Source organism: Sulfitobacter sediminilitoris (assembly GCF_010667575.1).
GTDB classification, from domain to species: Bacteria; Pseudomonadota; Alphaproteobacteria; order Rhodobacterales; family Rhodobacteraceae; genus Sulfitobacter; species Sulfitobacter sediminilitoris.
In genome coordinates this window covers 56451-113343 of record NZ_JAABNT010000011.1, presented here as the reverse complement: position 1 = coordinate 113343, position 56893 = coordinate 56451, and the positions used below count along the sequence as shown (strand labels likewise).

Here is a 56893-nt window from a genome sequence, read left to right as displayed (position 1 = left end):
GGCCATCGGCGGCGTGATCGAACAGCACATGATCGCGACAGGTTTCATCGCAGGCGAGGGGATGGGACTGAAGACCGATCCACAGCGTCAGGTCGTCGGACTGGACACGCCACGCGGCAAGGCATGTCCTTCCTGCGGGCAGTTTGACATGCGCATGGTCGAAGGGTGCATGACCTGTGGGTCTTGTGGGCATTCGAAATGCGGGTAGGGCGCAAAAGACTATTGCAATAGTCTTGCCAATTCTCTTGCAAGAGAATTGGGCTCGTAGCCAGCCGAACGAAGGATCTTGGCGATTTCCGTGTAGCCCCGCTGCTCCGCTTGTTGCAGTGGCGTGGCACCTTTACTATCGGGGATCGACACATCCGCACCCGCCGCCACAAGCGCCTGCACGCAAGCCAGATGATCCGGCCCGCCATCGCCCAGCACCACCGCCTCCATCAGCGCGGTCCAGCCAAGGTTGTTCACGTGATCGAGTGGTGCGCCCGCTGCGATCAGACGGCGCACCACTTCGGCATGGCCGACATGCGCAGCGGCGATCAGCGCGGTGCCGTCGTAAACACTGGTGATCAGGTCATGCCGGTTGCCGAGGGCGATGGCCAGCGACATCAGCTCTGGATCATTCGCCACCGCCGCGATGGTCACGACATCGTAGGCACGGTTTTCCAGCGCATTCATGTCCGCCCCGGCTTCTGCCAGTGCCCGCAGCGCCGCGTCCTGCGAGGCAAATGCCGCCACATGTGCCGGGGTACGTCCGGCAGTGTCCCGCGCATTCACATCCGCACCTGATGCAGAAAGCCGCGCGATTTCAGACACGGCCCCCTGATATGCGGCAAGGTGCAATCCATCGTACCGCGCGATCTGCGTGGCCGATGGCGGTATCTGCGCCCCTCCTGAAGCTGCTGTCAAGGACAGCATCAATCCGACCACAAGGCTTCTCATGCACGTCTCCTCCCCTGATCCGTCTCGGCCTATTCTAACACCGCCCTGTTCAGAAGCCTTCGTGAAATTGCGGGCTGGTGCTAGGCTGGGTTCGGCCCACCGAAAAGGTATCCGATATGACCACAGACGGTTTCACGCAGATGATCGACGACAGCAACGCATTCTTTGCCGAGTTGAAGAAGAACAATACAAAGGAGTGGTTCGATTTGCGCAAGGACCACTACAACGAAAATATCAAGAAGCCGGCCGAGTTCCTTGCCGATCTGATGGCAGATGACCTCAGCCGCATCGTGGGGCGCGCCATGAAACCGAAGGTTTTTCGCATCTACCGCGATGTACGCTTTTCCAAGGACAAGACGCCGTTCAAAACCCATCTGCATATGCTGTGGTCACTGGCGGATGCAGGTCCCTTTGCCCCGGTCTATTTCTTCGGGACGGAGCCCGGAGATATGACGGTGGGTTTTGGCCTGACTGAAATAAAGGGGCAGACGCTGGCCCGGTTCAGGGCCTTTGTGGATCATTGGGGGGATCAACTGCAAAACGCGATTACTGCGACTGGAATGGAGTTCTCTTCCTGGGGCGCTGAGCCATTGAAGCGGGTGCCCAAACCCTATGACCCAGCGCATCCCTATGCTGAGCTATTGAAGCGCAAGAATCTGATCTTGCAACAGAAGATGGATAACAGCTGGCGAGAGACCGAGGGTGGATTGATGTCAGCAGTTCGTCGGCATTTCGAGGCGGTCTCACCGCTTCGAAACCTGCTGAACGAAAAGCTGTCAGCCGATAGCTGAGCGGTGAGGGCATTGCACGCGGCCAGAGAGAGGCGAATGTCCACGACATATTTGCTATACTCAGGACGACAGACTGTCTAAGCAGCCTTCGCTGTTTCTGTCTCAATCGTTGTGGCCATGACATCGACAATGGTGTCGATCTCTGCGTCCGTTGACGTGAAACAAGGGGCCAGCAAGACGTGATCCCCTGATGTGCCGTCCGCACAGCCCTGTGACGGATAGCATATCACCCCTGCGTCTTTTCCCGTGTTAAGGATGCGGCCCGCCATGTTCAGTTTCACATCGAACGGTTCTTTAGTGTCCCGGTCCGCCACGACCTCAGCCGTCCAGAAAAGGCCCCGTCCGCGAATATCACCGACATGCGGATGCTGCCCAAGACGTGCGCGCAGGCCCGATGACAGGCGGTCGCCCAATCGCCGGACCTCGCTCAGCAGATTGCGGTCCTCAATCTCGCGCATGACTGCCATTGCTCCTGCGGTGGCCACAGCGTGGCTCATGTAAGTGTGTCCGTTCCACAGCTTGCCTGACCCGGCAAGGATCGCGTTCACCACTTTTTCGGAGGCCATCACGGCGGCGATAGGCTGGTATCCGGCGCCAAGGCCCTTGGCCATCGTGGTGATATCCGCTGCGATGCCCTCCTGTTCCAGCGCAAAAAGGCTTCCGGTGCGGCCCATGCCGCACATCACTTCATCAGCGATATAGAGAATGCCGTGCGTGTCGCAGATCTCGCGGATGCGTTTGAAATACCCGGCAGGCGCCGGTTGCGAACCGAGCGATGCGCCGACAACAGGCTCGGCGACAAATGCCGCGACCGTTTCCGGCCCCAGTTTCTGTACCCGCTCTTCAAGCTGGTTTGCCATGCGCAGGGCGAAATCTGCTTCGCTCTCACCGTCGCGCTGAAAGCGGTAGGCATAGGCGGCGTCGATGTGTTCGACATCAATCAACAGCGGCGCGAAGGGGGCGCGGCGACCCGCGTGGCCACTGACGGCCAAGGCGCCCAGTGTGTTGCCGTGATAGCTTGGCATCCGCGCGATGATGTGCCGCCGACCGGTATCGCCGCGTTCAACGTGGTACTGACGGGCCAGTTTCAGCGCGGCTTCCATCGCCTCGGACCCGCTACCCAGATACATTACGCGTCCTTCGCCGGTGCCATCAGGGGCATGCTCGATCAGGTAGTCGGCCAGGGTCTCCGCCGGTTCATTGGTGAAAAGTCCCGTGTGCGCAAAGCTGAGCGTTTCCATCTGCTTGGCGATTGCCTCGCGGACGCGGACATTGTCATGCCCCAGACTGGACACAGCCGCACCGCCACAAGCGTCCAGATACCGTTTGCCGGTGCTGTCGATCAGGTAGGATCCTTCGCCCTTGACGATGACGGGCTGATCTCCGGTCAGGGTGCGGCGCAAGACGTGGCTCATGTGTGTCTCCTGGTCTTTGTGGACGGTGCGCCCACCTTAGGGTTGTATCGCCTGTAAGGTGGGCGCACTGCCCACCCCTATTCAGGCATTATCGCGGAAAAGGACTGGCTTGTCTTGACTCATCTGGTCTCCTGCCGAACGATCAGCGGCGAACAACACTCAGGGGGTCATCATGACGCAAACTACACTAACACGCCGCCGTTTGCTTGGCACGGCTGCCATGCTGGCAGGGGCCGCAACACTGCCAAAGATGGCATTGGCCGCCGATCCGATCAAGGTCGCCGGGATCTACACGGTCCCCGTTGAACAGCAGTGGGTCAGCCGCATTCATAAGGCGGCGGAAACCGCTCAGGCGCGCGGTGATATTGAATACACCTTCACCGAAAATGTCGCCAATACAGATTATGCCCGCGTCATGCGTGAATATGCCGAGGCCGGCAACACGCTGATCATCGGTGAAGTCTTTGGCGCTGAACAGGAAGCGCGTGAAGTGGCGGCCGATTATCCTGATGTCGCATTCCTGATGGGGTCGTCGTTCAAGGAAGACGCGGCACTGCCCAATTTTGCGGTCTTCGACAACTACATCCAGGATGCGGCGTACCTGTCCGGGATTATCGCAGGTGCGATGACGGAGAGCGGAAACATCGGCATGGTCGGCGGTTTCCCCATTCCCGAAGTGAACCGCCTGATGCACGCCTTCATGGCAGGCGCGGCAGAGATGAAGCCCGATATCACATTCCAGGTCAGCTTTATCGGGTCGTGGTTCGATCCGCCCAAGGCCAAGGAGACGGCTTTCGCGATGATCGAAAACGGTGCTGACCTTCTGTATGCTGAGCGTTTCGGCGTGTCGGATGCAGCACAGGAAAAAGGCATTCTTGCCATTGGCAACGTGATCGACACGCAAGCTGACTATCCTGAAACCGTTGTCGCCTCAGCCATCTGGCATTTTGAGCCAACGCTGGACGCGGCGATTGCCGCAGTCAAGGCAGGCGAATTCAAGGCGGCTGATTACGGCGTCTATTCCTTCATGAAAGAAGGCGGATCGTCTCTGGCACCCTTGGGCACTTTCGAGGGGAAGGTCCCGCAAGAGGCGCTTGATCTGGTCGAGCAGCGCACCAAGGAGATCAAGGACGGTGCTTTTGTCACCGAGATCAACGATGAAGAGCCGAAGTCTTCTTAAATGACCAAAACCGATGAGGCGCAGGTTGTCCTGCGTCTCTCTTCCATCACAAAACGGTTTGGCAAACTGACGGCGAACGACGCGATTTCATTTGATCTGGCGAAGGGCGAAGTTATTGCATTGCTTGGGGAAAACGGCGCAGGCAAGACCACGCTGATGAATATCCTCTTTGGCCATTACACGGCGGACGAGGGCGAGGTCGAGGTCTTTGGCCAACGCCTGCCGCCCAGTCAGCCCAAGGCCGCTTTGCAGGCAGGGGTCGGCATGGTGCATCAGCACTTCACCCTTGCTGACAATATGACGGTGCTGGAAAACATCGTGCTGGGTACGGAGCCCCTTTGGCGTATGGGATTTGGCCGGTCGGCGGCACGCAGGCGCATCCTTGCGTTGGTCGAGGATTACGGTTTGCGGGTGGACCCCGATGCAACCGTCGGCAGCCTGACCGTTGGCGAACGGCAGCGGGTGGAAATCCTCAAGGCGCTGTATCGGGACGCGCGGATCCTGATCCTGGACGAGCCGACGGCGGTCCTGACCCCGCAGGAGACAGAGGATCTGTTCGCCACCATGCGCAAGGCCGTGGCGCACGGATTGTCGGTGATTTTCATCAGTCACAAGCTGCACGAGGTCACCGCAATCTCAAGCCGGGTCGTGGTGCTGCGCCATGGCAAGCTGGTGGCCGAGGCACGCACAGCGGATTTGGACAGACATCAGTTGGCGCAGATGATGGTTGGTGCGGAAGTACCCCCACCGGCGGTCCGGGAGGCCGCGCCGGGTGAGGTGCTGGTGGCGCTTGAAGGTGTTTCGACGCCGGATCGCGGCGCAGCACCGGGGCTGAAATCGGCAAACATGGCGTTGCGCGGCGGGCAGATCATTGGGATGGCGGGCGTATCGGGCAACGGTCAGGCGGCACTGGCCGATTTGATTGGCGGATTGATTGCCCCGGCGTCGGGCAGATTGCGCCTGAAGGACGGCGTGCCATCTGACTGGAGCCCACGAGCCGCGCTTGCCGCAGGCATCGCACGGATCCCGGAAGACCGGCACAAGACCGGCACCATCGCGGATTTCGACCTGACGGAAAACGCTGTGTTGGAGCTTTATGCAAAGCCACCGTTTTCGAGGCGGGGATGGATGGACTGGGGCGCGGCGCGGGATTTTACCCAGAAAGTGATCGAGAGGTACGACGTGCGCTGTCCGGGGGCGGAGACGCGGATCAGGTTGCTGTCGGGAGGGAACATGCAAAAACTGATCCTTGGGCGCGTTCTGGAAACCGCGCCGGATGTGGTCTTGGCGAACCAGCCGGTGCGCGGTTTGGATATCGGGGCGCTGACCTATGTGCACGAACAGCTTCTGGCGGCCCGCGACCGGGGGGCGGCAGTCTTGCTGATCTCGGAAGACCTAGATGAGATCACGGCGCTGTCGGATGTGATCCACGTGATTTCGGAAGGGCGGTTATCGCCTGCATTCGGGCGTGGGGAGCTGACCACCGCCGAATTGGGGGTCTGGATGGCAGGCCATGGTTTCGAGGGCGAGACCCATGCGGCTTGAGCCTGTCGCCAATCCGACGCTGCTGCGCACGGTAGGTCTGCCTGCGCTCGCGCTGTTCGGCACGGTCGTGGCCGCGTCATTGCTGGCGATGATCGCCGGCGCTCAGCCGTTTTCGGTGCTTGGGCTCATTGTGAAAGGGGCTTTTGGGTCGAAATTCGCAGCACTTGAAACGCTCAATCGGGCGACGCCGTTGATCTTTACCGGGCTGGCGGTCGCCGTCGCCTTTCGCGCCCAGCTTTGGAACATCGGAGCCGAGGCGCAGCTTTATGTCGGCGCGGTGGTCACCGTGGTTCTGGGCACGGGGGCGCTGGCATGGCCTGCTTTCGCTTTGCTGCCGACCATCGCGGTTGCGGCGATGCTGGCCGGAGCGGTGGTTTTGCTGGTGCCGACGTTCCTGAAGACCCGGTTCGGTGTTGATGAGGTCGTCACCACGCTGCTTTTGAATTTTGTGGTGCTGTTGTGGGTCTCGATGCTGCTGGAAGGGGCGCTGAAGGACCCCATGGGCCTTGGCTGGCCCAAATCCGCGCGGCTGATCGCGGAGGCGCGGCTGCCGCGTATGGTTGAGGGACTGCGCCTGCATTGGGGCCTTGGCCTTGCGCTGATTTCCGCGCTGGTGGTCTGGGTCATCCAGCGACGCACGACCCTTGGCTACGAGATGCGCGCGGTGGGTCTGAACAAGGAAGCGGCGCGGTTTGCCGGTATCCCTGTGAACACCGTGCTGATCAAGACGGCTCTGTTGTCGGGCGGTCTTGCGGCCTTGGCAGGATTTTCAGAGGTTGCGGGGCTTAAGGGTAGTCTGACTTTGGATATCTCTCCGGGCTTTGGCTATACCGGGATTATCGTGGCGATGCTGGCACTGCTCAATCCATTGGGCGTCGTGGTGGCGGCGCTCTTTGTCGCGGGCATCTTTGTCGGGGCGGACAGCATGAGCCGTGCGGCGGGCGTGCCCACCTATCTTGCCGATATCATGCTGGCGCTGGCATTGCTGATGATGGTGCTGGCAATCATGCTGACCAAGTTCCGGGTGAGGCGCGACTGATGGAAATCATCGATATCCTGATCTCGGCCAGTTTCTGGACCGCTGCCATCCGCATCGCGTCCCCCCTGATTTTTGCCGCGCTGGGAGAGTTGGTCTGCGAGCGGGCGGGGGTTTTGAACCTCGGCATCGAAGGGATCATGGTCGTCGGTGCTTTTGCTGGCTGGATGGCAGTCTATCTGGGGGGCGGGCTGTGGCTGGGTGTTGCTGTTGCGATGGCATCGGGGATGCTGTTCGGCCTGTTGCACGGCACGCTGACGGTGCCTTTCGGGCTGAGCCAGCATGTGGTGGGGCTTGGGATCACGCTGCTGGCGACGTCGCTGACCTATTACTGTTACCGCTTGGCATTGCCCGAGGTAACATCGCCGCCCAAGATTGAGGCGTTTCAGCCGTTCGAGATTCCGCTGCTGTCCGACATTCCCTTGGTCGGCCCCGCGCTTTTCTCGCAAACGCCGCTGACCTACCTTGCATTTGTTCTGGTGATTGTCGTTACCGTAGTTCTGTACCGCACGCCCCTTGGTCTGGCGTTGCGCGCAGCCGGAGAGAACCCCGCCGCAGTCGAGGCGCAGGGGCTCAGCGTGACAGCCATTCGGATGGGCGCGGTAATGGTGGGCAGCGGGCTGATGGCAGTGGGCGGGGCGTTCCTGACGATGAGCGCATTCAATTCGTTCTTTTTCGAAATGGTGAACGGGCGGGGCTGGATTTGTATCGCACTCGTCGTCTTTGGATCGTGGCGTCCGGGCAAGACACTGCTGGGGGCCGTGCTGTTTGCCGCCTTTGACGCCTTGCAGATCAGGGTTCAACAAACATCGCTGGGTGCCGATATTCCTTACCAGATCTTCCTGATGGCCCCCTATATCCTGTCTATTCTGGCGTTGGTCATCATGTCCCGCCGGGCGCAGGTGCCTGCCGCACTGATGGTGCCGTTCAATAAAGGAGAGCGCTAATGTTCGATATCATCGTCAAGGGCGGCACGCTGCCGGATGGGCGGATCAGCGACATCGGCATTCGTGATGGCAAGATCGTCGCCATTGAAGCGCTGGAAGCGGAGGCCAGCGAAGTGATTGACGCTAAGGGTGATCTGGTCAGCCCGCCCTTCGTGGACCCACATTTTCACATGGATGCCACGCTCAGCTATGGCAAGCCCCGGATCAACGCGTCTGGCACCTTGCTGGAAGGGATCGGCCTGTGGGGAGAGCTGAAGGACGTGATGCAGCCCGAAGAGGTCAAGGCGCGGGCGCTGGAGTATTGCGACTGGGCGGCGTCCATGGGCCTCCTTGCGATCCGGTCTCACGTAGATACCTGTGACGACCGCCTGATGGGGGTGGAAGCGCTGCTGGAGGTCCGCCGCGAGGTGGCCGATTACATTGACCTGCAACTGGTGGCCTTTCCGCAAGACGGGCTGTACCGCGATCCGACTGCTTTTGAAAACACGATCCGGGCGCTGGACATGGGTGTCGATGTCGTGGGTGGCATCCCGCATCTCGAACGCACGATGGCGGATGGCGCACGGTCGGTCACCGCCCTGTGTGAGATCGCTGCGGAGCGTGGCCTGATGGTGGACATGCATTGCGACGAAACGGACGATCCCATGTCCCGGCATATTGAGACGCTGGCATTTGAAACCCAGAGGCTGGGATTGCAGGGGCGCGTGGCGGGTTCGCATCTGACGTCAATGCATTCGATGGACAACTACTATGTCTCGAAGTTGCTGCCGCTGATGGCCGAGGCACAGGTTGCGGCCATCCCAAATCCGTTGATCAACATCGTGCTGCAGGGGCGGCATGATACCTATCCAAAACGCAGGGGGTTGACCCGCGTCAAGGAAATGCAGGCCATGGGCATTGCCGTGGGGTGGGGGCAGGATTGCGTACTGGATCCTTGGTATTCACTGGGGACCGCTGACATGTTGGACGTGGCTTTCATGGGTCTGCACGTGGGGCAGATGACTTCGCCCGAAGAGATGCGGCGGTGTTTCGACATGGTGACGAATGTGAATGCGCAGATCATGGGGTTGGAGGACTACGGGCTGCGCGTGGGTGCCAAGGCGTCATTGGTGGTTCTGGACGCGGGCAACCCGATTGAAGCGCTGAGGTTGCGGCCGGATCGGCTGTGCGTGATTGCCAAGGGCAAGGTGATTTCACGCAAACGGCGCAATGATGCGGACCTCAGCCTGCCGGGGCGTCCTGGAACGGTGCGGCGGCGGCACGATGGGCATTCATAACAGATCGGTTGCAGCGCTGACGCTGTAGTCCGTTCCGAGATAAATCAGATTATTCAGTGTATTCGGCCATGTGCCGTAGCCTTGTGCATCTCGCAACAAACGAGACGGGATCGAGGTTGCCCGTGCGAGAGCTTTCCCCGGCGCATCGCCGACGTCTTTCACCATCACTTCAAGGGCGCGTGCCATACTCAGGTCTGCCCCTGCAAGCGTGCCGTCAGCCAAGCGGAAGCGTCCGTCTTCTCGAACGATGGTCCGGTCGTTCAAGGTGAACTCGGTGATGTCTGACCCCGCGCAGGCCATGGCGTCGGTGACAAGAAAGATCTCTCCCGGTCCGCTTTTCGCGGCCAGCGCCGTGCGAATTGTCGCGGGGTGGACGTGGATTGCATCGGCGATCAGTCCGGTGCTTATCGAACCGGAGTCGAGCGCGGCACCGACAAGACCGGGCGTGCGGCTGCCCAGTTGGCTCATCGCGTTGAAAAGGTGTGTGGCACAGCGCGCACCGGCCTCAAAAGCCCGTATAGCTGTGTCATAATCCATATCGCTGTGACCCAGTGAGACAATCACACCCGCCTGCGTCAGCGTAGTGATCTGCGCAGACGTGACGCTCTCGGTGGCGAGGGTGATCATCAGGTTGGGTAGCCTGTCTGCTGCCGAAAGAAGTGTCGTCAGGTCGTCGGCGGTCATCGGGCGGATCAGTCTGGCGTCATGCGCGCCCTTGCGGGCCACGGACAGATGCGGACCTTCAAGGTGCAGACCCAAGATGCCGGGCACTTTGGCTGCGATGGCTTCTTCCACGGCGCTGATAGCGGCAGCGGTGATTTCGGGGGTATCGGTGATCAGCGTGGGTAAAAAAGCACGGGTGCCAAGAGAGCGGTGCGCCGCCGACATGGTTTCAAGTGTCGCAAGGCCGGGGTCCGCGTTGAACATGACACCGCCCCCGCCGTTGACTTGCAGGTCCACGAAACCGGGCATCAACGTACCGCCTGCCAGCTGTCTGCGGTCGCAGTATTGCGGCAAACCGGCGGCCGGAATGATTTGCGCCGCCGCCCCGTCGATCAGAACGGCATGGTCTTGGATCAACTTGTTGCCATCAAAGATAGTGGCCCCGACAAGGGCAAACAGGGTCATTTCCCCACGCTCCTTGCCGCATGTGATGCGATGGCAAAGGCCCCTTCAAGGGCGGTTCCCCTTGGCGCCTTTAGATTCCGCGTCATCCTGTCGGGCAAAAACTCGGCGTAATGGGGCCCCACGCCCCCTGCGAGCGAAAGTAGATCGCCGGTTTGAAAACCCAGCGTATTCAACCCGTGTTCAAGATAGGCGGCCCCCTCGCGCATGAGACTTTGCGCCAATGGATCGCCGTCTTTCGCCGTGGTGATGACGTCGCGGGCGAATACGGCGTATTCACCCGGTGTTGCAGCGGCGCTGAAATGGACGATCTCGATCAGACCACCTTTGGCCTCAAGTACGCGGCGGCTGAGATCGGTGTGAGGACGCATACCGTCTTCGGCAAGGATAACCTCTTGCAACAGGCGGTGCCCCAGCCACGCGCCCGACGCCTGATCAGACAGGTCGAAACCCCAGCCACCAACCGTGCGCATTTCAAGCGCCTTCTGGCGTGCAACGATTGTGCCGGTGCCAAGCGCAACCACATATCCGTCAGCCTCACCCAGCACACCGCGCACGGATGTTGCCCGGTCGCCCGTTGCACTTGACCTGCCGTAGGGCAGGGCGGCGGCAACGGCGGCCATCTCAACCTCGGAATGGGCCCCGGCAACGCCAAAATGAGCGGTGATCTGGTCAAGCGGTGTGTCTCCAAGTCCCGCCTGCGCCAATGCAGCGTCAATTGCGCTCGTCAGATTTGAGATCGCGTCGTCGAAATTGCTGTGAACGTTGCCAGGGCCGCCGCTGGCCTGAGCCATGATCCCGTTATCCAGCGTGCCTGCGGCGGCACGGCACCCGGTGCCACCACCGTCTGCGGCTACGATAACTGTCTGGTCAGTGACTTTCATGGTTTCTCTATAAGACAGCAGAGGTTGCGATGGACAGCCTCAATCTGATCAGGCGCGGACGCACCGCTGGAGCGTGACGCTATGGATCAAAGCGAGGCAGCGGCCCGACTGGCCTGATCATACTGGCCTGACATTGCCCTGAGCCCCGCCGCGATTTCACGCAGATCGTCGCCGTTTGTATCCATCCGGCTGAGACCGTCCAGAAAACAGGATTTCCGCACCGCGCGGTAAGCTTCACAGAGTGCTTCACCCTCTTTGGACGTGCGGTAGAACACTTCCTTTCCGCGTTTCTCGGCGGTCAGCAACCCTGACTTCAAGAGCTTGCGCAAGGCGTAGTTAACAGTATGCGTGTCTTCTATGTTCAGCAGGAAACAGATGTCCGTCAGCCGCTTTTCCCGACCTCTGTGGTTGGTGTTGTGCAGCACAAGGATTTCCAGCGGGGTCAGGTCCGCGTTGCCCGCAGCCGCCATGCAGCGCGACATCCAGCGGGTGAACGCGTTGTAAGCGATGATCATACCATATTCGAGCTCAGAAGCCTCCCAACCTTCACCCTCTGCAAGGTGACGTGAGGAAACGATCCTTCTTTCGGGCAGGGCTTTCGTACGGCCTGACATATGCGAAACCTTTCTGAACTTGGCCTTGAAACGCTAACAAATTGTTCACAAAATTCAAGTGTTAGACTGTCTTATAGCCGGTCTCAGTCCCGTTATGCAGGGGCAGAGTGCGGTATTGTCCGCTTAAGAAATACATCAGATGAAACCAAATCATGGATCTTTGCGCCTCTGCCGGTAGCAGGAATTGATCTGTGACCACGCATCCTAACGGAACAAAAACCACATGTGGCCTGATGCCCACATTAACAGCAAATCGCAACTTCTTGTTATATATTACAAAATCGCTCTTTCCTGCGCGCGGCAGTTTTGTTAACCTTCTGGTAATAAAAATTGAGGCAGGCAGAACGAGCAATGAAAACGGGCTTTCGCGGCACGTTTGTCATCAGCTGGTCGCAAACTGAAATAGACGGTCTTGAGGCCGCGCCGGTTCAATCCCTCAAAGTAGGGGCGGCGTGGGCTTGGCGGGGGGATGCCATCCGGGTGGATGGACCGAATGATGTATTGCGGCTGGACCAGGCAGACGGTGCAGAAAATCTTCGCAAGCGCGCTGCACGTATGGTGCACCGGCTTGTTGGTGCGGCACTTGAAAAAGACGCGCCTGTGCTTCCGAGCGTAGACAAAGAAGCTTTGGATGACATTCCTTTGCTTGATAACAGCTTTGTCGTTACCGATGGCGGCAAAAGCTATACCGTTACATTGATCGAAGTCGGTCGTGGTACACAGCCGCTACTAATGTTCCTTGACGAAATTCCGCCGCGCGACTGCGAGTTGTGGATCGTGCATCATACACTTGGATCCTCGCCACATAATGCGCATTCGGAAGGTTCCGGCGGCGTAATTTGCTTTACGCCGGGAACCCGGATCATGACCCCAGAAGGATTGGTCCGGATCGAGGATCTGCGCGAGGGCGATCGGGTTCAGACCAAGGACAATGGCGCACAGCCCATCCGTTGGGTCGGGAGCCGTCGTATGACAGGGGCACGGCTGTTTGCCATGCCCGCACTGCGGCCCATTCGCATTCGCTCGGGTCACTTTCTGGAAGACATGCCGGATGAGGATCTGATCGTCTCGCCTGAGCATCGGATCCTGATCAAGGGACCGGTCGCACGAGAGCTTTTCAACACGCCCGAGGTTCTGGTGGCGGCAAAGGATCTGATCAACGGGGATACGATCACGGTTGATCTGAAGATGCGTGAGGTTACGTATATTCATCTGCTGTTGGACCGACATCAGGTAATGTGGGCGAATGGAGTGGAGACGGAAAGCTTCCATCCGGCCTCTACTGCCTTGAGTACGCTGGATGAGACGGACAGAGTGCGGCTTTTGGCGACGCATCCAGAGTTGGAATATGATCCCCATACTTACGGCAGCTTTGCCCGTCGCAACCTATCGGGGTCCGAGGCGGCAATCCTGCAGCACGCGGCGTAGACCCAGCGCAATGAAAAAGGGCGCGGCGTTTGGGGGTGCCGCTGCCCGTTAGCTTTCCGTGCGGCCTGCAATGAGCGCCTTTATGATCAATTTGGCACTGTCGCTGTCCCAGACCGCATCGCCGCGCAGTCGCGCGATCTCGCGGCCTTCGGGATCAATCAGCACAGTAATAGGCAGACCGAAAATACCCATTTGGGATGCGAGGGCCTGTTTGGGGTCTTGGTGACGCGGCAGGCTGTCGACGCCGGATTCTTCAAAAAACTTGATGATCCCTTCTGGAGAATTGCGGCCCGTGGCGATGGTCACAACCTCAAAGTGGTCCCCGCCGAATTCTTTCTGCAGCGCGTTGAGTTGTGGCATCTCCTTGCGACAGGGCGCGCACCATGTGGCCCAGAAGTTCACCAGAACGTACTTTCCACGGTAGTCAGCAAGCGAACCCGTACCGGCATCATCGGCAAGTAAGTAAGACGCATCCGAGACCGCTTGAGGGGTATCGTGGACGATCAGCTTTTTCATATCACCTTCGCGCAACGAAATGATGTCTGGCCCCGCAGCCATTGCAGCGTTTGCACCTGCCAGAAGGGCCGTATACATCAGGCCGAGTAGTAATTTTCTCATCCTATCCCTCCGAGGGTTCTTTTATGACTGATCAAACGTCCAACAAAATGTGGGGCGGCCGCTTTGCCGCCGGTCCTGATGCCATCATGGAGGCAATTAATGCCTCCATCGGCTTTGACAAGCGCATGGCGGCACAGGATATCGCGGGCAGTCGCGCCCATGCAGCGATGTTGGCCGCGCAGGGCATCATCAGTGATAGCGATGCCGAAGCGATCCGGGAAGGTCTGCTCACGATCTTGTCAGAGATCGAAGAGGGGCGGTTCGCGTTTTCCACGGCACTGGAAGACATTCACATGAACGTCGAGGCGCGGCTGAAAGAGGTGATCGGCGAGCCCGCGGGTCGGTTGCACACGGGGCGGTCGCGCAATGATCAGGTGGCGACGGATTTCAAGCTTTGGGTGCGCGATCAACTGGATGCCTTCGAGAGCGGCCTCATTGCGCTTATCCAGGCGCTGCTTGGACAGGCCGAGGCCGGAGCAGACTGGGTCATGCCGGGGTTCACGCATTTGCAGACGGCACAGCCCGTGACCTGGGGCCATCACATGATGGCATACGTAGAGATGTTTGGCCGGGATCTGAGCCGGGTGCGCGATGCGCGGGTCCGGATGAACGAAAGCCCCTTGGGCGCTGCGGCATTGGCGGGCACGTCATTTCCTATTGATCGTCACATGACGGCTGACGCGCTGGGCTTTGACCGTCCGGCCGCGAATTCACTGGATGCGGTCAGTGATCGGGATTTCGCGCTGGAGTTTCTGGGGGCGGCCAGCATTTGCGCGATGCACCTAAGCCGCTTTGCCGAGGAATTGGTGATCTGGTCTTCGGCACAGTTCCGATTTGTCGCGCTCAGTGACCGGTTCTCGACCGGATCATCCATCATGCCGCAAAAGAAAAACCCAGATGCGGCAGAGCTGATCCGTGCCAAGGTAGGTCGCATTTTTGGGGCGAACACCGCGTTGATGATGGTGATGAAGGGCCTGCCGCTGACCTATTCAAAGGACATGCAGGAAGACAAGGAACAGGTCTTTGATGCCGCCGACAACCTGATGCTGGCGCTGGCCGCGATGGAGGGCATGGTGCGCGACATGACCGGAAACCGCGAGAACCTTGCGGCGGCTGCGGGCAGTGGTTTTTCCACCGCAACCGATCTGGCCGACTGGCTGGTGCGGGTGCTGGGCCTGCCGTTCCGCGATGCGCATCACGTCACTGGATCGCTTGTGGCCATGGCCGAGGCAAAGGGCTGTGATTTGCCTGACTTGACGTTGGAACAAATGCAGTCAGTTCACAATGATATCACGCAAGATGTCTTTGGCGTTCTTGGCGTGGAAAATTCCGTGAATTCGCGTATGTCTTATGGGGGCACAGCACCAGAGCAGGTGCGGGGTCAAATCGCGCGTTGGAAGGGTTTGCTTGGATGAGATGGGTTTTGGCAGTGCTGATCGCGGCGGGCGTTGCCGCTTGTGGAGCAGATGGCGAGCCTGTCATACCGACGCGGGACGCAACGATCACGTTAACTGATAACGGCATGTCGGCCCACACGCGTGTAGGAGTGAGCAAAGGGCCACTGACGGTGACGTTGGGGGTTGGGCTGTGATCCGGGTTTTGCTCATCTCGCTGCTTTTCGCGCTGACGGGATGTGGCACGCCTGACCCGGACGACGATCCGGCCGGACGGTCCGATACACGTCAGCAACCTAGCAATTATCAGCCCGGGATCCATATTACCGGCCATGCCAATGTCGGTGTGGTTCGGAGGTACTGATATGTCCCCTTTGCGTATGATTTTTCTGGCCCTTGCGATATGGGGGGCCATTCACCCGATGTATTACTTCATCACGTGGTTCAATCAGAACGGCTATGACATCATGGCGATGGTCGATGCGTGGCATGTCAACGCTGCCGCCAGTGGGCTAGTGTGGGATCTGACCATAGCCGCTGTCACGCTGACCGTCTGGATCATCGCCGAGGTTGCGGTGCGGCGGAACTGGCTGGCACTCATTGCCATTCCAGCCACCTTCTGTATTGGGGTCAGCTGCGGCTTGCCGCTTTATCTTTTTTTGCGGACAGCGCCTGTAAAATAGGGCGCTCTCAAGTATTCAGGGCCAAAAAGAAAATGGATCATTTCCTGTATCGTGACGGCGCACTTTACGCCGAGGATGTTGCTATTTCCGAGATAGCGGCTGCGGTCGGCACGCCGTTCTATGTCTATTCCACTGCAACGCTCTTGCGGCACTTCCGGCTGTTCGATGAGGCGCTGGAGGGGATGGATCATCTGGTTTGCTATGCGATGAAGGCCAATTCAAATCAGGCGGTGCTGCGCACGCTTGCCGAAGTGGGCGCCGGGATGGATGTAGTGTCTGGTGGAGAATACCGCAGGGCCCGTGCCGCGGGTGTGCCAGGTGAGCGGATCGTGTTTTCTGGCGTCGGCAAGACACGGGAAGAGATCAGGACGGCACTGGAAGGCGGCATCCGGCAGTTCAATGTGGAAAGTGAGCCGGAAATGGTGCTGCTGGATGCGGTGGCGCAAGAGGTGGGTGTGAAGGCGCCAATCACCGTGCGGGTCAACCCTGATGTGGATGCAAAGACGCACGCCAAAATTGCCACGGGCAAATCAGAGAACAAATTTGGCATTCCGATTTCGCGCGCGCGCGAGGTATACGCAATGGCGGCCAAGATGCCGGGCCTCGAGGTCATTGGCATCGACGTCCATATCGGCTCTCAACTCACAGAACTCGAACCCTACGAGCTGGCTTATCAAAAGGTCGCCGACCTGACAGAGACCTTGCGCGCGGATGGACACAAGATCACACGGTTGGATCTGGGTGGCGGTCTGGGCATTCCTTACGAGCGCAGTAACGCGGATCCACCGCTGCCATCGGATTACGGTGCTTTGGTCAAGCGAACACTGGGCCATCTGGGCTGCGAGATCGAGATTGAGCCGGGCCGTCTGATCGCCGGTAATGCGGGACTGCTGGTGAGCGAGGTGATCTACGTCAAGTCGGGTGAGGGGCGCGATTTCCTGATCCTCGACAGCGCCATGAACGATCTTATTCGCCCGGCGATGTATGACGCCTATCACGACATCATTCCGGTGGTGGAGCCTGCGGCAGGTGTAGAGATGCAACCGATGGATATCGTGGGCCCGGTTTGCGAATCTGGTGACACTTTTGCCAAGCAGCGGCTTATGCCGCCGTTGCAGTCTGGTGATCTTGTCGCCTTCAGATCGGCTGGTGCATATGGCGCGGTTATGAGCAGCGAGTATAATTCGCGACCACTTATTCCCGAAGTGCTGGTGAAAGACGATCAATTCGCGGTTATCCGCGCACGGCCGACCTTTGACGAAATGATAAAACGAGATACCATTCCCGAGTGGTTGTGAGGCTATCCTGCCCCGCACCCTGAGGGAGCACGCGAGATGAGCACATTCACCCCCAATGATTTGCGCAACGGGCTGAGAGGTCTGCGCTGGCCCTTGCGGCTGACTTGGGCGGGGATGCTGGCCGAGGCGCTTGTGCAATCGCTCTGGCCGCTGATGACGGTGGTTTTGCTGGTGTTGGCGGCGCTGATGCTGGGTTTGCAGGACACCGTGATCATCGAAGTGGTATGGGGTGCTGCCGTTCTGACGGCAGTCGCGGCCTTGGGTGCATTCGTCTATGCGCTGCGGCGGTTCCGGGTCCCATCGCGGGGCGCCGCAATGGAACGGTTGGATGCCAGCCTGCCGGGTCGGCCAATTCAGGCAATGATGGACGATGCGGCCATCGGGACCGAAGATGAGGCGGCCATGGCGGTCTGGCGCGCGCACAAGGCCAGGATGGCCGAGCGTGCGGCAGCGGCGCGGGCGGTACCTGCTGATCTACGGGTATCGAAACGTGACCCTTACGCATTGCGCTTTGTGGCGGTGCTTGCATTCGCGGTGGCACTGCTTTTTGGATCAATCTGGCGGGTTGGGTCCGTGGCAGATATGGCCCCCGGCGCTGGCGGATTGGCGTCAGGTCCGGTCTGGGAAGGCTGGGCAGAACCGCCAAGATACACAGGCAGGCCCACGCTGTATCTGAACGATCAGACGGCTGAGACGCTGGATTTGCCCAAGGGTACGCTGATCACACTTCGGTTCTATGGCGATGTCGGGGCGCTGACTTTGTCAGAAACGGTGTCCGGTCGGACGTCCGATTTGCCAGCGGCATCGGATCCGGCCCAGGATTTTGCCGTCCTGCAAGCGGGCACAATCGCGGTGGATGGACCTGGCGGACGTGCATGGAGCGTGACAGTACGCCCCGATGACCCACCAGAAGTTGAGATATTGGGCGAGCCCGAAGTGGCCGCACTGGGTGAGATGCGGCTGCCCTTCGGCGCAAATGATGATTACGGGGTCGAGGCCGGCGAGGCACGTATCATGCTGGACCTTGCGGCGGTCGATCGCCGTTATGGCCTAACCATTGACCCTGATCCACGGGCAGAAATCGTGGTGCCTTTGCCGACCCCTATTTCCGGTGATCGGGCCGCGTTCGAAGAGAACATGATTGATGATTTTTCCAAACATCCCTGGGCCAATCTCCCCGTCAAATTGACGCTTAGCGTTCTGGATGCGGCAGAACAGCAAGGCGCAACTGCACCCGTGGACATGACCTTGCCCGGACGGCGGTTCTTCAATCCTGCCGCCGCCGCGATGATCGAGATGCGACGCGACCTGCTTTGGTCCAAGGCCAATGCGCCGCGCATGGCGCAGGTGATGCGGGCGGTATCCTATCAGCCTCAGGACGTGTTGCGAAGCGAGACGATCGCGCTGCGGGTCAGGCGGCTGATCGAGCGGCTGGAAATCCACGCGCGTTACGGTCTCGACGATGAGGTTCAGGATGAGCTTGCGGAAGACCTCTGGGGGCTGGCGCTGGAACTGGAGGAGGGAGTGCTGGCCGATGCGCTGGAGCGGTTGCGCCGCGCACAAGAGCGGTTGCAGGAGGCGATGAAAAATGGCGCCTCGGACGAGGAGATCGCGGAACTAATGGATGAGTTGCGTCGCGCTACCGAAGAATACCTTCAGCAGCTTCAGCGCCAGCAGGCACAGGAAGGTCAGCAGGGGCAAGACGGACAGCAGCAACAGCAGCAGGGCGAGTCCATGCAGATGACGCAGGACGACCTTCAGCGGATGATGGATCGCATTCAGGAGTTGATGGAACAGGGCCGCATGGCCGAAGCCGCAGAGGCGCTCCAGCAGCTTCAGGAGATGATGGAAAACATGCGGGTCACCCAAGGCCAGCAGGGTCAGGGCCAACAATCACCGGGGCAACAGGCGATGGAAGGGCTTGCCGACACGCTGCGGCAGCAGCAGGGACTGAGCGATCAGGCATTCCGTGATCTACAGGAACAGTTCAACCCCGGTGCGCAGGCTGGTGAAAATCAGGGCAACGAGGGCCGCAATGGCGGCCAAGGGCGCGGTCAGAGCCACGAAGGCCAGAACGGTCAGGGGCAGGGCAACGGCGACCAGCAGCAAGGTGAGGGACAGCGCGCCGAAGGGAACCAGCAAGGTGATGGCAGCGCTGGCAACAGCGAAGAGGGTCTGGCCGAGCGCCAGCAGGCGTTGCGCGATGAACTGCGCCGCCAGCAGGGCCGCCTTCCCGGTCAGGGGACACCGGAAGGCGATGCGGCACGCGACGCGCTTGACCGGGCAGGCCGCGCAATGGATGACGCCGAACAGGCGTTGCGCAACCGCGATCTGGCCGAGGCCATCGACAATCAGGCGCAGGCCATGGAAGCGCTGCGCGAAGGGATGCGGTCACTCGGCGAGGCGATGGCGCAACAGGAACAGAACCAGCAGCCCGGGCAAGGCACTGCGGAGTCTGACCGGAGGGCGCAAAACCGAGATCCGCTGGGGCGCGAACAAGGCAACAATGGTGCCAACAGTTCCGAAGGCCCGCTTGCGATGGGACCGGGCGGTGCAGGGCGCGCGCGCGAGCTGCTCGACGAAATCCGCCGCCGCTCTGGCGAGACGGAGCGCCCGGAAGTTGAACGGGATTATCTGAACAGACTGCTTGACCGGTTCTAAGCGGCGTTGGTCTTTAGTTTGAGGATTCTGTTGCCGCGTCGTTGAGCCAGTTGAGCAGGCTTTGGAGTTTCTCATCCAACGCCAGACGCATTTGGTCAATCCACGCGACATAGCTGTTCAGCATGGGTTCAAGCGCAGGAACCGCTGCGGAAATCTGTGCCGCAAGGATATAGAGCGCGGCCAGCACAATTGCGATCAGCACGACTGTCAGAAACCCGGTCTTGAAACTGCGCTTTTTCTTTTGTTCGCCGCCAGCACCCAGCTCCTCGCGAGCGTCAGCGTCAACGCCGCTGGGGCTATTGTCGCTGCGCAGGGTCGAGTTGATCTCTTCGATATCGGGCAACAATCCCCGCCGCGAGGAAATCGCGGCCGCGGCAGCAGCGGTTTCCGTGTCTGGCTCATTCTCTCCACGCATGCGGGCCATGCGTCGCTTGGCGTCCATCGCGCGGCGCTCCGCTTCATCCTCTGGATCAGGCCTTGTCGGCTCATCTGCGGTTTCAAGGCCTAGGTCAGGCTGGCTTTCCAGCGTTTCGGATTGGCGACGCTTGCGTGCCTCGAACTCCGCTTCGGCCTCCTGCCTCAGGATATCGGCAACGGCCGGGTCAAGCTGGCGCCGCTCGGGTTCTTTGCTGGGCGGCGGTGCGGGGGGCGGAGGCGGCGAGACTTCCTCGTCAGGAGCGGGTGCCTCAACACTCAACTTTATGTCTTGGTCATCTTCCGCGGGAACGTGGTCTGGATGATGTTGAAACCAGGTCTGGCCGCAGTTGGAGCACTGTACATCCCGGCCAGAGGTCGGAATAACCTCATCCGGGACCTCGTACTGGGCGTCACAATTTGGGCAGCTCAGCCTCATTTGGTATTCCGTCGCTCACTCACAACTATATTTGCGCACCTTTCAATACCATATGGTTAACGTTTGGCCAGGAAAAGCGATAACTGGTGCGCGTGCCTCTAAGTGCTGCATTGAATCCCCAGCGGTGCTGAGGCACAACAGAACCGTTGAGACGGGGTGCAGGTGTGATCGAGCTGGAAAATGTGGCCTACAGCTATGGCGGTGGCGAATTGCTGTCTGACATTTCGCTGAAATTGGCGCCGGGTTCGTTTCATTTTCTGACCGGCCCGTCTGGTGCGGGCAAGACCACCTTGATGAAACTGTGCTATGGGGCGCTGCTGCCTACGGCAGGTCACATCCGGCTTTTTGGCGCAGATGTACGGGGACTTGACCGAGACGGCATCACAGAAATCCGCCGCCGTGTTGGTGTGGTGCATCAGGATGTGCAGTTTCTGGATCATCTCAACGTGACGGACAATATTGCGTTGCCCCTGACAGTATCAGGGCGACATGCCGAAGCGGCGGGCAGCGATCTGAACGAGCTGATGTCTTGGGTTGGTCTGACAAACAGGGCCGATGCCCTGCCGCCAGAGCTGTCCGGGGGCGAGCGCCAGCGCGCGGCGCTGGCACGCGCGGTGATCATGTCACCGGACGTGATATTGGCGGATGAACCCACCGGCAACATCGACTGGGAGATGTCACAACGGCTTTTGCGGTTGCTGATCGAGCTGAACAAGATGGGCAAGACCGTATTGATCGCCACCCACGATCTGAGCCTGATCCGCGCCACCAAGGCACATGTGCAGGCGAGGGTGTTGCGGATCGCCAACCGGCGCATACAACTGGCAGGAGCAGACCTGTGATATTGGACATCGCCAGTCTGCGCGCTGTTTTTCTCGGTGACCGTCAGGCGGACCGCGTGGTCCCGCCATCAGGCTTTACCGCGCAACTCACGGTTTTTGCGGCGGCTGTGATGGCGTTTCTGGCGGTTTTTGCCATGGCACTGTCACTGGCTGCGGGTCGGCTTGCGGACCGGTGGGGCGAGGAATTGGCACGCTCTGCGACCATTCGCATTGTCGCGCCGCTGGACCAACGTGCAGTACAAACTGAAGCGGCGCTGCGCATTCTTGAAACCACCCGCGGCGTCGCCAGCGCGCGGGCGCTGAGTGATGAAGAACAGCAGGAATTGCTGGCGCCTTGGTTCGGATCTGAACTGGCACTGGACACGCTGCCGGTGCCACGTCTGATTGAGGTGATTGAGAACAGCGATGGCGTCGATGCCGCCGGGCTGCGTTTGCGTCTGGCCGCCGAAGTGCCGGGTGCGGTGTTGGATGATCACAGTCGCTGGCGCGCACCCTTGATACAGGCAGCAACCCGTCTGCGAATCCTGGGGTGGGCGTCTATCCTTTTGATCGCGGCTGCGGTGGCGGCGATGATCACGCTGGCCGCCAACGCGGCCTTGGCAGCAAATGCGCAAGTCATTCGCGTGCTGCGCCTTGTTGGTGCGACTGATGGCTATATCGGGCAGGCTTTCATCCGCCGCTTTACGCTGCGCGCGTTCTCAGGCGCGGCGGTAGGTACGGCACTAGGCTTGATTGCAATGCTGTTCCTGCCGGACGCATCAGATGCGGGTGGTTTTCTGACCGGGCTCGGGTTTCAGGGCTGGCACTGGCTCTGGCCGCTGTTGATCCCGCTGCTTGCCGGGGCTGTCGCCTTTGCGGCCACGGGGGCCGCAGCACGGCGTACATTGAGGGAGCTTTCGTAATGCTGCAATGGGTGCGTTCGATCCTCTACATAATTCAGGTGACGATCGCGATGCCGATCATCGGTCTGGCATTTGCCCCTTGGGCGATGTTCTCAAAGACCGGCGCTTACACGGCCTGCAAGACCTATGCGGCATGGTGCATGTGGAGCGCGCGCTGGATGATCGGATTGCGGTGCGAGGTGCGTGGCAAAGTGCCTGATGGCGAGGTGCTGGTTGCCGCCAAGCATCAGTCGTTTCTGGATATCATGATCATATTCCACGCCCTGCCACGGGCCAAGTTCATCATGAAAAAGGAAATTCTCTGGACCCCGGTGATTGGTCAATACACCAAGCGCATGCAGATGATTGCCGTAGACCGGGGCAAGCGCGGCAAGGCGATCCAGAAGATGATGGATGACGTTCACGCGGGCCGGATCGAGCCGGGACAGATCGTGATCTATTCACAAGGCACCCGTGTCGCGCCGGGGGTGTCGGCCCCCTACAAGGTGGGCACCGCCGTTCTTTATGGGCAGTTGGGGCAGCCCTGTATCCCTGTGGCTACAAATGCAGGCTATTTCTGGCCACGACGCGGGCTTTACCGCCGTCCCGGTCTGGCAGTGGTCGAATTTCTTGACCCGATCGAACCGGGCCTGTCGAAAGACGCGTTCATGGCGGACTTGGAACAAAAGGTCGAAACGACATCCAACGCCCTGTTGAAAGAGGGAGGATGGCAGCCAAATGCCTAGGATCACGGATATTGAGCAACTTGAGTCTCTTTACGGCAAGGCGGGTGCTCCCTCGTTGCGCAAGGTGGCTGACAGGATGACGCCGCTATATCGCGAGTGGATCATGGCGTCCAAGTTTTGTGTGCTCAGCACCGTGGGACCACAGGGAACTGACGGCAGTCCGCGCGGTGACGATGGCCCCGTGGTTTTGGAACTGGATGAGCGGACGTTGGCCATGCCCGATTGGCGTGGAAACAACCGTCTCGATTCCCTTCGCAACATTGTTCAGGACGGGCGGATTTCGTTGATGTTCATGGTACCCGGATCGAACAATGTCGTCCGGGTGAACGGCCAAGCCATTCTGACCGACGATGCAGAACTGCGGGCGCGGTTCGAAAAGAAGGGTCGCCAGCCCGCGACCGTGATCGTCATCACCATTGGCGAGATTTATACCCAATGCGCCCGCGCGCTGATGCGTGCGGGGACGTGGTCAGGAACGGATGAAAGCGCGGGACTGCCCACGGTAGGCGAGATATTGGCCGAGATGACGAGCGGCGAAGAAGGCGGTGCGCCCTATGACGATGCATGGCGCGCGCGCGGCCAAGACCATGTGGTAGCTTTCCACCTGTTTTTGGGAGATTTCTTCTTCATGGGTCTTGGCGGGTGGTCGACGTTCATGGCCTATGAATGGATCACGGGGCCGGATGCCGTTGTACCCAGCTTGATGCCTATTGCCTTGCGCGGCACCGCTTGAAAAAGAGAATGGCCGCGCCCCAACAGAAAGCGCAGCCATCGAACCGTCCCGCTGAATGATGCCGTAAAGGCCCTGATCTACATGTGGATCGGGCCGTCGCCGCAGGCCAGCGCCGCCTCGCGTACTGCTTCGGAATAGGTGGGGTGGGCGTGGCAGGTCATCGCAAGATCCTGCGCAGAGGCACCGAACTCCATTGCGACGCAAACCTCGTGGATCAGATCGCCCGCGCCGGGGCCAATGATGTGACATCCAAGGATGCGGTCGGTTTCCTTGTCCGCAAGAATTTTAACAAAACCGTCGCCTGCGAAATTCGCCTTGGCGCGGGCGTTGCCCATGAAGCTGAACTTGCCCACCTTGTATGCGCGCCCCGCGTCCTTGAGGGTTTGTTCTGTTTCACCTACGTTGGCGACCTCTGGATGCGTGTAGATCACACCGGGGATCACGCCATAGTTCACGTGTCCATGCTTGCCCGCGATCACTTCTGCAACGGCCATGCCCTCGTCTTCTGCCTTGTGGGCCAGCATCGGGCCCTCGATTACATCACCGATGGCGTAGATGCCCTTAACGTCGGTCTGCCATTCCTTGGTCACGGCGATTTGACCGCGCTTGGTCAGGCGAATGCCAAGCGCCTCAAGGTCGAGCCCGTCATGATAGGGTTTGCGCCCCGTGGCAACCAGCACCACATCGGCATCCAACACATGCTCGCTGTCGTCCTTGCGCAGCTTGTAATGGGCCTTGGCCTTGGTCTTGGTTGCTTCGGTCTTTTGCACCGCGGCACCCATAACAAAGTTCAGACCCTGTTTTTTCAGCGTCCGCTGGAAGGTTTTCTGCACTTCGGGGTCCATGCCCGGTGTGATCGCATCAAGGAATTCGACAACCGTGACCTCTGACCCAAGGCGGGAATAGACGCTGCCCAGTTCGAGGCCGATAACGCCCGCGCCGATCACGACCATTTTCTTGGGCACTTTGCCCAGTTCAAGCGCGCCGGTGGAGGTCACGACGACCTTTTCGTCCACCTCGACCCCGGGGAGCGAGGAAGCTTCGGACCCGGTCGCGATGATGATGTTCTTGGCCTCGTGAACCTCGTCTCCGACCTTGACTTTACCGGCTTCGGGGATGGTTCCCCAGCCCTTGAGCCAGTCGATCTTGTTCTTCTTGAACAGGAATTCGATGCCCTTGGTGTTCGTCTCGATCGTGGAATTCTTGTAGGTCAGCATCTGCTTCCAATCGACCGATGGGCTTTTGCCCTTCAGCCCCATCTCGGCAAAGTTGTGCTCTGCCTCGTGCAGCATGTGTGACGCATGCAGCAGCGCCTTGGACGGAATACATCCCACGTTCAGGCAGGTTCCGCCCAGCTTCTCGCGCCCCTCGACGCAGGCGGTTTTCAGACCCAGTTGCGCGCAGCGGATCGCAGCGACATAGCCGCCGGGGCCGGAGCCGATGATAATGACGTCATAGCTGGACATGGGAGTTTCTCCTTGGGTGGTATTGGCCCGCAGGGTAGGGGCGTCAGATAAGCGCTGCAAGCAGCATCAAAAGGGTAGCAAGAATGCCCACGCTCCAGATGAGCGAGCGCCAGGGCGTCAGGCCAAAGGCATAGGCGGGCACATAGGCGACGCGTGCAATGAGATAGGCCCAGGCGCAAGCAGCAGTGAACGGCGTGCCCTGGCCTGAAAGTTCGGTGACGCCCACGGCGATGGCAAAAAGCAGCAGCCATTCGGTATGGTTGTCAAAGGCGCGGCCCAGCCGTGCCGTGCGGTCGGACATGGGCCGAGCAGGTTCCCTGTCGCGGGCTGACATGGTGTAGCCCGGACCAAGCTCGCGGTTCGCCGGCAAGGCATAAAGCACGAACTGCACCATCTGCCATAGAGTGGCGAGTGCAAGAACCGTGAGTTCAGTGCTCATAGCGCCAGCAGGTAGAGTATGGCTGTAGCGGCAAAACCGGCAAGCCATGCCAGCGTGCGGATCGCTGGGACGCCCAACGCGTATACCGGCAGGTAGATGATGCGCGCCACTAGGAAAACCTGACAGGCCAGCAGAGATGCATTGTCGGTCTTGTCCTGCACTTCCAAGAGCAGCACGGCAGGGGCGAAAAGCGCCATGGCGGTGATTGAATTGTCGAGCGCGCGTTTAATGCGGGCGGTCATCAGGCCGACCTCGCGCGGTTCGTCCCGCGCGGACATCAGGTAGCCCATGGAGAGCGTGCGCATGGAGCCCAAGACCTGCAGGAGCAGTGTGATCAGTACTAGGATGCCGTAGGCGGCAAGGAGTGTGAGTTCGGTCATGTTATTGTCCCCTAAGCTGGCGGGATGAGCCCCGCTCTGCGGACGGATAGTAGGGCGGGGTTCGCCCCGCCGCCACTTACAAGTCCATCAACAAACGACGCGGATCCTCCAGCATCTCTTTGACGCGCACAAGGAATGTCACCGCGCCTTTGCCGTCGATGATCCGGTGGTCATAGCTGAGCGAGATGTACATCATCGGGCGGATCACGATCTCTCCGCCGATGACCATCGCGCGGTCCTGGATTTTCGCCATGCCAAGGATACCGGACTGGGGTGGGTTCAGGATGGGCGCGGTCATAAGCGAGCCGTAGACGCCGCCATTTGAGATGGTGAAGGTGCCGCCGGTCATGTCGGCCATGGTGAGCTTGCCATCGCGGGCCTTCTTGCCCATGGCATTCACGGCCTTCTCGATCTCGGCAAAGGACATGCTGTCGGCGTTCTTGATTACCGGCACCACAAGGCCCGTGGGCGTGCCTGCGGCAACACCCATGTGGACATAGTTCTTGTAGATCACGTCAGTGCCGTCGATCTCTGCATTGACCTCGGGGATTTCCTTCAAGGCGTGGCAGCACGCCTTGGTGAAGAAGGACATGAAGCCCATGCGCACGCCGTGTTTCTTTTCGAAATCGGCCTTGTAGGCGTTCCGGATCGCCATCACCTCGGTCATGTCGACCTCATTGAAGGTGGTCAGGATCGCGGCGGTGTTTTGCGCTTCTTTCAGGCGGCGGGCCATGGTCTGCTTGAGACGTGTCATACGCACGCGTTCCTCGCGGGACGCATCATCCGCAGCGGATGGGGCGCGTGGCGCTGTGACAGCCGCTGGTGCGGATGCTGCTGCTGAGGTACCAGCAGCGATGGCCTTGGCGACGTCCTCTTTCATCACGCGTCCATCACGGCCCGAACCGGTGACCTGATCGCGGCTGATGCCCGCTTCGGCCATGGCTTTCTTGGCCGATGGGGCATCTTCGACGTCTTTGCCGGTTGATGGGCTGGCCGCTGCCGGAGCCGGAGCTGTCTCCTGTGCGGAAGCAGAGGCCGCTGCGCCAGACCCTGCGGACAGAACCGCGAGCTTGCCATTGGCTTCAACTGTGCTGCCTTCTTCTGCAAGGATCTCGGTCAGAGTGCCTGCGGCGGGAGCAGGGACTTCGACAGAAACCTTGTCTGTTTCCAGCTCGCACAGCATTTCGTCTTGGGCAACGGTATCGCCCACCTTCTTGAACCATGTGCTGACGGTCGCTTCGGTAACGCTCTCTCCCAACGTGGGGACCATGACGTCAACGCTTTGACCTCCGCCGTCGCTGGACTTGCGAGGCGCTTGGCTGCTGGCCGCATCATTTTCAGAGCTTTCGCGGGCTTTCGGCGCTGCCTTGTTGCCCCCATCGCCTTCGGAGATGTTAGCAAGCAGGGCATCCACGCCGACGGTTTCGCCCTCGGCGGCGACGATTTCTTCCAGTTTGCCCGCCACGGGGCTGGGGACCTCGACCGTCACCTTGTCGGTTTCCAGTTCGCACAGCATTTCGTCCACGGCAACGGCGTCACCGGGTTTCTTGAACCATGTTGCCACGGTCGCCTCGGTCACGGATTCGCCCAGCGTCGGGACACGTACTTCTGTCATTACTTCGATCCTTTGAGTGTCAGCGCCTCGTCCACGAGGGCGGCTTGTTGTGCTTTGTGCTGGCTGGCCAGACCTGTCGCCGGGGAGGCGGCGGTGGCGCGGCCTGCGTAGACGGGCCGCGTGTTTTTGGCTTTGATACGGCCAAGAACCCATTCGATGTTGGGCTCAATAAAGGTCCATGCGCCCTGGTTCTTGGGCTCTTCCTGGCACCAGACCATCTCGGCGTTTTTGAACCGCTCCAACTCCTTGACCGCAGATTGCGCGGGGAAGGGATAGAACTGTTCGAAACGCAGGAGGTAAATGTCATCGATGCCCCGCGCGTCGCGTTCTTCAAGCAGGTCGTAGTAGACCTTGCCTGAACACATCACCACGCGCTTGATCTTGTCATCCGCCACCAGTTTGGTGTCGGAATTGCCCTGCTGCGCATCATCCCAAAGGACGCGGTGGAAGCTTGAACCCGTTGTGAACTCATCGGCCGTTGAGACCGCCAGCTTGTGACGCAGCAGCGATTTCGGCGTCATCAGGATAAGCGGCTTGCGGTAGCTGCGGTGCAGCTGACGGCGCAGGATATGGAAGTAGTTGGCCGGTGTCGTGCAATTCGCCACGATCCAGTTGTCGCCGCCACACATGGTCAGGAACCGTTCCAGACGGGCGGAAGAGTGTTCCGGCCCCTGTCCCTCGTAGCCGTGCGGCAGCAGGCAGACCAGACCGGACATGCGCAGCCACTTGGATTCGCCTGAGCTGATGAATTGATCGAACATGATCTGCGCTCCGTTGGCAAAGTCGCCAAACTGCGCTTCCCAAAGTGTCAGGGCATTCGGTTCAGCCAGCGAGTAGCCGTATTCAAATCCGAGAACGGCATATTCACTGAGCGCTGAGTCGATCACCTCGTACTCTGCCTGCCCCTCGCGGATATGGTTAAGCGGATAGTAGCGTTCTTCGTTTTCCTGATTGATCAGGCCCGAATGACGCTGGCTAAAGGTGCCGCGGGTCGAATCCTGCCCGGCAAGGCGGACCTTGTAGCCCTCAGTCAGAAGCGAGCCAAAGGCGAGCGCCTCTGCGGTTGCCCAGTCAAAGCCTTTTCCAGCCTCAAACATCTCTGCCTTGGCATCCAGAAGGCGCCCGACTGTCTTGTGCAGCGGGAAACCGTCGGGCGCGGTCGTCAAGGCCTTGCCCACTTCCTTCATCGTGGCAGGTTTAATCGCTGTCTTGCCACGCTGATATTTCTCTTTTTGCTTGTCGAGGTGGGACCACTTGCCATCCAGCCAGTCGGCTTTGTTGGGGCGGTATTCCTTGCCAGCTTCGAACTCATCGTTCATCAGCTTCTGGAAATCGGCCTTCATGTCTTCGATTTCGCCCTCGGGCACCAAACCGTCTTTGGCCAGACGGTCGGAATAGAGGCTCAGCGTGGTTTTGTGGCCTTTGATTTTCTTGTACATCACCGGGTTGGTGAACATCGGCTCATCGCCCTCGTTATGTCCGAACCGGCGGTAACAGATGATGTCGATCACCACGTCCTTGTGGAACTTCTGGCGGAATTCGGTGGCCACGCGCGCGGCGTGCACGACCGCTTCGGGATCATCACCGTTGACATGGAAGATAGGCGCCTCGACCACGAGTGCGTTATCGGTGGGATAGGGAGAGGAACGCGAGAAGTGCGGTGCGGTGGTGAAACCGATCTGGTTGTTCACCACGAGATGCATTGTGCCGCCCGTTTTGTGACCGCGCAGGCCTGACAGAGCGAAGCATTCTGCCACGACGCCTTGCCCCGCGAATGCCGCGTCACCGTGCAGAAGGAGTGGCATGACGGCGATCCGGTCGTGATCGTTCAGCTGATCTTGCTTGGCGCGGGCCTTGCCCAGCACCACGGGGTTCACAGCCTCAAGGTGTGAGGGGTTGGCTGTGAGAGAGAGGTGGACAGAATTGCCGTCGAAATCACGGTCCGATGAGGCACCAAGGTGATATTTCACGTCACCAGATCCGTCGACGTCCTCTGGCTTGAAACTTCCGCCCTGAAATTCGTTGAAAATCGCGCGGTAGGGTTTCTGCATCACGTTGGCGAGCACCGACAGGCGGCCCCGATGGGGCATGCCTATAACGATCTCTTTCAGGCCCAACTGACCGCCACGTTTGATGATCTGCTCCATCGCGGGGACAAGGCTTTCGCCGCCATCAAGGCCGAAACGCTTGGTGCCCATGTATTTGACGTGCAGGAATTTCTCAAATCCCTCGGCCTCGACCAGCTTTGAAAGGATCGCCTTGCGCCCGTTCTTGGTAAAGGTGATTTCCTTGTCGTAACCTTCGATCCGTTCCTTCAGCCAACCGGCTTGTTCGGGGTCTGAGATGTGCATGTACTGGAGTGCAAACGTGCCGCAATAGGTACGTTTGACGATGCCGACGATCTGTTTGAGTGTCGCGACCTCAAGGCCAAGCACGTTGTCGATGAAGATCGGGCGGTCCATGTCGGCGTCGGAGAAACCGTAGGCTTTTGGGTCAAGCTCGGGATGGTCACCCCCTTCGCGCATGTCAAGCGGGTCCAGATCGGCGGCCAGATGGCCCCTGATCCGGTAGGCCCGGATCAGCATCAGCGCGCGGATTGAATCCAGCACGGCCTGTTTGATCTGATCGTCACTGACCTCTACGCCCTTCTCGGCGGCCTTGGCTTTGATCTTGTCACCTGCGGCCTTTGCCTCTTCGGGTTCGGGCCAGATGCCGGTAAGCGCGCCCATGGTGTCGCCCGTTGGGGCCGGGGGCCAGTCACGCCGTGCCCAAGACGGGCCAGAGGCTTCGGCTTCGACAGCTTTGCGCTCATCTCCCATCGCCTTGAAGAAGACGTGCCATGCCTCATCGACTGAAGACGGGTCAGCGGCGTAGCGGGCGTAGAGCTGTTCAAGGTATTCCGCGTTGTCCCCCTCCATGAAGGAGGAGGCGTGGAAATGGTCGTTGGCGGGTTGTTCGGTCATGGCGTCACCTTATGGCTGGGCTGGACGTGGATCAGGCGGCGGGCGCGGGCGGCGGGCCGTACTGGTTGGTTTCGGGCTGGCTGGGGCGGGTGAGCCACCACAGGAAGACGAGGCTGACGATCAGGCCGATGAGCCCGAGGACGCCGGACAGCAGGACCGAGCCGGTGCCGGGGAACTCGCCCGCGGCGATGGCGGCCTCGTCGGGCATGGCGGGGGCCAGCAGCGTATTCAGCAGGCTGAGGACGGCGGTGATGACAATCCACCAGCCGGGGCGGCCGGTGTCCTGCAGGCGGCGGAAGCCCACGGCCAGCATCGGCACGATGATGGCGAGGGTGAAGATGAAGGACAGCGGGCCGAGGAACATCGCCACGATGGAGCCGAGGACCACGAAGAGGAAGAACCACCAGTATTCGGAGCGGGAGGCGCGGCCCTCGAACTTGGCGTACTTCTGCGTCAGGCAGGTTTTGACGGCGGTCATGAAGTCCATGGTCATTGGTCGTCCTCCCGTAAGGCGGGGGTTTTCCCCGCCGGTGGTGAAGGCGGGGTGAACCCCGCCCTACATTATCCCTTCTCGATCGCTTCCTTCACCGCCTCGCCCAGTGTCGCGGGGCTGTCGGCCACGACGATGCCCGCTGAACGCATGGCTTCGATCTTGTCCTCGGCGCCTCCCTTGCCGCCGGCGACGATGGCGCCAGCGTGGCCCATGCGGCGGCCCGGAGGGGCGGTGCGGCCGGCGATGAAGCCTGCGGTGGGCTTCCAGCGGCCTTTCTTCTTTTCATCGGCAAGGAACTGCGCGGCTTCTTCTTCGGCGGAGCCGCCGATTTCGCCGATCATGATGATGGACTGTGTCTCATCGTCAGCGAGGAACATCTCAAGCACGTCGATGTGCTCCGTCCCTTTGATCGGGTCGCCACCGATGCCCACGGCGGAGGACTGGCCGTAGCCCAGATCGGAGGTCTGCTTGACCGCCTCGTAGGTGAGCGTACCGGAGCGGGAGACCACGCCGCAGGAGCCACGCTTGTGGATATGGCCGGGCATGATGCCGATCTTGCAGGCGTCTGGTGTGATGACACCGGGGCAGTTGGGGCCGATGAGGCGGGACTTGGACCCTTCGAGCGCGCGCTGCACCTTCATCATGTCAAGAACCGGAATGCCTTCGGTGATGCAGACGATCAGCTCCATCTCGGCGTCGATTGCCTCAAGGATCGAATCCGCCGCGAAGGGAGGCGGAACGTAGATGACAGAGGCGTTGGCCTCGGTCACATGCTTGGCCTCGTGCACGGAGTTAAAGACAGGCAGGTCCAGATGCGTCTGACCGCCTTTGCCGGGGGTCACGCCGCCGACCATCTTGGTGCCATAGGCGATGGCCTGTTCAGTGTGGAAGGTGCCCTGCGAGCCGGTGAGGCCCTGACAGATGACTTTGGTGTTTTCGTCTACGAGTACGGCCATGTCTTTTCCTTAGTTCTGGTCGTTGGTGGGCAAGAGGCGCTCCACCAGCATAAATGTTTCGGTGCCCTGCGGCCCATTGCGGGTGCCCACATGGACGATGGCGGTGCGACGCGGATTCAAGCGCCGCGCGGCAAGAAGAGTGGTGGTTTCGGTTTCGGTGTAGCTGGCGGGCAAGGGGGCAGGGGTGGTGATGCCCTCCTTGGTGAGTGCCTCAACAGCGGTTGCCGCTGCCTTGTCGGCGTGGTTGCCGGCGAAGGCGATCTCGCAGCGGCGGTCGGTGCCGGGGGTCGCGGGGCGGCCCGTGGCCGGGGAGGGATCGGCGCTGGAGAAGGGATCGAGGTCGTAGAAGTCGTATGTGGCGCCGGAGAGGGCAAAGGTTTTGCGGGCCTTCTCGGCGGTCATGAAGGGTGAGAAGCAGTTTTGCGCGAAGAGGTCCATGGCAGCGCGGGCTGTCGAGGCAGGGTCGCCTGCTTGCGCTCCGCTGACGCTCAACAAAACGTCAAGACCAGCGGCAAAGCCCAGCGCGCGCAGAGCCTTCGGTACTATCGCTGCGCGGCGTCTCACGACCCAGCCCCATGGGAAACGACAATCTTGGAAGTACGGCCGCTCATCGGCTCAACCCTGAGTGTGCCTGCTGCCCCGTCTTTAGTGAAATTGGCAGACAGACGAACGCCTTTGCGCGTGGCCGAGAGGATCCGCACGCCCATATTGGAAAGCTTCGCCTGCAGGCGCTCAGACACATCTTTGATCTTCGAGTTCTTTGACATCCAGACTTCGCAGTCAAGATTGCTGCCGCTTGCCTTCCGAAAGACGACAATCGCGCTTTCGCCGCGCCATGTCCCAAGTTCGTCCTGAGCCAGCCCCTTCGCAGCAAGCCGTGGTGCAATGTTGCGGTAGCTTGGGAACGTGGAAATGCAGGTGTCGCGTGCAATTTCTACCATTTCTCCAATTTCAGCTGAGGTTGCAGTCTGAGCGTTGGCCGGACTGGAGGCGATTGTTGCGGCCAGAAGACCAGCGGTCCATCGCAGGGGCTCCGCCCGTGAACGCCACAAACGCTCCACTGGAGCGTTTGCCGCGCTTATGCGCGGACTGCCCTTCACCCCTTCACAGCCTTCACGATCTTCTGCGCGCCGTCCTTCAGGTCGTCCGCCGCGATCACGTCGACGTCGGAGTTGTTGATGATGTCCTTGCCCTGCTGCACGTTCGTGCCTTCGAGGCGCACGACCAGCGGGACCTTCAGGCCCACTTCCTTCACAGCAGCGACGACGCCTTCTGCGATCACATCGCAGCGCATGATGCCGCCGAAGATGTTAACGAGGATGCCTTTGACGTTCGGGTCGGAAGTGATGATCTTGAACGCTTCGGTGACCTTTTCCTTGGTGGCACCGCCGCCGACGTCGAGGAAATTGGCGGGCTCGGCCCCGTAAAGCTTGATGATGTCCATCGTGGCCATCGCAAGGCCCGCGCCGTTGACCATGCAGCCGATTTCACCGTCCAGAGCGATGTAGTTGAGGTCGTACTTGGAGGCTTCGAGTTCCTTGGGATCTTCCTCGGTGGTGTCGCGCAGCTCGGCAATATCGGCGTGGCGGTACATCGCGTTGCCATCAAAGGCGACCTTCGCGTCCAGAACTTTGAGGTCACCGCTGTCAGTGACGATCAACGGGTTGATCTCAAGCATCTCCATGTCTTTTTCAATGAAGGCTTTGTAGAGCAGCCCCATAAGGCCCACGCATTGCTTGACCTGCTTGCCTTCCAGTCCCAGCGCAAAGGCGATACGGCGGCCATGGAAGGGCTGGTAGCCGGTGGCGGGGTCGACAGAGAAGCTGAGGATTTTTTCAGGCGTACTTGCCGCGACTTCTTCAATGTCCATGCCGCCTTCGGTGGAGCAGACGAAGGAAACGCGCGAGGTCTGACGGTCGACCAGCAGCGCGAGGTAAAGCTCAGTCTCGATGCCGGAGCCATCTTCGATGTAGATGCGGTTCACTTGCTTGCCGACAGGGCCGGTCTGGTGCGTGACCAATGTGCGGCCCAACATTTTCTTGGCCTGCTCTGCCGCTTCTTCCACGGATTTGGTCAGGCGCACACCGCCTGCATCGCCGGCGTCGGCCTCTTTGAATTTGCCCTTGCCGCGCCCACCTGCGTGGATCTGCGCTTTGACAACCCAAAGCGGGCCGTCCAGTTCTCCAGCAGCGCTCTTGGCGTCCTCGGCCTTGAGGACGACCCGGCCATCAGAGACGGGCGCGCCGTAGTTGCGCAAAAGGGCTTTCGCCTGGTATTCGTGGATGTTCATGGAAAACGGTCCCGTTTTGGTTCAAGCTACGGGTTGGCTGACCCGCGAGTCTTATGGTTCCCGCGCAGCTTTTCGGAGTTTTGATCGCAATACTACAGGAAAGTGACATTTGTGATCACAGCTAAAAAACGTGTGATCACAAATATTGTAAAATTCAGGAATTGATAAGAAAATAGCGGCATAACCGGTCGCTACGCCGCTGTGAGAAGCAAGCCTTCAACCTGATTCTTTCCACAAAAAGAGATGCGTTCGGCCACTGCTGCTGACCGCCGCCGACCCTGAGCTAATGAAAATGCTCAGAGAGGCATCAGGGCCCAGTAATCGAGATCCAGCAACACATTCGGTGAATACTTGCCGTCCTCGCCCCGCAGATGGAACGCGGCCCCGCCTTTGGTGGCCACCAGCCGCAAACGGATGGCACCAACGCCGGGGGCATCGGTTTCTGCCTTGTCCAGGACTTCGGACCATGCGCGTACCGTGTCACCTGCAAGGCAAGGGTTCGCGTGTGCACCGCCGTTCAGACCGACCATCATCTGCGCATTCGCCAAACCGTTGAACGACAGCGCACGTGCCATGGAAATCACGTGCCCGCCATAGATCAGCCGGGTGCCATCGGGCCGGGCGGAGGTGTCGAAATGGACTTTCGCAGTGTTTTGCCACAACCGCGTCGCCATCATGTGTTCGGCTTCTTCGATGGTGACACCATCGACATGATCAATCTGCTCACCGACTTCGTAGTCGCTCCAGCGGTGCGTTTCACCAGCGAGGGTGAAGTCGTAGTTGGTGAAATCAAGCCCTTCTGGCACGACGAGCTGATCCGGGGTCAGCGCGGACGGCAGATCTGGCACGACGGTCTCGGGCGCGGCGGCATCGATGTTGCGTTTGCGTACCATCACCCAGCGCACATATTCCAGCACCGCTTCGTCATGCTGGTTCAACCCGCTCGTGCGCACATAGACGACACCGGTTTTCCCGTTCGAGTTCTGTTTGAGGCCAATCACCTCGGACTGGCTGCGCAGCGTGTCGCCGGGCCAGACGGGTGCCAGCCAGCGGCCTTGAGCGTAGCCAAGGTTTGCAACGGCGTTCAGCGACACGTCCGGCACGGTTTTGCCAAAGACAATGTGAAAGGCGATCATGTCGTCCAGCGGGCTGGCCCTGAGCCCGCTGGCTTGCGCGAACTGGTCTGATGAATAAAGCGCGTGGCGCGCCGGATAGAGCATGTGGTAAAGCGCCCGCTCTCCGCCTGAAACCGTGCGCGGTACGGCGTGATGCAGTGTCTCGCCCACGCGATAGTCTTCGAAAAAGCGCCCGGCGTTGGTTTTGCCCATCAGTGCTCTCCCAGTTTTGTCTCAGGGGTGTAGGTGCCGGGCACTTCCTTGGTCACGGCTTGCCCGCAACGCATGACCCCGGCGGCGTGGTCCCATGTTTGGGTGGGTGTGCCGTAAAGCTCCCACCCCTTGTTCAGGGCATCGGTGACCTTGTGGCAAAAGGCGGACGTGTCCTCTTCTGAGAGGAAGCGGTAAAGTTTCATTGCATGGTCCTTAGGAAGAGAAAGGCCAGACGCCGAGCCACGTGTGGATGGCCGCAACAACGCTGAAGAGCACGGCAGATATCACAGCGAGTCGGATGTAGGTCTTGCGGCCTGCGGGTGGCGGTGGCGTCCAGTTTGGTTCGGCGCGGTTGATCAGGATGACCGAAACCACTGCCCAACCCAGCAAGCCGCCAAACAGGATGATCGAAGCCAGATCGCCGTTGACCAGCAAATGCGCTGCTGCCCAGATTTTCACCGCCAGCAACTGTGGATGGCGGGTTTTGTAGGCGGGCCATGCCTTGGCCCCCTTGGCAGCTGAAGAGCCGTAGACCCAGAAGGCCAGCAGCATGGCAAGATTGTTGATCCCCGTGAGGAAAGACGGCGGATACCAGACCGGGATAAAATCAGCGCCCCGGTAGCCCAGCACCATCAGCACGACGCTTGCCAGCACCAGCAGAGCGACCAGGCCCTTGCCCGGATCGCCCAGCTTTGCCCGTGCGTCGGGAGCAAGGCGTTTGAACCAATGAGCGACAATCCACAGGATCAGGCCAAGAAGAAGCAGGGTCATTGGGTTATCCTTCGTTCATTGCGGCAATGGCGTCGAGTTTGGCCAGTGTCTCGCGTGCGGTGGCAACATGCAGGTTCTCAACGATCTTTCCGTCAACAACTGCCACACCTTGACCCGAGGCTTCGATTTCCTCGAATGCGGCAATCTGGCGGCGGGCAAGTTCAGCTTCTTCTTCGGACGGAGAGAAGGCGGCGTTCGCAACGTCAAGCTGCGCAGGGTGGATCAGTGTCTTGCCGTCAAAGCCCATGTCGCGACCTTGATCACATTCGACCTTGAGGCCCTCGTCATCCTTGAACGCATTATAAACACCGTCGATCACGGCGCATTCATGCGCTTTGGCGGCCAGTACGCACAGGCCAAGGCCCGTTATCAGTGGCAAACGATCAGCGCGAAAGCGCGTCTGTAGATCTTTGGCCAGATCGTTGGTGCCCATGACCATGGCTTCCAGCTGGCGGTGCGCCGCGATGGCGGCGGCGTTCAGCATCGCGCCCGGTGTCTCCATCATAGCCCAAAGCGGGATGTCGCCAACAATTTCAGTCAGCGCTTCAAGGTCGGCCGGGCTGCCGACCTTTGGCAGAAGGACCGCATCAGCGTCCATTTTGGCAGCGGCAGCGGCATCATCTGCGCCCCATGGCGTATCAAGGCCGTTAATACGGATGACCCGGTACCGATTGCCATAACGGCCCTCTTTCAGCGCTTCGGCCAGCGTATCGCGCGCGGCGACTTTTTCATCCGGCGTTACGGCATCTTCAAGGTCAAAGATGATCGCATCGCAGGGCAGGCCACGGGCTTTGTCCAAGGCGCGCGGCTTGGAGCCGGGGATATAAAGGACTGAACGAAGGGGACGGGCGATCTTGGGCATTGCTGGCTTCCGGTCTTGGGCGGCATTACCGCCGGGTCAGAATATTGCGCGCAAGGGGGCATTATTTGCACAAAAGTTCAAGCCCATTTGCGCCGCAGTGCAGCAAATATCAAATTTTGAGGGTCTGCGGACGCCACGTTAACCAATACTTCAACCCTGAGCCGCAAAGTGATCCCCGTTGCATCCCATGGGGAGAGCCGTTTCGGCAAGACCGCCGGAGAGTGCGGAGCGGGACATGCAGCCACATGTCACAACCTGGGCCACCCAGGTCCCGCCGGGAAAACCCGGGGTAGGTCCGAGGACTTTGGGTGCGGCCTTTCGAATGAAGGCACATAGGATGAATAGAACTGAAAAAATGTTCAAACTCGGCGCACTGACGGCTGCTGCGGCCTTGTTTTTGGCGACGACCACAGATGTCGCTGCGCAAAGCAGCCGAAACTGCGGTCCGCGCGCGGCCGTTGTGGAAAAACTGGCAGAAGGGTACGGCGAAACACGGCAATCTGTGGGGTTGGGCTCAAATAACTCTGTCGTTGAGGTTTTTGCCTCAACAGAGACGGGCAGTTGGACAATCACGGTGACAATGCCCGGTGGGTTGACCTGTCTGGTCGCTTCCGGACAGTCCTTTGAAACAGTCGCGGATGCCCTTCCGGCCAAGGGTAGTGACGCATGAACTGTAGTGACGCCTGAATTATCGTGCAGACCACGAAGCGGGAAGGCGGGCCAGATGGTCCGCCTTTTTGCTGAAGCGGATATCAGGTCAGGCCATCCCAGATCAGCTTGGATCCGGTAACAAGCAGCAGAACATAAGTCAGACCGAAAAATACTCGCTCTGGCACCAGGTGGTGGGCCTTGACGCCGATCCACGTTCCCAAAAGCGCAAAGGGCACCAGCACGATATTGGCAAGAAAGGTCTGTGCCGTGAACATGCCCAAAGCAGCGTAGGGAAAGAACTTTGCGATATTCAGGACCCAAAAGAGCAGCACCGTGCTGGCTTGAAACTGGGTCTTGTTGAGCCCGCGGCTTAGCAGGAAGACGGCAGCGGGCGGGCCGCCTGCATGGCTGACGAACGTGGTAAATCCTACCACCGTGCCCCATGCGACACCGGCCCAATCAGGCATGCGATCGCGTTTAAGATTTAGAAGCTGGGAGGCAAGCAAAAGCTGCCACAGGACAAAACCCACTGCCACGCCGCCAATCAGCACGCGGAACAGATCGGCAGAAGCCACCTGATACAGCAATGCCCCTGCCACCACGCCGGGCAATCCGCCCAGCACCAAGAGCTTCACATCGGGCGCGCTCCATTTCCTCCAGTACGGACGTAGTGAACTGACGTCGATCAACATGAGCATCGGCAGCATGACACCAAGCGCCAGTCCGGGTTCGACCACCAGCGCCAGAATCGTCGCCGAGGCGAAAGCCGCGCCTGAACCAAAGCCCGCCTTCGAGATGCCGGCGAAGAGGACCGCAGGACCTGCGACAATAAAGAAGAAAAGGTCGAGGGTCAGCATAAAAAATGTATGTCTTGAATCATGGGTCTTCGTAGACAGACACGCGGCTGACAATCGCAACACACCCAAGACATCTTAGGATCATTGGCGGATTGTCTGCGTGCTGCAATAGGCGTCTTGCCCTTATCAATGGGGGAGATACAGCAAGATAGCAAACCTGAACACTCTGTGATTTTGCGGCATTCCGGAGCCTGCGCGATGCACCCGGTGTCCTGCCCAGCAGCAAGGCCATGACTATACCACAGCATGCAATTATCTGAAAAATAGTAATGAATTCAGGGTCGATCTACCTTTGCCGCTGCTTCTTCTGCATCAGATGGATCAACATTCACAAGAAAGAAGGAGAACAAGAAAGACCGTTTTCTGACGACCACAGCCCATATTGATGACCCTTTCCGGCGCTGCCATTGCAGGCTCAAATTCGAGCGAGACAGCGGGTGCCGGCACTAAGACCTATGAACAGGGCGATCATTATTCTCGCGACCTGATCGGTATGTGGAACGACAACGTCGAAACTGAGAGGGAGACGCATGTTCGTTTAGGTGACGGCGCAGAGAGCGCATGGAATAACATCGGTGAGATTGACGACATCATGGTATGCAAAGATGGCGATATTCGCACCGTGCATCGTGGTGTTTGCGGTTTTCTTGGGTCAGGCGAATGCCGGTAGCTGTGAACTCTGAGCAAGTTCAGGTCCTGAAGAACGAAGACTGTGACGGATACCGTTTCTACACCGACAGCACAGAGAAAAAGCCTGAAGCGATGCGTGAACACAAAAACCAACTCACGCTGGCATAATCAAGATTGAGGGGCGTCGTTTTTGCCGGCCCTCACCTATCGTTTTGATAAGGACGCAGCTTGCTCAAAGGCTGAACTTGCAGGACGACACGCATTTCGCTATCCCCGGCGCAACGCAACTCTATCGGAGATATCACCATGGCCAGACCCAAAATCGCGCTCATCGGCGCGGGGCAAATCGGCGGCACACTTGCGCACCTTGCAGCACTCAAGGAACTCGGCGACGTTGTTCTGTTCGACATCGCGGAGGGCATCCCGGAAGGCAAGGCGCTCGACATCGCAGAGTCGGGTCCATCTGCCAAGTTTGACGCGACCATGTCCGGCACACAGGACTACGCGGACATTGCAGGCGCTGACGTCTGCATCGTCACCGCTGGCGTCGCCCGCAAGCCGGGGATGAGCCGTGATGATCTGCTGGGCATCAACCTCAAGGTCATGAAATCTGTTGGTGAAGGTATCGCCGCGCACGCGCCGGACGCTTTTGTGATCTGCATCACAAACCCGCTTGATGCGATGGTTTGGGCGCTGCGCGAATTTTCCGGTCTGCCGCATGAGAAAGTATGCGGCATGGCAGGTGTGCTTGACAGCGCGCGCTTCCGTCACTTCCTTGCCTCCGAATTCAACGTCTCCATGAAAGACGTCACGGCATTCGTTCTGGGTGGCCACGGTGACACGATGGTGCCGCTTGTGCGTTATTCCACGGTCGCGGGTATCCCGCTGCCCGATCTGGTCAAGATGGGTTGGACAACACAGGAAAAGCTGGACGCGATCGTTCAGCGGACGCGCGATGGCGGTGCCGAGATTGTTGGTCTGCTCAAGACCGGTTCGGCGTTTTATGCGCCTGCAACATCCGCGATTGAGATGGCTGAAAGCTATCTGAAAGATCAAAAGCGCGTGCTGCCCTGCGCGGCGTATGTTGACGGTGCCTACGGGCTGAACGGCTTTTACGTGGGCGTGCCGACAGTGATCGGTGCAGGCGGCATCGAACGTGTGGTTGAGATTTCGATGAACAAGGACGAGCAGGCGATGTTCGATAATTCTGTCAATGCTGTCAAAGGCTTGGTGGAAGCTTGTAAAGGCATCGACGACAGCCTCACATAAGCACTAGTTCTGTTTTCTTTCCAAGGGTGCGCTGGTCAAGAACTTGCGCACCCTTTTGCATTTCTGAAGGATCATCGCCCAATGATGCGTTGGATTTCTGGCTGCCTTGTCGCGCTGACAGTCAATTTTGGTGCTTCGGCGCAGCAGGTGAACGCACCTTTGGCTGAGATTGGCCTGCAGTCGCGGATAGAAGCGTTGTCATCCCAAAGCGATGCGCATGGTTTTGAATTGGGCATGTTGATAACCCTGCGAGGGCTCGAAAAAACACTGCAAACGCGCTACGAATTCGGACTTGGCGGTCCGATGAGAGAACTGCCGATACTTCGCCTTGAGCTGGGACCGCGCAACCCGCAACCAAAGCAGGCGCAACCCGACACGCTGACGAAGATGATGCTAACCGCGCTTACGGATCTACAAAACGCGCGTGCCGTGCTGAAAGACGCGGCCGATGCCGGGCGTGTGTTGCCGTTTGATCTGACCGTGCAAGATGTTTGGTTTGACGTGAACAGCAACGGGAGCCGGGAGGCGAACGAAGGTGTGGTCGACGCGCTTGGCCCATTGTTGTTGGGGCGACGTGCGATGCAGCAAGTCGAAGCAACTGGCGCACTTGAGGGGCCGATCACGGTTCGCTTCGACGAGGCTGATCATGCTTGGCTGACGGCCTATACCCATATGCTGTCCGGAATGGGAAATCTATTTGTCGCCTTTGATCCCGCGCCAATCATCGAAAATCTTGTTAACCGCCGAGAGCGGCTCTCACAGGTGCCAATTGTTCCGAATACCTATGACAAAGATGCACTGATGCTGGAAATTGCGGCACTGAATGCCGAGAAAAGGCGTGTGGACCGTTCGGTAAAGAGGCAGAACGAGCGTCTTCAGCAACTCCGCGCGCGCGAGCAAGCGCTCCGCGCGGCGACACCGCAAGACGACGCTGAAATCCGAGCCCTGACAGCAGAGCGTGCCAAGATCGAAACCGAGGTAGTGGTACTGCTGCGGCAAGAGCAACGTTTTCTGCAGGCCGAAATATCAGCGGCAAACGCAAAGCTGAATAACCCGAAGCGAGGCTTTGAAGACAAATGGGTCCAGCAGGCGGATTCATTGTATGTCCTTCTAAGCGCCTTGCGCCAGCAACCAAAGGCGGAACGCGTTACGGCGGCACGCGATCACTGGCGGGCGATGCTGGTAGAGAACCGGCTTTTCTGGGCCTTGCTGCAGGAAGAACAGGATAATGATCGCGAGTGGATACCAAACCCGTCCCAAAGCTCTGCGCTTGGCATTGCGGTAAACCAGCAGACTGCCGACGCATGGCAAGCGATCCTAGATGATGCGGAGGCTTTACTTGAAGGCAGACTGCTGCTGCCGCATCCGCTTTTGCCCGAGGGTGTCGGGATCAGCTTGAAGGCGTATGCCGAAAATCCTGGCCCACTTGATTTGCTGGACTGGGTGCATGGGATCGGCGCGTATGAATACGCAGCGAAAGGTCCAATGATATCGCGGCAGCGGTGGTTGGCTTTCAATCGTCTGACTGGCGGCAACGCCGGAGGTTTTGCGCTCTTTTTCAACTAAAGGCATTTCGGCCGAGGTTAGCCAATATATGAATGGCATCTGTGCTCAGGTTGGCTAGGCTGATGGCATGCGTTTGCTATACGCCCTCATTGTTTCGTTTCTGCCGCTATGTGCGGACGCCTGCGAACTCGCCCTGGTGCTGGCTGTTGACGTCTCAGGTTCCGTCGACAGTCGCGAATATCGTGTGCAGATGAATGGCCTGGCGCTGGCCTTGGGCGATGGGTCAGTTGCTGATGCGCTGATTGACGCGCAGGCGCAGATCACGCTGGTGCAGTGGACCGGAGCGTCGCGGCAGCGGCAGACGATCCCATGGACAGCGATCAACGGGATCGAAGACGTGGAGGCGCTTGCCGTGCGGATCAACGATGATCAGCGGCGCTGGCGCAATTTTTCCACGGCGATCGGAGAGGCAATTGAGGTATCTGCGGCGCTTTTTGATGCGGTACCGCAGTGCAAGCGTCGGGTGATTGACGTGTCAGGGGACGGCATATCGAACGAAGGGGTGGAGCCGCGCGATTTGCTGGGGTTGATGAGAAGCCAGGACATCACGATCAATGCAATTGCCATTGAAACTGAGGAGACCGATCTGACGGCATATTTTTTCGAGAACCTGATTGTTGGGGAAGGCGCATTTGTGATCACCGCCAGCGGATTTGACGATTATCCCGAGCAGATCAGACGCAAATTGCAACGCGAGACGACGAAGCAACTGAGTCGCTTGCCGTTTGCACTGGATGGTTGTGATCACAGCGCGTTGGCGTGTGATCACAAAGTGAGATACAAACATCCATGAAGCATATTTTGCCTGCAAATCTTTGGCAAAGACTGCGTCAAATGTTCCGAACCCCGTGACACTGCTATAAAATCCGCTATGACTTGGTTCAGCCAATAAAAGATCACATAGCCACCTTTAAAGGACCCGTGCCATGGCCGATGTAAACCGGGGCAATCGTCCCCTGTCGCCTCATTTGACGATCTACCGTCCACAACTGACGTCTATGACTTCCATCCTGACCCGGATCACGGGAAACGCGATGTTGATCGCTGCCCTGATGATCGTCTGGTGGTTTCTTGCTGCTGCAACCTCAGAAGAATACTTCAACACTGCGAATGCTTTCGTCACCAGCTGGTTCGGCGATCTGGTGATGCTCTTCTCGGTTCTTGGGCTTTGGTACCACACGCTGGCGGGGATCCGGCACCTGATTTGGGACAACGGCATCGGGCTGGATATTCCCACGGCTGAAAAGATGGGCTGGGCCTGTTTGGGTGGATCGGTACTTCTGACGCTGATCACCGTAGCGGCACTGGCATAAGGAGAGGGATGATGGCTTTTTTGACAGACCGCAAACGTGCGATGGGGCTGGGTTCTGCAAAGTCGGGGACGGAACATTTCTGGTCCATGAAGGTCAGCTCGGTCGCGTTGCTGATCCTCATGCCCTTGTTCGTGTTCACTTTCGGTGCAGCCCTTGGCGGCACTTATGAAGAGATCCTGGCCTATTACAGCCGTCCGACGCCTGCGATCATCGCGGCGCTGACGCTGGCGGTAGGGTTCAAACACTTCAACGACGGCTGTCAAACGCTGATCGAAGACTATGTGCATGGTACGGCGCAGAAGATCACGATCATTCTGATGACCTGCCTCAGCTACGGCGCAGCGGCGGTTGGTGTTTTCGCCATCGCCAAGCTGGCGCTTTGATTTCATTCCCGAAGGGAGACCGATATGGCCGCATATGAGTATGAAACCCACGAATATGACGTGGTTGTTGTGGGCGCTGGCGGTGCTGGCCTGCGCGCAACACTGGGCATGGCAGAGCAGGGCCTGCGCACTGCCTGTATTTCCAAAGTATTCCCGACCCGGTCGCATACGGTTGCCGCGCAAGGCGGTATTGCCGCCAGCCTGAGCAACATGGGTCCCGACAACTGGCAGTGGCATATGTATGACACGGTCAAGGGCTCAGATTGGTTGGGCGACACGGACGCGATGGAGTATCTCGCGCGCGAGGCGCCCAAGGCGGTGTACGAGCTTGAGCACTACGGCGTGCCGTTTTCGCGTACCGAAGAGGGCAAAATCTATCAGCGTCCCTTTGGCGGTCACACGACCGAGTTTGGCGAAGGCCCGCCTGTGCAGCGCACCTGTGCGGCCGCCGACCGGACCGGTCACGCCATTCTGCACACGCTTTATGGCCAGTCGCTAAAGAACAACGCGGAATTCTACATCGAGTATTTCGCAATCGACCTGATCATGTCGGATGACGGTGTTTGCCAGGGCGTGCTGTGCTGGAAACTGGACGACGGCACGATGCACCTTTTCGCCGCCAAGATGGTCGTGCTTGCGACCGGCGGTTATGGCCGTGCCTATTTCTCGGCGACCTCTGCGCATACCTGCACCGGCGACGGTGGCGGCATGACGGCCCGCGCGGGCCTGCCGCTTCAGGACATGGAATTCGTGCAGTTTCACCCCACCGGCATCTACGGTGCCGGGTGTCTGATCACCGAAGGGGCGCGGGGCGAGGGCGGATACCTAACCAACTCCGAAGGCGAGCGGTTCATGGAGCGCTATGCGCCGACCTACAAGGACCTTGCGTCCCGTGACGTGGTCAGCCGCTGCATGACCATGGAAATCCGCGAAGGGCGCGGCGTGGGCGAGAACAAGGACCACATCCACCTGCATCTGAACCACCTGCCACCGGAAACGCTGGACCTGCGACTGCCCGGCATCTCGGAAAGCGCACGTATCTTTGCCGGTGTAGACCTGACCAAAGAGCCGATCCCGGTTCTTCCGACGGTGCACTACAACATGGGTGGCATCCCCACGAACTACTGGGGCGAGGTGCTGGCTCCGACCAAGGACAGCCCCGATAATGTCTCACCCGGTCTGATGGCGGTGGGCGAAGCGGGCTGTGCGTCGGTGCATGGCGCAAACCGTCTGGGCTCCAACTCGCTCATCGACCTTGTGGTCTTTGGCCGTGCCGCTGCGATCCGCGCCAAGGAAGTTGTGGATGCAAACGCACCGGTCCCGACACCGAACAAGCGTTCGGTTGAGGCCGCGTTCAGCCGCTTTGATGGTCTTCGCTATGCCAATGGTCACGTGCCCACCGCGGAACTGCGCCTTGAGATGCAAAAGACAATGCAGGCCGATGCTGCCGTCTTCCGTACGGACAAGACGCTGGCTGAGGGCGAGGAAAAGATGAAAGGCGTTGCCGGCAAGCTGGATGACCTGCATGTGACAGACAAAACCCTCGTCTGGAACTCTGACCTGATGGAAACGCTTGAGCTGACCAACCTGATGCCAAACGCGGTTGCGACAATCACCGCTGCGGCAGCACGTAAGGAAAGCCGAGGTGCACACGCGCACGAGGATTATCCTGATCGTGACGATGAGAACTGGCGCAAGCATAGCCTCATCTGGTTCAAAGGGAACGAGGCCTCGCTTGGTTTCCGGGGCGTGCATCTGAAGCCGCTGACCAGCCACAACGAGGGCGGGATCGACCTGAAAAAGATCGCTCCCAAGGCACGGGTGTACTGACGCCAATGCGCCTTGCGACCCTTGCATTGATCGCGGCGACGCTTTCGGCCTGCACGCAAGTGCAGCAGGCCGTGGACGACACTGCACGGCAAGGGGCGAAGGGCGTGGTCACAGAGACGCTTGCCACACGCTTTCCACAGGTGCCCAAAGAGCTGATCACGCCGTTTACGGATTGTATCATCGACAACTCTTCGGCGTTGGAAATCAGGGATTTTGCGCGGGCTGCGATTGTCGGTGTGGACGAACAGACCGTGACGACCGTGCGCACGGTTCTGGCGCGGCCAGAGACGGCACAATGCCTGCAAAGTCGCGCCCTGAGCAGTGGGATTATTTGAGTGAGCAACACACGATCTGCCTCAGGTATCACAAAGAATTTTGCAGTCTGTTCGTTAGGCACTGCATGAACAGAACGCGCCAACGGGCGCATGAGATGAAACGGGCAAGCCTCTGCCCAAGAAACGGAGAAGCGACATGGTTCAGCTGACACTCCCCAAGAACTCCCGCATGACGACAGGGAAAACATGGCCACGCCCCGAAGGTGCTACCAACGTCAAGGAATTCCACATCTATCGCTGGAGCCCGGATGACGACAAGAATCCGGCCATCGACACCTATTTCGTCGATATGGATACCTGCGGGCCAATGATCTTGGATGCCCTGATCAAGATCAAGAACGAGATTGACCCGACGCTCACATTCCGCCGCTCCTGCCGCGAAGGCATCTGTGGCTCATGCGCAATGAACATCGATGGCATAAACACTCTGGCCTGCACTTATGGCGTGGCCGAGGTGAAGGGTGCAGTCAAGATTTATCCGCTGCCGCACATGCCCGTGGTCAAGGATCTGATCCCGGATCTGACGCATTTCTACGCACAGCACGCCAGCATCCAGCCATGGCTTGAGACAGAAACGCCAGCGCCCGCGAAGGAATGGAAACAGTCCATCGAAGATCGCGAAAAGCTGGACGGTTTGTACGAATGCATCATGTGCGCCTGCTGTTCGACGTCTTGCCCCAGCTACTGGTGGAACGGCGACCGTTACCTAGGGCCAGCAGCACTGCTGCATGCCTACCGCTGGATCATCGATTCACGGGATGAGGCGACAGGTGAACGGCTGGACGAGCTGGAAGACCCCTTCAAGCTCTACCGGTGCCACACGATCATGAACTGCGCCAAGACCTGCCCGAAGGGTCTGAACCCGGCGGCGGCCATTGCCAAGATCAAGAAACTGATGGTCGAACGGACCATCTGACACCACTCTTCCAGTGCCTTTGGCCTGTCTTCGTCCAAACTGGGGCGCAGGCAGTCCGAGGCCGGACGAGACTGCCGATGTTATTGCTTCCTGCCCTGATCATCGTGGTGATCGCTGTTGCGGTCTACGCGCATCGAAACAAGGACCGTCGTCGCTGCCGGTGGCGGCAAAGCAAGGTCGGCAGCAAGGGCGCGTTGATCAAGTACAATTGCATCACCTGCGGCGCCGAGGCTTTTCGCAGCACCGGCCCGCCTGACCGCTGCCTCGCTGCGATAGATGCACCAAGGCTGTGACCCCGGGTATTTCTCGACAAGTCGCGGAGGCGCGGGCTAACGTCCCTCAGGACCGGGGGACTGTATGTCGGAATTCAAAGCAGATGTGATCGTCGTTGGCGCAGGCCTTGCCGGAATGGTGGCCGCGCATGAGGCTGTCTTGCGTGGCCGCAGGGTGCTGATGCTGGATCAGGAAGCGCCCCAATCCTTGGGCGGGCAGGCGTTCTGGTCGCTTGGCGGTCTTTTCATGGTCAACACGCCCGAACAGCGGCGGCTGGGCATCAAGGACAGCAAGGAGCTGGCCCTGAGCGACTGGATGGGATCGGCACAGTTCGACCGGCCTGAGGATGCCAACCCGCGCGCATATGCGGAACAGTTTATCGACTGGGCTGGCGGCGGCATGCGGCAGTGGTGTTACAACATCGGGATGCGCTGGTTCCCGGTGGTCGGCTGGGCCGAGCGCGGGGGCGAGATGGCGCATGGACATGGCAATACGGTGCCACGCTTTCATATCACTTGGGGGACGGGCACCGGGGTGGTGAAGCCCTTCGCTGACCTGATGGTGAAATACGCCAATGAGGGAAAGATGAAGCTGGCCTTTCGCCACCGCGTCACTGAACTGGTCAATAGTAACGGTGCGGTCACCGGGGTGCGGGGCGATGTACTAGAAAGCAGCACTGCCCTGCGCGGCGAAAGCACGTCACGCGTTGTAGCTGGCAGTTTCGAGCATGACGCCGAGGCTATTGTGCTGACGACCGGCGGGATCGGCGGCAACCATGATGTTGTACGCAAGCATTGGCCGACCGCCCGGCTGGGTGCAGCGCCTGACAAGATGGTCGCGGGGGTCCCTGATTACGTGGACGGCAAGATGCACGGTATTGCGGCTGCGGCGGGTGCAGGTCTGATCAACGAAGACCGCATGTGGCATTACTGCGAAGGATTGAAGAACTGGAACCCGATCTGGCCCAACCATGGTATCCGCGTTCTGCCGGGCCCCTCGTCTTTGTGGTTTGATGCCAAGGGAGACCGGATGGAGGCCCCATATTTGCCCGGATTTGACACCTTGGGGACGCTCAAGCGCATTCTGTCGGTGGGCGAACACAGCTGGTTCATCCTGACGCAAAAGATCATCGAAAAAGAGTTCGCCCTTTCTGGGTCCGAACAGAACCCGGACCTGACTGATGGTGGCTGGCGGGACGTGATCAAGGCGCGCCTTGGGTCAGGGGCCACGCCCGCGGTTGAGGCGTTCAAGGAGCACGGCGAAGATTTCGTCGTGGCTGATGATCTCGAAACGCTGGTGGCCGGGATGAACAAGATCACGCCGGATCATCCGCTGGATCTTGACCATATTCGCACCCAGATCAGGGCGCGGGATTTGCAGTTGAAGAATCCGTTCTGCAAGGACGCCCAAATCACGGCCATCCATGGCGCGCGTAGCTACAAGGGAGACAAGCTGATCCGCACGGCAAAACCCCAAGAGATATTGAGCAAGGTGAATGGACCGCTGATCGCTGTGCGTCTGAACGTGCTGACGCGCAAATCGCTGGGCGGCTTGCACACGGACATCAACGGGCGCGTCCTGACACCATCGGGCAATGTTCTGCCCGGCCTTTTCGCAGCGGGCGAGGTCTGCGGCTTTGGTGGCGGCGGGTACCACGGGTACAATGCGCTCGAAGGCACATTTCTGGGGGGCTGTCTCTTCTCTGGGCGGATCGCAGGGCAAAACGCATGAGTGGCGCGCCAAAGGACGCAGAGGCCCGGCGGGCAGTCAAACCGGTCATTTGCTACCCTGTGGACACGCTGCCGCAGCCTGACATGGCACTGCTGGATGATGCGCGTCACAGCTTGCGCAAGATCGACGAAGTCACCGTGCCGCCGCGCGATGCCCGCACATTCCAGGTCCCGGCTGGCCATTTCTTTCGCATTACCTCTGTCGAGGGGCCGCAGGTGGGCGATTTGAATCTCTGGAATGCCAAGGATCTGAGCGAACGCTTCTATTCCGGCAAAACCCGCGCATTGCATGGCACGCACATCACAACGGGCGAGCGGATGTGGTCCAGCTTTCCGGGTCTGCGGCCCATGGCGACAATTACGCAGGATACCTTGGGATGGTACGGCATCGACACCTTTGGCGGCTCTGTCCATGACGTCATCGGCACACGCTGCGATCCTTACACACACAACCTGTTGAAAGGCGGACAATATCACCATTGCTGCCATTCCAATCTGACGCGTGCGTTGGCCAGCCATCTGGGCGTACCGGCAGATCAGGCTGAAACGCACGTCCACGACGTGCTCAACGTCTTCATGTGCACTGGTTTCACGCGGGATACCGGCCAATACTTCATGAAGGCCAGCCCTGTGCGACCCGGCGATTATCTTGAATTCTTCGCGGAAATAGATCTGCTTGGTGCGCTGAGTGCCTGTCCGGGCGGCGATTGTTCGGCAGAGCATTCCTCGGATGTGGCGGCATGTCATCCGCTTCTGGTCGAGGTGTTCGCGCCTGAAGAAGGGGCGCTCACCGGTTGGGAGCCACCTTCCGTAAACGGGTATGACCGAACCCATGGTTTGTGACGGGGCCGCTTCAGGCGAAGGCGGCTTCCAAGGCAATCTCTACCATATCCCCGAAGGTCCGCTCTCGGTCTGCTGAGGGCAGCGCCTCACCGGTCTGAAGGTGGTCTGAAACTGTCAGCACGGCAAGCGCCCGACGACCATGTCGCGCCGCAAGTGTGTAAAGCTCTGCCGCTTCCATCTCGACCCCAAGGATACCGTGCCGGACCATCTGTTCGTCCAGGTCAGGTCTTTCGGCGTAGAAAACGTCAGAAGAATAGATGCCGCCCACATGGGTCTTGCCGCCCTTGGTCTCTGCCGCGGTGACGGCTGCGCGTAGCAACGACCAGTCAGCGGTCGGGGCAAAGTTCACCTCTTTGAATATACCGGAGGAAGGCGAGGTGATCGTGGTCGCCGACATGGCGATGATCACATCACGGATGTCCACATGGGGCTGCATACCACCACATGACCCAATGCGGATCAGCGTTTGGGCGTTATAGCTGCTGATCAGTTCATTGGCATAGATCGACAGGGACGGCATGCCCATGCCAGACCCCTGAATGGTCACAGGGTTGCCTTTCCAAGTCCCGGTAAAGCCCAGCATGCCGCGCACTTCATTGACCAGTTCGGCACCATCAAGAAAGGTTTCCGCAGCCCATTTTGCACGATACGGGTCGCCCGGCATCAATACGGTCTCGGCGATTTGGCCCGGTGCTGCCCCGATATGAACGGTCATCTGCTGTCACTCCTGTATTCGTGCAGCACAGACTGCCCTTGCCAGGCAAATCGGGCAAGGGCGAAAATCTACGAAAGCACACTCAATTCGTGCGGCTATGGCCTGCAATTCTTGTACGGGTGGAATTAAGATTCGCGAAACCCTGAATATTTAGCGCTGGGTCTTTATTGAATCGGGGTGGTATTCGGCAATTGAACCTGTTCCGATACCCGCGCAATTCACAAGCCTTGCGCGAGTGAGTCTTCAGATTTCCATTGCTTCGGGCGCCGTGCCCTTTTCAATCTCTGCACGAAACCAATTCGGCTGACGGCCTTTTCCTGTCCAGGTTTGTTTTGGATCAGATGGGTTTGCGAATTTTGGCTTTGATTTTGGGCCTGCTGATTTTTGCTTGGTTTTCCGTGCTTTACGGGGTGCATTGTCAGTCTCTGACAATTCATCCAGTGAAAACCCGAATTCAGCAGCCGCTTTTTGGGCCGCTTTCTTGGCTTCTCGACGGTCGCGCGCTTGCGCATCCTGAAGAGCCTTCTTTACATCCTTAAGGTGTTTCTCAAGTTGTTTGCGTGACATTGACTTCAAATCAATCGTCATGAACTAGTTCCTTCCGCACATTGAATTGTACAGAAGGATCTATCAAAACCTATTGAAAATAAAACACCATTTTTGTGTCAGGTCATTCTGCGGCTACTGCGGCCGGATCAGCAAGCGTGACAATATCCTGCATGATCATATTCAGCTCAAAGTCCTTGGGCGTATAGACCCGTGCTACTCCCATTGCCTTGAGGCGTGCGGCATCGTCGTCGGGAATGATACCGCCCACAATGACCGGAACGTTTCCAAGCCCTGCCTCGCGCATCTGGTTCATCAGGTCCTCGACCAGTGGAATATGAGAGCCTGAGAGGATGGATAGCCCCACAACATGCGCCTCGTCCTTGCGCGCTGCGGCTACAATTTCGGACGGGGTCAGACGAATACCTTCGTAGGCAATGTCCATGCCGCAATCACGGGCACGCACGGCAATCTGTTCGGCCCCGTTTGAATGACCATCAAGGCCCGGCTTGCCGACAAGGAACTTCAGACGGCGGCCCAGCTTGTCGCTGACCGCATCAACGGCTGCCCGCAGATCGTCCAGACCTTCGGTCTTGTTCGATTGTCCTTTCCCGACGCCCGTGGGTCCACGGTATTCGCCGTGCACAGCACGCATCTGCGCGGCCCATTCTCCGGTGGTGACCCCAGCCTTGGCGGCTGCGACAGAGGCGGGCATCACGTTCCGCCCCTCCGCGGCTGCGGCACGTAGATCGGCCAGCGCAGCGTTGACAGTTGCCTCATCACGGTCCGCGCGCCAAGCGTTCAGGCGGTCAATTTGTTCGGCCTCCACAGCAGGGTCGACGACCATGATGCCACCGTCACCCGTCATCAGCGGGGATGGTTCACCTTGCTGCCACTTGTTCACGCCAACAACAACGGTTTCTCCAGCCTCGATGCGGCCCAACCTTTCGGAGTTGCTCTCGACCAGACGACCCTTCATGTAATCGATTGCCGAAATCGCGCCGCCCATGTCATCCAGAAGGGCCAGTTCAGCGCGGGCACCTGCCTTGAGTTCTTCAACCTTGGCATCCACGGTTGGATTGCCGTCAAAGAGATCATCGAATTCAAGCAGATCCGTTTCATATGCAAGGATTTGCTGCATCCGCATGGACCATTGCTGATCCCATGGGCGCGGCAGGCCAAGTGCTTCGTTCCACGCGGGAAGCTGCACGGCGCGGGCGCGGGCTTTTTTCGAGAGAGTCACCGCAAGCATCTCAATCAGAATGCGGTACACGTTATTCTCAGGTTGTTGTTCTGTCAGGCCCAGCGAATTCACTTGCACGCCGTACCGGAAACGACGGTACTTGGAATCCTCAACACCGTAACGTTCGGCGCAGATCTCGTCCCAGAGATCAACAAAGGCGCGCATTTTGCACATCTCGGTGACAAACCGGATGCCAGCGTTCACAAAAAATGAGATACGTCCAACCAGCGCTGGGAAATCCTTTTCGTCGACGCGTGGCCGCAATTGGTCCAGCACCGCCGTGGCCGTGGCCAGCGCAAAGGCCAGTTCCTGTTCGGGCGTCGCACCGGCCTCTTGCAGGTGATAGGAACAGACGTTCATCGGGTTCCACTTGGGCACGTTGGTATAGCAATACTCAGCCACATCCGCGATCATCTTGAGCGACGGGGCAGGGGGGCAGATGTATGTCCCGCGCGATAGGTATTCCTTGATAAGGTCGTTCTGGACCGTGCCTTGCAGCTTGGAGACATCGGCGCCCTGTTCCTCAGCAACGGCGATATAAAGCGACAGCAGCCAAGGCGCTGTGGCGTTAATCGTCATCGACGTGTTCATCTGCTCTAGCGGGATCTGGTCGAAAAGCGCTCTCATGTCGCCCAGATGGCTGACAGGCACACCGACTTTTCCGACCTCACCCCGGGAAAGAACATGATCACTGTCATATCCGGTCTGCGTGGGCAGATCGAAAGCCACGGACAGACCTGTCTGTCCTTTTGCCAAGTTCGACCGGTAGAGCGCATTGGAGGCTGCGGCGGTCGAGTGGCCCGCATAGGTGCGGATCAGCCAAGGACGGTCTTTGGTTTGCTCGGACATGGGCAGGCTCCTTTGATCGGTCGGGCAACATTATTGCGTTACGCGCTACATATGAGACATTTTATACCAATGTCAATTCGCTGCGTTGCGGCATTGTGCGATGGGAATTGACGCAGAGCAAGCACGGGAGCGTGAAAGGCGTCTCTTTGTCAGGGACTGTCACCCCGCAGGTGAAATGAATTGTATCGGTCTGATGGTGATGCGTCCGGTCCTCGCCATTCGCGTCCGAGTAATGCTGGTGATCTGAATGAGTAAAAATGCAGTACGTACGGCATCATACAAAGCGGGCCGCAGTATCTTACATAATCGCCTGCACCAGCGGCCTGATTGGGCGTGTGATCTTTGCCTGAGGGGCTGGAAAGCCACAGCGGCCGCGCCGCGGTGAAGATTACCACATTCTGATATTGTCCTTGGTCACAGGCGCTGCAAGGGTACACGCCATGACGCAGACCGTGCAATTGCCGCTATGGCTTTTTATCCTGATCGTGCTGTTTGCGATGGTCACAGCGCTGAGCCATCTGCTGTTGCCATCGGTGCGTTGGTTCTTTCGTCGCAGACTGGAACGGGCTGTCAAACAGCTGAACACGCGGTTAAAGCGCCCGATTGAGCCGTTCAAGCTGGCCCGTCGTTATGACATGATCCAGCGCCTGATTTATGATCCGGAAGTCACGCGTGAGATCGTCAATTATGCAAGGGCCAACAAAGTCCCCGAAAATGTGGCCTTTGAAAAAGCGCGTGACTACGCCCGCGAAATCGTGCCGAGTTTCTCTGCTTTTGCGTACTTCAGCTTTGGCATTCGGTTGGCGCGGTTGTTGGCAAAATCGGTCTACCGGATTGAGACGGCTGACAATAACGCGAAGATTTTCGATGCTATTCCCAAGGATGCGACAGTGGTTTTCGTGATGAACCACCGCTCAAATATGGATTACGTGCTGGTCACCTATCTGGCGGCGCGCGACAGCGCGTTGTCTTATGCGGTAGGCGAATGGGCGCGGGTCTGGCCGCTTAGCTGGCTGATTAAATCGCTTGGCGCTTACTTTATCCGCCGTCGGTCACGCGGCGATCTTTATCGGAAGGTGCTGGCGCGCTACGTCCAGATGGCGACGGCGGGCGGGGTCAATCAGGCTTTCTATCCCGAAGGCGGGTTAAGCCTGAACGGGCGACTGCAAGCCCCCAAAATGGGGTTGATGTCCTATCTGGTCGATGGATTCGATCCTGAGGAGGGGCGCGATGTGGTGTTTGTCCCGGTTGCGATCAACTATGACCGGGTGTTGGAGGATCTGGTGCTGATCGCAGCGGATCAACGGGGGGACCGGCGGTTTGGCGCACGGATATCGGTTGTGGTCGGCTTTATCCTGCGCAAGCTTTGGCAGCGGCTGACCCGCCAGGATACCCGTTTTGGTGCGGCGGCAGTCGCCTTTGGCCAACCACTTTCGCTGCGCAACGAGACGGAGCATCATGCTGTCGACGGGCTTTTGGAAGAACTGATGTCCCGGATCGAGACGGTTATGCCTGTCCCCATTGTTCCGGTCATCGCGCATGTGCTGTTGGAGGCCGACGGGATCACCGATGCCAAGCTGCTGGAGAAGGCGGCGACGGTCCTAAGTGAGGTGCCCGAAGGCAACCGGGTTATCAAGCTCGAGAACCTCAAGCAGGAGATGTCGCGTGCGTTGAAAGGGTTGAAGGCAAGGGAACTGATTACGGAAAGCGGAGACATCTGGCGCATCGCGAGCGATCACAGACCAGTGTTGCAGTTCTATGCGAATTCGATTGCTCACTTTTTTGAAGAGGATGATGCTGCGGTAGCGAAGTAAGTTTCTGCATCCGCTGGGTCATAAAATTACAAAAAGCGATCTTCTGAGGTTGCTTTATTGCGCGTTGGCCCATATTTCACTCTACGAGCGATACGATTCTGCATCGCGGCAATTTAGATACGCAAACCAAGGGGAGGCCCTCGCATGGCACTCGATCAAACCATTGCGCAATACGATGCACCTGAAAAGGACCTCTATGAGGTGGGCGAAATGCCGCCCATGGGGCACGTTCCAAAACAGATGTATGCCTGGGCCATCCGCAAGGAACGTCACGGCGAACCAAACACGGCGATGCTGGAAGAAGTGGTGGACGTGCCGACGCTTGACAGCCACGACGTCCTTGTCCTCGTGATGGCGGCGGGCGTTAACTATAACGGCGTCTGGGCGGCCCTTGGTCAGCCGATCAGCCCGTTTGACGGGCACAAACAGCCCTATCACATCGCGGGCTCCGACGCTGCTGGCATCGTCTGGGCCGTAGGTGACAAGGTAAAACGCTGGAAGATCGGCGATGAGGTGGTCATTCACTGCAATCAGGATGACGGTGACGATGAGGAATGCAACGGCGGCGATCCGATGTATTCTCCGACCCAGCGGATCTGGGGTTACGAGACGCCGGATGGATCCTTCAGCCAGTTCACGCGCGTGCAGTCACAGCAATTGATGCCACGCCCCAAGCATCTGACATGGGAAGAAGCAGCCTGCTATACACTGACGCTGGCCACTGCGTACCGGATGCTTTTTGGTCACGAACCACATGATCTTAAGCCCGGGCAGAACGTATTGGTCTGGGGCGCATCGGGCGGCCTTGGATCTTACGCGATCCAATTGATCAACACTGCTGGCGCGAATGCCATCGGCGTGATTTCGGACGAAAGCAAGCGTGACTTCGTGATGGATCTGGGCGCCAAGGGCGTTTTGAACCGCAAGGACTTCAATTGCTGGGGACAACTGCCCACGGTGAACACGCCCGAATATGCAGCATGGTTCAAAGAGGCGCGCAAATTCGGCGCGGCAATCTGGGACATCACGGGCAAGGGCAACAACGTCGATATGGTATTCGAACACCCCGGCGAAGCGACTTTCCCAGTCTCAACCTTTGTTGTGAAAAAGGGCGGTATGGTCGTAATCTGCGCAGGTACCACCGGTTTCAATCTGACCTTTGACGTGCGTTATATGTGGATGCATCAGAAGCGCTTGCAGGGCAGCCACTTCGCCCATCTCAAGCAGGCGTCTTCTGCCAACAAGTTGATGCTTGAGCGTCGGTTGGACCCCTGTATGTCAGAAGTGTTCGCATGGAACGATCTGCCAGAGGCGCATATGAAGATGATGCGAAACGAGCATAAGCCGGGCAATATGTCCGTGCTGGTTCAATCTCCGACGACGGGTCTGCGTACGCTGGAAGACGCGCTGGAGGCACGCAAGTAACCTTTGATTGTTTCCTGTCTGGAAACGATGCCCGCGGATCGCCATATGCGATTCGCGGGCTCATTTGTTGATATCTTCTACCATTGGTTGAAATCATAGGGTTAAAAAGTGACGCCTCGCTATTTTTGGGGAGTGGAAACCAGTGAATTCCTTCAAAAATTGATGCATGCTAAGGTTGTGTTAATAGACTGTTAACTATTTGAAAGAGAAGCTGCGTATGCGAAGTGACTGGATTTTGGACGTTCTTGCCGA

57 protein-coding genes and 1 pseudogene (2 of these 58 only partly in view) are annotated in these 56893 nt (G+C 59.0%); 33 read left to right on the top strand and 25 right to left on the bottom strand.

Annotation, left to right across the window (positions count from 1 at the left end; genetic code table 11):
• A protein-coding gene (locus GV827_RS16635; protein WP_164354940.1) for an adenosylcobalamin-dependent ribonucleoside-diphosphate reductase crosses the window boundary here: on the top strand, positions 1-208 show its end. Its footprint begins 2060 nt before the window's first position; the window shows 208 of its 2268 coding nt (coding positions 2061-2268); the start codon falls outside the window, past its left edge; it ends in the stop codon at positions 206-208.
• Positions 209-219: 11 nt separating this feature from the next.
• On the opposite strand, the gene GV827_RS16630 is transcribed toward GV827_RS16635, so the two are convergent.
• Positions 220-939, bottom strand: coding sequence for an ankyrin repeat domain-containing protein (locus GV827_RS16630; protein WP_164354939.1), 720 nt, complete (start codon positions 937-939; stop codon positions 220-222).
• A gap of 116 nt (positions 940-1055) precedes the next feature.
• On the opposite strand from GV827_RS16630, the gene GV827_RS16625 reads away from it, so the two are divergent.
• Complete coding sequence (locus GV827_RS16625; protein WP_164354938.1) at positions 1056-1730, top strand: DUF2461 domain-containing protein; 675 nt, start codon at positions 1056-1058, stop codon at positions 1728-1730.
• A 77-nt stretch (positions 1731-1807) separates the two neighbouring features.
• Here the strand turns inward: GV827_RS16625 and GV827_RS16620 are convergent, their stop codons facing one another.
• Complete coding sequence (locus tag GV827_RS16620; RefSeq protein WP_164354937.1) at positions 1808-3145, bottom strand: aspartate aminotransferase family protein; 1338 nt, start codon at positions 3143-3145, stop codon at positions 1808-1810.
• Between the two features lie 172 nt (positions 3146-3317).
• Between GV827_RS16620 and GV827_RS16615 the strand changes: the two genes are divergently transcribed.
• From GV827_RS16615 to GV827_RS16595, 5 genes are read left to right on the top strand one after another with little or no spacing between them, the layout of a single operon-like run.
• The gene (locus tag GV827_RS16615) at positions 3318-4325 is read left to right on the top strand and encodes a BMP family protein (protein WP_164354936.1); all 1008 of its coding nucleotides are present in this window, start codon (positions 3318-3320) and stop codon (positions 4323-4325) included.
• Positions 4326-5870, top strand: coding sequence for an ABC transporter ATP-binding protein (locus tag GV827_RS16610; protein WP_164354935.1), 1545 nt, complete (start codon positions 4326-4328; stop codon positions 5868-5870).
• Positions 5860-6909, top strand: coding sequence for an ABC transporter permease (locus GV827_RS16605; RefSeq protein ID WP_164354934.1), 1050 nt, complete (start codon positions 5860-5862; stop codon positions 6907-6909). Before GV827_RS16610 ends, GV827_RS16605 begins: the two co-directional genes overlap by 11 nt.
• Positions 6909-7853: an ABC transporter permease gene (locus GV827_RS16600; RefSeq protein ID WP_164354933.1), complete on the top strand. Its 945-nt coding sequence runs from the start codon at positions 6909-6911 to the stop codon at positions 7851-7853. Before GV827_RS16605 ends, GV827_RS16600 begins: the two co-directional genes overlap by 1 nt.
• Positions 7853-9130 carry an amidohydrolase family protein gene (locus GV827_RS16595; protein WP_164354932.1) on the top strand — a complete coding sequence of 426 codons (1278 nt, stop codon included), beginning with the start codon at positions 7853-7855 and terminating at the stop codon, positions 9128-9130. The genes GV827_RS16600 and GV827_RS16595 overlap by 1 nt, the downstream gene beginning before the upstream one ends.
• Here the strand turns inward: GV827_RS16595 and nagA are convergent.
• The 3 genes from nagA to GV827_RS16580 all read right to left on the bottom strand — a co-directional run bounded on the left by nagA (position 9125) and on the right by GV827_RS16580 (position 11753).
• A complete protein-coding gene (gene nagA / locus GV827_RS16590) occupies positions 9125-10258 on the bottom strand; it encodes an N-acetylglucosamine-6-phosphate deacetylase (protein WP_164354931.1) in 1134 nt (377 codons plus the stop codon). The genes GV827_RS16595 and nagA overlap by 6 nt on opposite strands.
• The gene (locus tag GV827_RS16585) at positions 10255-11139 is read right to left on the bottom strand and encodes a BadF/BadG/BcrA/BcrD ATPase family protein (protein WP_164354930.1); all 885 of its coding nucleotides are present in this window, start codon (positions 11137-11139) and stop codon (positions 10255-10257) included. The genes nagA and GV827_RS16585 overlap by 4 nt, the downstream gene beginning before the upstream one ends.
• Positions 11140-11225: 86 nt before the next feature.
• A complete protein-coding gene (locus GV827_RS16580) occupies positions 11226-11753 on the bottom strand; it encodes a winged helix DNA-binding protein (protein WP_164354929.1) in 528 nt (175 codons plus the stop codon).
• A gap of 351 nt (positions 11754-12104) precedes the next feature.
• Between GV827_RS16580 and GV827_RS16575 the strand changes: the two genes are divergently transcribed.
• The gene (locus GV827_RS16575; RefSeq protein ID WP_164354928.1) at positions 12105-13181 is read left to right on the top strand and encodes a Hint domain-containing protein; all 1077 of its coding nucleotides are present in this window, start codon (positions 12105-12107) and stop codon (positions 13179-13181) included.
• A 48-nt stretch (positions 13182-13229) separates the two neighbouring features.
• Here the strand turns inward: GV827_RS16575 and GV827_RS16570 are convergent, their stop codons facing one another.
• A complete protein-coding gene (locus GV827_RS16570; protein WP_164354927.1) occupies positions 13230-13799 on the bottom strand; it encodes a TlpA disulfide reductase family protein in 570 nt (189 codons plus the stop codon).
• A 23-nt stretch (positions 13800-13822) separates the two neighbouring features.
• Here GV827_RS16570 and argH point away from each other — a divergent pair, with 23 nt between their 5' ends.
• The 5 genes from argH (at position 13823) to GV827_RS16545 (ending at position 19835) form a co-directional block, all read left to right on the top strand.
• Positions 13823-15214, top strand: a complete 1392-nt coding sequence (gene argH, locus GV827_RS16565; RefSeq protein WP_164354926.1) for an argininosuccinate lyase — start codon at positions 13823-13825, stop codon at positions 15212-15214.
• Positions 15211-15390 carry a hypothetical protein gene (locus GV827_RS16560; protein ID WP_164354925.1) on the top strand — a complete coding sequence of 60 codons (180 nt, stop codon included), beginning with the start codon at positions 15211-15213 and terminating at the stop codon, positions 15388-15390. The genes argH and GV827_RS16560 overlap by 4 nt, the downstream gene beginning before the upstream one ends.
• Before the next feature lie 168 nt (positions 15391-15558).
• Positions 15559-15876 (top strand): DUF2834 domain-containing protein, encoded by a 318-nt coding sequence (locus GV827_RS16555; RefSeq protein ID WP_164354924.1) that lies wholly within the window; start codon positions 15559-15561, stop codon positions 15874-15876.
• A 32-nt stretch (positions 15877-15908) separates the two neighbouring features.
• Positions 15909-17174 carry a diaminopimelate decarboxylase gene (gene lysA / locus GV827_RS16550; protein ID WP_164354923.1) on the top strand — a complete coding sequence of 422 codons (1266 nt, stop codon included), beginning with the start codon at positions 15909-15911 and terminating at the stop codon, positions 17172-17174.
• Between the two features lie 36 nt (positions 17175-17210).
• Complete coding sequence (locus GV827_RS16545; protein WP_164354922.1) at positions 17211-19835, top strand: TIGR02302 family protein; 2625 nt, start codon at positions 17211-17213, stop codon at positions 19833-19835.
• 13 nt (positions 19836-19848) lie between these two features.
• On the opposite strand, the gene GV827_RS16540 is transcribed toward GV827_RS16545, so the two are convergent.
• Positions 19849-20688 carry a zinc-ribbon domain-containing protein gene (locus tag GV827_RS16540; RefSeq protein WP_164354921.1) on the bottom strand — a complete coding sequence of 280 codons (840 nt, stop codon included), beginning with the start codon at positions 20686-20688 and terminating at the stop codon, positions 19849-19851.
• A gap of 164 nt (positions 20689-20852) precedes the next feature.
• Between GV827_RS16540 and GV827_RS16535 the strand changes: the two genes are divergently transcribed.
• From GV827_RS16535 to GV827_RS16520, 4 genes and pseudogenes are all read left to right on the top strand, one after another.
• Positions 20853-21530 carry a cell division ATP-binding protein FtsE gene (locus tag GV827_RS16535; protein WP_164354920.1) on the top strand — a complete coding sequence of 226 codons (678 nt, stop codon included), beginning with the start codon at positions 20853-20855 and terminating at the stop codon, positions 21528-21530.
• Positions 21527-22432, top strand: coding sequence for a cell division protein FtsX (locus tag GV827_RS16530; RefSeq protein ID WP_408056272.1), 906 nt, complete (start codon positions 21527-21529; stop codon positions 22430-22432). The genes GV827_RS16535 and GV827_RS16530 overlap by 4 nt, the downstream gene beginning before the upstream one ends.
• Positions 22432-23157 (top strand): lysophospholipid acyltransferase family protein, encoded by a 726-nt coding sequence (locus GV827_RS16525; RefSeq protein ID WP_164354919.1) that lies wholly within the window; start codon positions 22432-22434, stop codon positions 23155-23157. The genes GV827_RS16530 and GV827_RS16525 overlap by 1 nt, the downstream gene beginning before the upstream one ends.
• Positions 23150-23753: pseudogene (locus tag GV827_RS16520) on the top strand (pyridoxamine 5'-phosphate oxidase family protein). Before GV827_RS16525 ends, GV827_RS16520 begins: the two are co-directional and overlap by 8 nt.
• Before the next feature lie 214 nt (positions 23754-23967).
• On the opposite strand, the gene lpdA reads toward GV827_RS16520, so the two are convergent.
• The 14 genes from lpdA to GV827_RS16450 form a co-directional block, all read right to left on the bottom strand.
• The gene (lpdA, locus tag GV827_RS16515) at positions 23968-25356 is read right to left on the bottom strand and encodes a dihydrolipoyl dehydrogenase (protein ID WP_164354918.1); all 1389 of its coding nucleotides are present in this window, start codon (positions 25354-25356) and stop codon (positions 23968-23970) included.
• Positions 25357-25399: 43 nt separating this feature from the next.
• Positions 25400-25795, bottom strand: coding sequence for an MAPEG family protein (locus GV827_RS16510; RefSeq protein ID WP_164354917.1), 396 nt, complete (start codon positions 25793-25795; stop codon positions 25400-25402).
• Positions 25792-26175, bottom strand: a complete 384-nt coding sequence (locus GV827_RS16505; protein ID WP_164354916.1) for an MAPEG family protein — start codon at positions 26173-26175, stop codon at positions 25792-25794. The genes GV827_RS16510 and GV827_RS16505 overlap by 4 nt, the downstream gene beginning before the upstream one ends.
• Positions 26176-26251: 76 nt before the next feature.
• On the bottom strand, positions 26252-27790 hold the full coding sequence (gene odhB, locus GV827_RS16500; protein WP_164354915.1) for a 2-oxoglutarate dehydrogenase complex dihydrolipoyllysine-residue succinyltransferase: 1539 nt from the start codon (positions 27788-27790) through the stop codon (positions 26252-26254).
• A complete protein-coding gene (locus GV827_RS16495) occupies positions 27790-30753 on the bottom strand; it encodes a 2-oxoglutarate dehydrogenase E1 component (RefSeq protein WP_164354914.1) in 2964 nt (987 codons plus the stop codon). The genes odhB and GV827_RS16495 overlap by 1 nt, the downstream gene beginning before the upstream one ends.
• 31 nt (positions 30754-30784) lie before the next feature.
• On the bottom strand, positions 30785-31246 hold the full coding sequence (locus tag GV827_RS16490) for a DUF805 domain-containing protein (RefSeq protein WP_235930405.1): 462 nt from the start codon (positions 31244-31246) through the stop codon (positions 30785-30787).
• Positions 31247-31314: 68 nt separating this feature from the next.
• On the bottom strand, positions 31315-32202 hold the full coding sequence (gene sucD, locus GV827_RS16485; protein WP_164354913.1) for a succinate--CoA ligase subunit alpha: 888 nt from the start codon (positions 32200-32202) through the stop codon (positions 31315-31317).
• 9 nt (positions 32203-32211) lie between these two features.
• Positions 32212-32640 (bottom strand): succinyl-CoA synthetase subunit beta, encoded by a 429-nt coding sequence (locus GV827_RS16480; RefSeq protein ID WP_164354912.1) that lies wholly within the window; start codon positions 32638-32640, stop codon positions 32212-32214.
• Between the two features lie 122 nt (positions 32641-32762).
• Positions 32763-33143 carry a hypothetical protein gene (locus GV827_RS16475; protein WP_164354911.1) on the bottom strand — a complete coding sequence of 127 codons (381 nt, stop codon included), beginning with the start codon at positions 33141-33143 and terminating at the stop codon, positions 32763-32765.
• A gap of 155 nt (positions 33144-33298) precedes the next feature.
• A complete protein-coding gene (gene sucC / locus GV827_RS16470; RefSeq protein ID WP_164354910.1) occupies positions 33299-34492 on the bottom strand; it encodes an ADP-forming succinate--CoA ligase subunit beta in 1194 nt (397 codons plus the stop codon).
• Positions 34493-34788: 296 nt separating this feature from the next.
• Entirely contained in the window at positions 34789-35820 is a 1032-nt protein-coding gene (locus tag GV827_RS16465) for a MaoC family dehydratase (RefSeq protein WP_164354909.1), read from the bottom strand.
• Positions 35820-36023, bottom strand: coding sequence for a DUF1737 domain-containing protein (locus tag GV827_RS16460; protein ID WP_164354908.1), 204 nt, complete (start codon positions 36021-36023; stop codon positions 35820-35822). Before GV827_RS16460 ends, GV827_RS16465 begins: the two co-directional genes overlap by 1 nt.
• A gap of 10 nt (positions 36024-36033) precedes the next feature.
• A complete protein-coding gene (locus GV827_RS16455; protein WP_164354907.1) occupies positions 36034-36591 on the bottom strand; it encodes an NnrU family protein in 558 nt (185 codons plus the stop codon).
• A 4-nt stretch (positions 36592-36595) separates the two neighbouring features.
• Positions 36596-37453, bottom strand: a complete 858-nt coding sequence (locus GV827_RS16450) for an HpcH/HpaI aldolase/citrate lyase family protein (protein WP_164354906.1) — start codon at positions 37451-37453, stop codon at positions 36596-36598.
• 337 nt (positions 37454-37790) lie between these two features.
• Here GV827_RS16450 and GV827_RS16445 point away from each other — a divergent pair, with 337 nt between their 5' ends.
• Positions 37791-38123, top strand: coding sequence for a hypothetical protein (locus GV827_RS16445; protein ID WP_164354905.1), 333 nt, complete (start codon positions 37791-37793; stop codon positions 38121-38123).
• A gap of 82 nt (positions 38124-38205) precedes the next feature.
• Here GV827_RS16445 and GV827_RS16440 read toward each other — a convergent pair whose 3' ends face one another.
• Positions 38206-38961 carry a sulfite exporter TauE/SafE family protein gene (locus tag GV827_RS16440; protein WP_164354904.1) on the bottom strand — a complete coding sequence of 252 codons (756 nt, stop codon included), beginning with the start codon at positions 38959-38961 and terminating at the stop codon, positions 38206-38208.
• Between the two features lie 385 nt (positions 38962-39346).
• Here GV827_RS16440 and GV827_RS16435 point away from each other — a divergent pair, with 385 nt between their 5' ends.
• From GV827_RS16435 to GV827_RS16380, 12 genes are all read left to right on the top strand, one after another.
• The gene (locus GV827_RS16435) at positions 39347-39631 is read left to right on the top strand and encodes a hypothetical protein (RefSeq protein WP_164354903.1); all 285 of its coding nucleotides are present in this window, start codon (positions 39347-39349) and stop codon (positions 39629-39631) included.
• A gap of 266 nt (positions 39632-39897) precedes the next feature.
• Positions 39898-40860: a malate dehydrogenase gene (mdh, locus tag GV827_RS16430; RefSeq protein WP_164354902.1), complete on the top strand. Its 963-nt coding sequence runs from the start codon at positions 39898-39900 to the stop codon at positions 40858-40860.
• Between the two features lie 81 nt (positions 40861-40941).
• Complete coding sequence (locus tag GV827_RS16425) at positions 40942-42426, top strand: hypothetical protein (protein ID WP_164354901.1); 1485 nt, start codon at positions 40942-40944, stop codon at positions 42424-42426.
• Positions 42427-42493: 67 nt separating this feature from the next.
• Positions 42494-43219 carry a DUF1194 domain-containing protein gene (locus GV827_RS16420; RefSeq protein ID WP_164354900.1) on the top strand — a complete coding sequence of 242 codons (726 nt, stop codon included), beginning with the start codon at positions 42494-42496 and terminating at the stop codon, positions 43217-43219.
• Between the two features lie 133 nt (positions 43220-43352).
• A complete protein-coding gene (sdhC, locus tag GV827_RS16415; RefSeq protein WP_164354899.1) occupies positions 43353-43739 on the top strand; it encodes a succinate dehydrogenase, cytochrome b556 subunit in 387 nt (128 codons plus the stop codon).
• Positions 43740-43750: 11 nt separating this feature from the next.
• Positions 43751-44122, top strand: coding sequence for a succinate dehydrogenase, hydrophobic membrane anchor protein (sdhD, locus tag GV827_RS16410; RefSeq protein WP_164354898.1), 372 nt, complete (start codon positions 43751-43753; stop codon positions 44120-44122).
• Positions 44123-44146: 24 nt separating this feature from the next.
• Positions 44147-45952 (top strand): succinate dehydrogenase flavoprotein subunit, encoded by a 1806-nt coding sequence (gene sdhA, locus GV827_RS16405; protein WP_164354897.1) that lies wholly within the window; start codon positions 44147-44149, stop codon positions 45950-45952.
• A 5-nt stretch (positions 45953-45957) separates the two neighbouring features.
• A complete protein-coding gene (locus GV827_RS16400) occupies positions 45958-46287 on the top strand; it encodes a hypothetical protein (RefSeq protein WP_164354896.1) in 330 nt (109 codons plus the stop codon).
• Positions 46288-46423: 136 nt separating this feature from the next.
• Entirely contained in the window at positions 46424-47203 is a 780-nt protein-coding gene (locus tag GV827_RS16395; RefSeq protein ID WP_164354895.1) for a succinate dehydrogenase iron-sulfur subunit, read from the top strand.
• A 77-nt stretch (positions 47204-47280) separates the two neighbouring features.
• Positions 47281-47496, top strand: coding sequence for a hypothetical protein (locus GV827_RS16390; RefSeq protein WP_164354894.1), 216 nt, complete (start codon positions 47281-47283; stop codon positions 47494-47496).
• A gap of 64 nt (positions 47497-47560) precedes the next feature.
• Positions 47561-49207 carry an FAD-binding dehydrogenase gene (locus tag GV827_RS16385; RefSeq protein WP_164354893.1) on the top strand — a complete coding sequence of 549 codons (1647 nt, stop codon included), beginning with the start codon at positions 47561-47563 and terminating at the stop codon, positions 49205-49207.
• Positions 49204-50049: an urea carboxylase-associated family protein gene (locus tag GV827_RS16380; protein WP_164354892.1), complete on the top strand. Its 846-nt coding sequence runs from the start codon at positions 49204-49206 to the stop codon at positions 50047-50049. The genes GV827_RS16385 and GV827_RS16380 overlap by 4 nt, the downstream gene beginning before the upstream one ends.
• A gap of 10 nt (positions 50050-50059) precedes the next feature.
• Here the strand turns inward: GV827_RS16380 and deoD are convergent, their stop codons facing one another.
• The 3 genes from deoD to GV827_RS16365 form a co-directional block, all read right to left on the bottom strand.
• Positions 50060-50764, bottom strand: coding sequence for a purine-nucleoside phosphorylase (gene deoD / locus GV827_RS16375; protein ID WP_164354891.1), 705 nt, complete (start codon positions 50762-50764; stop codon positions 50060-50062).
• 243 nt (positions 50765-51007) lie between these two features.
• Entirely contained in the window at positions 51008-51352 is a 345-nt protein-coding gene (locus GV827_RS16370) for an H-NS histone family protein (RefSeq protein ID WP_164354890.1), read from the bottom strand.
• 82 nt (positions 51353-51434) lie between these two features.
• Complete coding sequence (locus GV827_RS16365) at positions 51435-53402, bottom strand: protein meaA (protein WP_164354889.1); 1968 nt, start codon at positions 53400-53402, stop codon at positions 51435-51437.
• A 440-nt stretch (positions 53403-53842) separates the two neighbouring features.
• Here GV827_RS16365 and GV827_RS16360 point away from each other — a divergent pair, with 440 nt between their 5' ends.
• The 3 genes from GV827_RS16360 to GV827_RS16350 form a co-directional block, all read left to right on the top strand.
• Positions 53843-55216, top strand: a complete 1374-nt coding sequence (locus GV827_RS16360) for a 1-acyl-sn-glycerol-3-phosphate acyltransferase (protein ID WP_164354888.1) — start codon at positions 53843-53845, stop codon at positions 55214-55216.
• A 144-nt stretch (positions 55217-55360) separates the two neighbouring features.
• Positions 55361-56641, top strand: coding sequence for a crotonyl-CoA carboxylase/reductase (gene ccrA / locus GV827_RS16355; RefSeq protein WP_164354887.1), 1281 nt, complete (start codon positions 55361-55363; stop codon positions 56639-56641).
• Positions 56642-56858: 217 nt separating this feature from the next.
• Positions 56859-56893, top strand: the 5' portion of a protein-coding gene (locus tag GV827_RS16350; RefSeq protein WP_204325936.1) for a hypothetical protein. The gene runs 172 nt beyond the window's last position; 35 of the gene's 207 nt are visible here — the first part of the coding sequence; it begins with the start codon at positions 56859-56861; the stop codon falls past the right edge of the window.

Coding starts and splice junctions, on each gene's coding strand:
- GV827_RS16630 (WP_164354939.1), bottom strand. CDS start 939: ATGAGAAGCCTTGTGGTCGGATTGATGCTGTCCTTGACAGCAGCTTCA.
- GV827_RS16625 (WP_164354938.1), top strand. CDS start 1,056: ATGACCACAGACGGTTTCACGCAGATGATCGACGACAGCAACGCATTC.
- GV827_RS16620 (WP_164354937.1), bottom strand. CDS start 3,145: ATGAGCCACGTCTTGCGCCGCACCCTGACCGGAGATCAGCCCGTCATC.
- GV827_RS16615 (WP_164354936.1), top strand. CDS start 3,318: ATGACGCAAACTACACTAACACGCCGCCGTTTGCTTGGCACGGCTGCC.
- GV827_RS16610 (WP_164354935.1), top strand. CDS start 4,326: ATGACCAAAACCGATGAGGCGCAGGTTGTCCTGCGTCTCTCTTCCATC.
- GV827_RS16605 (WP_164354934.1), top strand. CDS start 5,860: ATGCGGCTTGAGCCTGTCGCCAATCCGACGCTGCTGCGCACGGTAGGT.
- GV827_RS16600 (WP_164354933.1), top strand. CDS start 6,909: ATGGAAATCATCGATATCCTGATCTCGGCCAGTTTCTGGACCGCTGCC.
- GV827_RS16595 (WP_164354932.1), top strand. CDS start 7,853: ATGTTCGATATCATCGTCAAGGGCGGCACGCTGCCGGATGGGCGGATC.
- nagA (WP_164354931.1), bottom strand. CDS start 10,258: ATGACCCTGTTTGCCCTTGTCGGGGCCACTATCTTTGATGGCAACAAG.
- GV827_RS16585 (WP_164354930.1), bottom strand. CDS start 11,139: ATGAAAGTCACTGACCAGACAGTTATCGTAGCCGCAGACGGTGGTGGC.
- GV827_RS16580 (WP_164354929.1), bottom strand. CDS start 11,753: ATGTCAGGCCGTACGAAAGCCCTGCCCGAAAGAAGGATCGTTTCCTCA.
- GV827_RS16575 (WP_164354928.1), top strand. CDS start 12,105: ATGAAAACGGGCTTTCGCGGCACGTTTGTCATCAGCTGGTCGCAAACT.
- GV827_RS16570 (WP_164354927.1), bottom strand. CDS start 13,799: ATGAGAAAATTACTACTCGGCCTGATGTATACGGCCCTTCTGGCAGGT.
- argH (WP_164354926.1), top strand. CDS start 13,823: ATGACTGATCAAACGTCCAACAAAATGTGGGGCGGCCGCTTTGCCGCC.
- GV827_RS16560 (WP_164354925.1), top strand. CDS start 15,211: ATGAGATGGGTTTTGGCAGTGCTGATCGCGGCGGGCGTTGCCGCTTGT.
- GV827_RS16555 (WP_164354924.1), top strand. CDS start 15,559: ATGTCCCCTTTGCGTATGATTTTTCTGGCCCTTGCGATATGGGGGGCC.
- lysA (WP_164354923.1), top strand. CDS start 15,909: ATGGATCATTTCCTGTATCGTGACGGCGCACTTTACGCCGAGGATGTT.
- GV827_RS16545 (WP_164354922.1), top strand. CDS start 17,211: ATGAGCACATTCACCCCCAATGATTTGCGCAACGGGCTGAGAGGTCTG.
- GV827_RS16540 (WP_164354921.1), bottom strand. CDS start 20,688: ATGAGGCTGAGCTGCCCAAATTGTGACGCCCAGTACGAGGTCCCGGAT.
- GV827_RS16525 (WP_164354919.1), top strand. CDS start 22,432: ATGCTGCAATGGGTGCGTTCGATCCTCTACATAATTCAGGTGACGATC.
- lpdA (WP_164354918.1), bottom strand. CDS start 25,356: ATGTCCAGCTATGACGTCATTATCATCGGCTCCGGCCCCGGCGGCTAT.
- GV827_RS16510 (WP_164354917.1), bottom strand. CDS start 25,795: ATGAGCACTGAACTCACGGTTCTTGCACTCGCCACTCTATGGCAGATG.
- GV827_RS16505 (WP_164354916.1), bottom strand. CDS start 26,175: ATGACCGAACTCACACTCCTTGCCGCCTACGGCATCCTAGTACTGATC.
- odhB (WP_164354915.1), bottom strand. CDS start 27,790: ATGACAGAAGTACGTGTCCCGACGCTGGGCGAATCCGTGACCGAGGCG.
- GV827_RS16495 (WP_164354914.1), bottom strand. CDS start 30,753: ATGACCGAACAACCCGCCAACGACCATTTCCACGCCTCCTCCTTCATG.
- GV827_RS16490 (WP_235930405.1), bottom strand. CDS start 31,246: ATGACCATGGACTTCATGACCGCCGTCAAAACCTGCCTGACGCAGAAG.
- sucD (WP_164354913.1), bottom strand. CDS start 32,202: ATGGCCGTACTCGTAGACGAAAACACCAAAGTCATCTGTCAGGGCCTC.
- GV827_RS16480 (WP_164354912.1), bottom strand. CDS start 32,640: ATGGACCTCTTCGCGCAAAACTGCTTCTCACCCTTCATGACCGCCGAG.
- GV827_RS16475 (WP_164354911.1), bottom strand. CDS start 33,143: ATGGTAGAAATTGCACGCGACACCTGCATTTCCACGTTCCCAAGCTAC.
- sucC (WP_164354910.1), bottom strand. CDS start 34,492: ATGAACATCCACGAATACCAGGCGAAAGCCCTTTTGCGCAACTACGGC.
- GV827_RS16465 (WP_164354909.1), bottom strand. CDS start 35,820: ATGGGCAAAACCAACGCCGGGCGCTTTTTCGAAGACTATCGCGTGGGC.
- GV827_RS16460 (WP_164354908.1), bottom strand. CDS start 36,023: ATGAAACTTTACCGCTTCCTCTCAGAAGAGGACACGTCCGCCTTTTGC.
- GV827_RS16455 (WP_164354907.1), bottom strand. CDS start 36,591: ATGACCCTGCTTCTTCTTGGCCTGATCCTGTGGATTGTCGCTCATTGG.
- GV827_RS16450 (WP_164354906.1), bottom strand. CDS start 37,453: ATGCCCAAGATCGCCCGTCCCCTTCGTTCAGTCCTTTATATCCCCGGC.
- GV827_RS16445 (WP_164354905.1), top strand. CDS start 37,791: ATGAATAGAACTGAAAAAATGTTCAAACTCGGCGCACTGACGGCTGCT.
- GV827_RS16440 (WP_164354904.1), bottom strand. CDS start 38,961: ATGCTGACCCTCGACCTTTTCTTCTTTATTGTCGCAGGTCCTGCGGTC.
- GV827_RS16435 (WP_164354903.1), top strand. CDS start 39,347: ATGACCCTTTCCGGCGCTGCCATTGCAGGCTCAAATTCGAGCGAGACA.
- mdh (WP_164354902.1), top strand. CDS start 39,898: ATGGCCAGACCCAAAATCGCGCTCATCGGCGCGGGGCAAATCGGCGGC.
- GV827_RS16425 (WP_164354901.1), top strand. CDS start 40,942: ATGATGCGTTGGATTTCTGGCTGCCTTGTCGCGCTGACAGTCAATTTT.
- GV827_RS16420 (WP_164354900.1), top strand. CDS start 42,494: ATGCGTTTGCTATACGCCCTCATTGTTTCGTTTCTGCCGCTATGTGCG.
- sdhC (WP_164354899.1), top strand. CDS start 43,353: ATGGCCGATGTAAACCGGGGCAATCGTCCCCTGTCGCCTCATTTGACG.
- sdhD (WP_164354898.1), top strand. CDS start 43,751: ATGGCTTTTTTGACAGACCGCAAACGTGCGATGGGGCTGGGTTCTGCA.
- sdhA (WP_164354897.1), top strand. CDS start 44,147: ATGGCCGCATATGAGTATGAAACCCACGAATATGACGTGGTTGTTGTG.
- GV827_RS16400 (WP_164354896.1), top strand. CDS start 45,958: ATGCGCCTTGCGACCCTTGCATTGATCGCGGCGACGCTTTCGGCCTGC.
- GV827_RS16395 (WP_164354895.1), top strand. CDS start 46,424: ATGGTTCAGCTGACACTCCCCAAGAACTCCCGCATGACGACAGGGAAA.
- GV827_RS16390 (WP_164354894.1), top strand. CDS start 47,281: ATGTTATTGCTTCCTGCCCTGATCATCGTGGTGATCGCTGTTGCGGTC.
- GV827_RS16385 (WP_164354893.1), top strand. CDS start 47,561: ATGTCGGAATTCAAAGCAGATGTGATCGTCGTTGGCGCAGGCCTTGCC.
- GV827_RS16380 (WP_164354892.1), top strand. CDS start 49,204: ATGAGTGGCGCGCCAAAGGACGCAGAGGCCCGGCGGGCAGTCAAACCG.
- deoD (WP_164354891.1), bottom strand. CDS start 50,764: ATGACCGTTCATATCGGGGCAGCACCGGGCCAAATCGCCGAGACCGTA.
- GV827_RS16370 (WP_164354890.1), bottom strand. CDS start 51,352: ATGACGATTGATTTGAAGTCAATGTCACGCAAACAACTTGAGAAACAC.
- GV827_RS16365 (WP_164354889.1), bottom strand. CDS start 53,402: ATGTCCGAGCAAACCAAAGACCGTCCTTGGCTGATCCGCACCTATGCG.
- GV827_RS16360 (WP_164354888.1), top strand. CDS start 53,843: ATGACGCAGACCGTGCAATTGCCGCTATGGCTTTTTATCCTGATCGTG.
- ccrA (WP_164354887.1), top strand. CDS start 55,361: ATGGCACTCGATCAAACCATTGCGCAATACGATGCACCTGAAAAGGAC.